The organism is Desulfobacula sp., from assembly GCF_030611305.1.
In the GTDB taxonomy this organism is placed as follows: domain Bacteria; phylum Desulfobacterota; class Desulfobacteria; order Desulfobacterales; family Desulfobacteraceae; genus Desulfobacula.
In genome coordinates this window covers 1-57,671 of record NZ_JAUWQB010000007.1, presented here as the reverse complement: position 1 = coordinate 57,671, position 57,671 = coordinate 1, and the positions used below count along the sequence as shown (strand labels likewise).

49 protein-coding genes (1 of these 49 running past the window's edge) are annotated in these 57,671 nt (G+C 42.3%); 11 read left to right on the top strand and 38 right to left on the bottom strand.

The annotated features are described in order from the left end of the window. Positions 1-1,004: the 5' portion of a sigma-54-dependent transcriptional regulator gene (locus QAI40_RS02470; RefSeq protein ID WP_299979739.1), read on the bottom strand. The gene continues 343 nt to the left of window position 1, outside the view; only the first 1,004 of its 1,347 coding nucleotides appear in the window; the start codon lies at positions 1,002-1,004; its stop codon lies off the left edge, out of view. 17 nt (positions 1,005-1,021) lie between these two features. Then, a complete protein-coding gene (locus QAI40_RS02465; RefSeq protein ID WP_299979740.1) occupies positions 1,022-2,800 on the bottom strand; it encodes an ATP-binding protein in 1,779 nt (592 codons plus the stop codon). 361 nt (positions 2,801-3,161) lie between these two features. Here QAI40_RS02465 and QAI40_RS02460 point away from each other — a divergent pair, with 361 nt between their 5' ends. Further along, entirely contained in the window at positions 3,162-3,659 is a 498-nt protein-coding gene (locus QAI40_RS02460) for a periplasmic heavy metal sensor (protein ID WP_299979743.1), read from the top strand. A 63-nt stretch (positions 3,660-3,722) separates the two neighbouring features. On the opposite strand, the gene QAI40_RS02455 is transcribed toward QAI40_RS02460, so the two are convergent. Then, entirely contained in the window at positions 3,723-4,532 is an 810-nt protein-coding gene (locus QAI40_RS02455) for a fumarylacetoacetate hydrolase family protein (RefSeq protein WP_299979746.1), read from the bottom strand. 98 nt (positions 4,533-4,630) lie between these two features. Between QAI40_RS02455 and QAI40_RS02450 the strand changes: the two genes are divergently transcribed. Continuing rightward, entirely contained in the window at positions 4,631-5,500 is an 870-nt protein-coding gene (locus tag QAI40_RS02450) for a rhomboid family intramembrane serine protease (RefSeq protein ID WP_299979749.1), read from the top strand. Between the two features lie 46 nt (positions 5,501-5,546). On the opposite strand, the gene QAI40_RS02445 is transcribed toward QAI40_RS02450, so the two are convergent. Next, positions 5,547-6,950 carry a CDP-archaeol synthase gene (locus QAI40_RS02445; protein ID WP_299979752.1) on the bottom strand — a complete coding sequence of 468 codons (1,404 nt, stop codon included), beginning with the start codon at positions 6,948-6,950 and terminating at the stop codon, positions 5,547-5,549. 167 nt (positions 6,951-7,117) lie between these two features. On the opposite strand from QAI40_RS02445, the gene QAI40_RS02440 reads away from it, so the two are divergent. The 3 genes from QAI40_RS02440 to QAI40_RS02430 are packed head-to-tail and all read left to right on the top strand — an operon-like array spanning position 7,118 to position 11,230. Next, positions 7,118-9,592, top strand: coding sequence for a hydrogenase iron-sulfur subunit (locus QAI40_RS02440; protein WP_299979755.1), 2,475 nt, complete (start codon positions 7,118-7,120; stop codon positions 9,590-9,592). A gap of 18 nt (positions 9,593-9,610) precedes the next feature. After that, entirely contained in the window at positions 9,611-10,819 is a 1,209-nt protein-coding gene (locus QAI40_RS02435; protein WP_299979757.1) for a (Fe-S)-binding protein, read from the top strand. 30 nt (positions 10,820-10,849) lie between these two features. Then, complete coding sequence (locus QAI40_RS02430; RefSeq protein ID WP_299979760.1) at positions 10,850-11,230, top strand: CGGC domain-containing protein; 381 nt, start codon at positions 10,850-10,852, stop codon at positions 11,228-11,230. A 96-nt stretch (positions 11,231-11,326) separates the two neighbouring features. Here the strand turns inward: QAI40_RS02430 and QAI40_RS02425 are convergent, their stop codons facing one another. The 4 genes from QAI40_RS02425 to QAI40_RS02410 all read right to left on the bottom strand — a co-directional run bounded on the left by QAI40_RS02425 (position 11,327) and on the right by QAI40_RS02410 (position 15,186). Further along, positions 11,327-12,268 carry a radical SAM protein gene (locus QAI40_RS02425; RefSeq protein ID WP_299979762.1) on the bottom strand — a complete coding sequence of 314 codons (942 nt, stop codon included), beginning with the start codon at positions 12,266-12,268 and terminating at the stop codon, positions 11,327-11,329. A 26-nt stretch (positions 12,269-12,294) separates the two neighbouring features. Beyond that, positions 12,295-13,128 (bottom strand): damage-control phosphatase ARMT1 family protein, encoded by an 834-nt coding sequence (locus QAI40_RS02420; protein ID WP_299979765.1) that lies wholly within the window; start codon positions 13,126-13,128, stop codon positions 12,295-12,297. Positions 13,129-13,195: 67 nt separating this feature from the next. After that, entirely contained in the window at positions 13,196-14,047 is an 852-nt protein-coding gene (gene dapF, locus QAI40_RS02415) for a diaminopimelate epimerase (RefSeq protein ID WP_299979768.1), read from the bottom strand. Between the two features lie 14 nt (positions 14,048-14,061). Beyond that, positions 14,062-15,186 carry a ribonuclease D gene (locus tag QAI40_RS02410; RefSeq protein WP_299979771.1) on the bottom strand — a complete coding sequence of 375 codons (1,125 nt, stop codon included), beginning with the start codon at positions 15,184-15,186 and terminating at the stop codon, positions 14,062-14,064. Positions 15,187-15,271: 85 nt separating this feature from the next. Here QAI40_RS02410 and thrS point away from each other — a divergent pair, with 85 nt between their 5' ends. Beyond that, positions 15,272-17,188 (top strand): threonine--tRNA ligase, encoded by a 1,917-nt coding sequence (gene thrS / locus QAI40_RS02405; RefSeq protein ID WP_299979774.1) that lies wholly within the window; start codon positions 15,272-15,274, stop codon positions 17,186-17,188. Positions 17,189-17,269: 81 nt separating this feature from the next. Here thrS and tsoC read toward each other — a convergent pair whose 3' ends face one another. Genes tsoC through QAI40_RS02385 form a run of 3 tightly spaced genes read right to left on the bottom strand, consistent with a single transcriptional unit; the run spans position 17,270 to position 20,049 of the window. Further along, positions 17,270-17,587 (bottom strand): NEPxGxxU motif selenoprotein TsoC, encoded by a 318-nt coding sequence (gene tsoC, locus QAI40_RS02400; protein ID WP_332370016.1) that lies wholly within the window; start codon positions 17,585-17,587, stop codon positions 17,270-17,272. A 20-nt stretch (positions 17,588-17,607) separates the two neighbouring features. Then, positions 17,608-19,365, bottom strand: coding sequence for a rhodanese/DsbD fusion-like selenoprotein TsoB (gene tsoB, locus QAI40_RS02395; RefSeq protein ID WP_367278867.1), 1,758 nt, complete (start codon positions 19,363-19,365; stop codon positions 17,608-17,610). Between the two features lie 18 nt (positions 19,366-19,383). Next, a complete protein-coding gene (locus tag QAI40_RS02385; protein ID WP_299979785.1) occupies positions 19,384-20,049 on the bottom strand; it encodes an ArsR/SmtB family transcription factor in 666 nt (221 codons plus the stop codon). A 265-nt stretch (positions 20,050-20,314) separates the two neighbouring features. On the opposite strand from QAI40_RS02385, the gene QAI40_RS02380 reads away from it, so the two are divergent. Both QAI40_RS02380 and QAI40_RS02375 read left to right on the top strand, forming a co-directional pair. Then, complete coding sequence (locus QAI40_RS02380) at positions 20,315-21,151, top strand: MBL fold metallo-hydrolase (RefSeq protein WP_299979788.1); 837 nt, start codon at positions 20,315-20,317, stop codon at positions 21,149-21,151. Between the two features lie 34 nt (positions 21,152-21,185). Further along, positions 21,186-21,650 carry a PaaI family thioesterase gene (locus QAI40_RS02375; RefSeq protein WP_299979791.1) on the top strand — a complete coding sequence of 155 codons (465 nt, stop codon included), beginning with the start codon at positions 21,186-21,188 and terminating at the stop codon, positions 21,648-21,650. A gap of 22 nt (positions 21,651-21,672) precedes the next feature. Here QAI40_RS02375 and QAI40_RS02370 read toward each other — a convergent pair whose 3' ends face one another. The 11 genes from QAI40_RS02370 to QAI40_RS02320 form a co-directional block, all read right to left on the bottom strand. Then, positions 21,673-21,993, bottom strand: coding sequence for a helix-turn-helix domain-containing protein (locus QAI40_RS02370; protein ID WP_299979794.1), 321 nt, complete (start codon positions 21,991-21,993; stop codon positions 21,673-21,675). A 223-nt stretch (positions 21,994-22,216) separates the two neighbouring features. Then, positions 22,217-22,543: a HigA family addiction module antitoxin gene (locus QAI40_RS02365; RefSeq protein ID WP_299982735.1), complete on the bottom strand. Its 327-nt coding sequence runs from the start codon at positions 22,541-22,543 to the stop codon at positions 22,217-22,219. A 4-nt stretch (positions 22,544-22,547) separates the two neighbouring features. Beyond that, complete coding sequence (locus QAI40_RS02360; RefSeq protein WP_299982732.1) at positions 22,548-22,832, bottom strand: type II toxin-antitoxin system RelE/ParE family toxin; 285 nt, start codon at positions 22,830-22,832, stop codon at positions 22,548-22,550. Positions 22,833-23,179: 347 nt separating this feature from the next. Next, the gene (locus QAI40_RS02355; protein ID WP_299982730.1) at positions 23,180-23,386 is read right to left on the bottom strand and encodes an LEM-3-like GIY-YIG domain-containing protein; all 207 of its coding nucleotides are present in this window, start codon (positions 23,384-23,386) and stop codon (positions 23,180-23,182) included. Between the two features lie 192 nt (positions 23,387-23,578). Next, positions 23,579-24,100, bottom strand: a complete 522-nt coding sequence (locus tag QAI40_RS02350; protein ID WP_299982727.1) for a (Fe-S)-binding protein — start codon at positions 24,098-24,100, stop codon at positions 23,579-23,581. Between the two features lie 114 nt (positions 24,101-24,214). Continuing rightward, the gene (locus tag QAI40_RS02345) at positions 24,215-25,024 is read right to left on the bottom strand and encodes an alpha/beta fold hydrolase (protein WP_299982723.1); all 810 of its coding nucleotides are present in this window, start codon (positions 25,022-25,024) and stop codon (positions 24,215-24,217) included. Positions 25,025-25,144: 120 nt separating this feature from the next. Then, entirely contained in the window at positions 25,145-25,579 is a 435-nt protein-coding gene (locus QAI40_RS02340; RefSeq protein ID WP_304511444.1) for a hypothetical protein, read from the bottom strand. 98 nt (positions 25,580-25,677) lie between these two features. After that, entirely contained in the window at positions 25,678-26,238 is a 561-nt protein-coding gene (locus tag QAI40_RS02335; RefSeq protein WP_299982716.1) for a class I SAM-dependent methyltransferase, read from the bottom strand. A gap of 165 nt (positions 26,239-26,403) precedes the next feature. Next, complete coding sequence (locus QAI40_RS02330) at positions 26,404-26,883, bottom strand: hypothetical protein (RefSeq protein ID WP_299982713.1); 480 nt, start codon at positions 26,881-26,883, stop codon at positions 26,404-26,406. Between the two features lie 157 nt (positions 26,884-27,040). Further along, positions 27,041-27,586, bottom strand: a complete 546-nt coding sequence (locus QAI40_RS02325) for a hypothetical protein (protein WP_299982710.1) — start codon at positions 27,584-27,586, stop codon at positions 27,041-27,043. Between the two features lie 188 nt (positions 27,587-27,774). Next, the gene (locus QAI40_RS02320; protein ID WP_299982707.1) at positions 27,775-28,548 is read right to left on the bottom strand and encodes a hypothetical protein; all 774 of its coding nucleotides are present in this window, start codon (positions 28,546-28,548) and stop codon (positions 27,775-27,777) included. A 91-nt stretch (positions 28,549-28,639) separates the two neighbouring features. On the opposite strand from QAI40_RS02320, the gene QAI40_RS02315 reads away from it, so the two are divergent. Further along, a complete protein-coding gene (locus QAI40_RS02315) occupies positions 28,640-28,798 on the top strand; it encodes a phage integrase N-terminal SAM-like domain-containing protein (RefSeq protein ID WP_331520613.1) in 159 nt (52 codons plus the stop codon). Between the two features lie 115 nt (positions 28,799-28,913). On the opposite strand, the gene QAI40_RS02310 is transcribed toward QAI40_RS02315, so the two are convergent. The 8 genes from QAI40_RS02310 to QAI40_RS02275 form a co-directional block, all read right to left on the bottom strand. After that, on the bottom strand, positions 28,914-29,813 hold the full coding sequence (locus QAI40_RS02310; protein ID WP_299982704.1) for an SDR family oxidoreductase: 900 nt from the start codon (positions 29,811-29,813) through the stop codon (positions 28,914-28,916). Positions 29,814-29,961: 148 nt separating this feature from the next. Continuing rightward, entirely contained in the window at positions 29,962-30,963 is a 1,002-nt protein-coding gene (locus tag QAI40_RS02305) for an ethylbenzene dehydrogenase-related protein (RefSeq protein ID WP_299982702.1), read from the bottom strand. Positions 30,964-31,058: 95 nt separating this feature from the next. Continuing rightward, a complete protein-coding gene (locus tag QAI40_RS02300; protein WP_299982699.1) occupies positions 31,059-32,141 on the bottom strand; it encodes a cytochrome b in 1,083 nt (360 codons plus the stop codon). A 23-nt stretch (positions 32,142-32,164) separates the two neighbouring features. Beyond that, positions 32,165-33,151, bottom strand: coding sequence for an ethylbenzene dehydrogenase-related protein (locus QAI40_RS02295; RefSeq protein ID WP_299982696.1), 987 nt, complete (start codon positions 33,149-33,151; stop codon positions 32,165-32,167). Positions 33,152-33,183: 32 nt separating this feature from the next. Next, complete coding sequence (locus QAI40_RS02290; RefSeq protein WP_299982693.1) at positions 33,184-33,639, bottom strand: QcrA and Rieske domain-containing protein; 456 nt, start codon at positions 33,637-33,639, stop codon at positions 33,184-33,186. A 484-nt stretch (positions 33,640-34,123) separates the two neighbouring features. Further along, entirely contained in the window at positions 34,124-35,851 is a 1,728-nt protein-coding gene (locus tag QAI40_RS02285; RefSeq protein ID WP_299982690.1) for a sigma-54 dependent transcriptional regulator, read from the bottom strand. Further along, positions 35,835-37,619, bottom strand: a complete 1,785-nt coding sequence (locus tag QAI40_RS02280; RefSeq protein ID WP_299982687.1) for a two-component system sensor histidine kinase NtrB — start codon at positions 37,617-37,619, stop codon at positions 35,835-35,837. The genes QAI40_RS02285 and QAI40_RS02280 overlap by 17 nt, the downstream gene beginning before the upstream one ends. 215 nt (positions 37,620-37,834) lie before the next feature. Then, on the bottom strand, positions 37,835-48,973 hold the full coding sequence (locus tag QAI40_RS02275) for a type I polyketide synthase (RefSeq protein ID WP_304511443.1): 11,139 nt from the start codon (positions 48,971-48,973) through the stop codon (positions 37,835-37,837). A gap of 264 nt (positions 48,974-49,237) precedes the next feature. On the opposite strand from QAI40_RS02275, the gene QAI40_RS02270 reads away from it, so the two are divergent. Together QAI40_RS02270 and QAI40_RS02265 are read left to right on the top strand one after the other, a co-directional pair. After that, the gene (locus QAI40_RS02270; protein WP_304511442.1) at positions 49,238-50,722 is read left to right on the top strand and encodes a sigma-54-dependent transcriptional regulator; all 1,485 of its coding nucleotides are present in this window, start codon (positions 49,238-49,240) and stop codon (positions 50,720-50,722) included. Positions 50,723-50,730: 8 nt separating this feature from the next. Then, positions 50,731-51,618: an acyltransferase gene (locus tag QAI40_RS02265; RefSeq protein ID WP_299983453.1), complete on the top strand. Its 888-nt coding sequence runs from the start codon at positions 50,731-50,733 to the stop codon at positions 51,616-51,618. Between the two features lie 131 nt (positions 51,619-51,749). Here QAI40_RS02265 and QAI40_RS02260 read toward each other — a convergent pair whose 3' ends face one another. The 8 genes from QAI40_RS02260 to QAI40_RS02225 all read right to left on the bottom strand — a co-directional run. Then, positions 51,750-52,250 (bottom strand): SdrD B-like domain-containing protein, encoded by a 501-nt coding sequence (locus QAI40_RS02260; protein ID WP_304511441.1) that lies wholly within the window; start codon positions 52,248-52,250, stop codon positions 51,750-51,752. A 107-nt stretch (positions 52,251-52,357) separates the two neighbouring features. After that, a complete protein-coding gene (locus QAI40_RS02255; protein ID WP_304511440.1) occupies positions 52,358-53,866 on the bottom strand; it encodes an MSCRAMM family protein in 1,509 nt (502 codons plus the stop codon). A 101-nt stretch (positions 53,867-53,967) separates the two neighbouring features. Next, the gene (locus tag QAI40_RS02250; RefSeq protein ID WP_304511439.1) at positions 53,968-54,558 is read right to left on the bottom strand and encodes a hypothetical protein; all 591 of its coding nucleotides are present in this window, start codon (positions 54,556-54,558) and stop codon (positions 53,968-53,970) included. Beyond that, complete coding sequence (locus QAI40_RS02245; protein ID WP_304511438.1) at positions 54,555-55,157, bottom strand: COG1470 family protein; 603 nt, start codon at positions 55,155-55,157, stop codon at positions 54,555-54,557. Before QAI40_RS02245 ends, QAI40_RS02250 begins: the two co-directional genes overlap by 4 nt. A 9-nt stretch (positions 55,158-55,166) precedes the next feature. Beyond that, positions 55,167-55,910, bottom strand: a complete 744-nt coding sequence (locus QAI40_RS02240) for a hypothetical protein (RefSeq protein ID WP_304511437.1) — start codon at positions 55,908-55,910, stop codon at positions 55,167-55,169. Between the two features lie 32 nt (positions 55,911-55,942). After that, a complete protein-coding gene (locus QAI40_RS02235) occupies positions 55,943-56,428 on the bottom strand; it encodes a hypothetical protein (RefSeq protein ID WP_304511436.1) in 486 nt (161 codons plus the stop codon). Positions 56,429-56,571: 143 nt separating this feature from the next. Continuing rightward, on the bottom strand, positions 56,572-57,123 hold the full coding sequence (locus QAI40_RS02230; protein ID WP_304511435.1) for a hypothetical protein: 552 nt from the start codon (positions 57,121-57,123) through the stop codon (positions 56,572-56,574). Positions 57,124-57,474: 351 nt separating this feature from the next. After that, on the bottom strand, positions 57,475-57,671 hold a 197-nt coding region (locus QAI40_RS02225), incomplete at its 5' end, for a hypothetical protein (protein WP_304511434.1).

Sequence of the window (57,671 nt, the reverse complement as noted above, 5' to 3'; positions counted from 1 at the left end):
TTTTTCTTTGAAAAATTTTTTAAAAAATGCAATGCAAGAGTTGGGATATCTTCTTTCCTTTCCCTCAAGGGCGGAACTTCAACACTCACAACATTCAGCCGGTAGTATAAATCCTGGCGAAAGCTTCCCTGTTCAGACAGTTTTCTTAAATCCTTATTGGTTGCGGCAATAATCCTCACATCTGTTTTAATGTTTTGATCACTTCCCACTGGTGTGATTTCTTTTTCCTGAATCACCCTCAACAGCTTTACCTGCATGGCAAGGCTCATTTCACCGATTTCATCCAATAGAATACTGCCCTTGTCTGCCAGTAAAAATTTTCCTTTTCTTTTCTTGTCTGCACCGGTGAACGATCCTTTTTCATGGCCGAAAAGTTCGGACTCAAGCAGAGTCTCTGTAATAGCAGCACAATTGATCCTTACAAACTGCTGATCTTTCCGTGAAGAATTAAAATGAATAGCAGATGACACCAGTTCTTTACCGGTTCCCGATTCTCCCATTACCAGGACATTGGCATCCGTAGGCGCCACCATGTGGATGGTGTCCAGCAAAGAGAGTATGGCAGGGCTTTTCCCGATGATGTCATGGGCAAAAGACTGCTCCTTTAACCGGGTCTTCAAATGCCTGTTTTCCGTTTTTAAAAAAATGCTTTCGAATATACGCTCAATAGTCAGTTTCAGCTTATCAAAATCCAATGGCTTGGTCAGATAATCATAGGCACCGATTTTCAAGGCCTTTACGGCTGTGTGAACTGATGAATAGGCGGTCATGATAATCACAGGCAGGGAAGGATTATAAGTTTTAATGAGCTGCAACGCTTCCATCCCGGACATTTTCACCATTTTCATATCCATCAGAACAATATCAAAGGACTGTTCTTTTACCATTGCAACGGCGGTTGTCCCATCATCTGCCAGATGGACATCAACCCCCCAGTCAGCCATCAAGGTTTTGAGCATCCTGGCATGGGCTGCATCATCGTCAACCACAAGTATCTTTTTCATTTGTCTTTTTTATCCTTTTATGAAACAGGCAAATTAATAATAAAACAAGTGCCGCGGCCTTTTGTACTTTCCACACGGATGCTGCCATTAAGGTTTTCAATGATCCGGTGAACGATTGAAAGCCCAAGCCCAGTACCGCTGGGCCGGGTGGTAAAATAGGGATCAAAGATCAGATCAAGGGATGCCTTGTCAATCCCAATGCCATTATCCATGATTCTTATTTCAATTCGTCCATCCTCCACAGCATCCTGCACCTGAATTTCTAATTTTCCTCTGTCTCCCAGTGCATCTATGGCATTAATATATAAATTTAAAAAAACCTGGTTCATCCGGTCCGGGTCCGTGTGAATTACGGCTTTTTCTGTATCAATATTGACCTTTGTTTCAATTGTCTTCTGATCCAGATCATGGTGAACAAGCCTTAAGGCATGGGTAATCAACTCATTGATATTCACTTGTTTTTTTTCAATAGCCATGGGTTTTGAAAACTCAAGTAACTGGGTAACGGATCGGTTGATACGCTCCACCTCCTTGACCATAATTTGGGCGGTTTCCTTATCAGAGGCATTATCTTCATACCGTTTGCCAAAATAGGTTGCAAATCCTTTAATGGAACTCAAGGGGTTTCTGATCTCATGGGCAACGCCTGCTGCAAGCTTTCCGATTGCTGCAAGCCGCTTGTTTGTCTCCACCTGTTTTTTAAGCTCTTTAATCTGGGTCAGATCCCTGAACAGAAATAAAAATCCCATGACTTCATTTTCACTCTCCTTGATAGGGGACGCAATGATATCCAGCCGAACCTCATGGTCGGGTTTAATTGCGAAATTGATCTCCCGGTTTAGAACCCCTTGAGATATTTCCATTTCCTGTATCAATTCGATCATTTGCGGGAAGGGTTGCGTCAGATCCCCTCCCAGGATATCTTTTGCTGCTTTATTCATGGATGTGATTTCATGATCAGAATTGATGGTAACCAGTCCTGACGGCATGTTCTGGATCACATTATCGGAAAATGCCTTTACGTGGGTCAAAGATGCTTTTGCAGATCGGTATGCCTGGAAGACAAACAAGGCAACCATACCAACACATCCCAATATAAAAAAAAGAATGCCCCGCCAGATAGTCTCTTTTAACAGCCTGTCCCGGGCAATCTTCTCCCTCTCCATGGAAAGCCCGGCAAAAATATAATGTTCCACCATTTCAGACATTTTACCTTCCTGGCTTTGAAGATAAGGCCGGCTCCAGTCCAAAAATCCCCTTTCAGTATTCTGCCGATCTGACAAGTCCTCAACCCGTAACATTGACATCCTATCCATCCGCCTGTGCCCGCGTATGGGTCTGGACCTGATCGGTACAAACCGCTTGAACACTTCAAAAACCTGCATCTGATCTTTTTGCAGTCTTACCCTGTGATAGACCAAAGCAGTATCTTCATTCATCTTTGCAGTCCCGGGCATGGCATCAAAAGTTAGTCCCACCATGGCGGCATCCGAGTGTGCCAGTATCCGGCCGTCCTTTGATGTAATCATCATATAGATAACTTCAGGCTGCAACGAAGTCTCCAGAAGCATGGCCTGAATTCTTTTTGCACCCCATCGCATGGTAAACATTCCCGTTCTTGTCCCCGCCTCAAATGTCCGGATCAGTGAACCGCCTTTTTCCAATAGTCGTTGAGTGAAGAATTCCTTTTGTTTTTCAAGCCTGTCCAGGGTCATAACCGTAAAGATCGGCAAAAGGATCAATAAAACACCAATGAGGAATAAAGGGGATATCAATGGAAAATTATGCTTTTTCATTTTCTTTTCTCTTTTTTATACCCGTCATACTTTAGTTATTTCTTAATATATTTAATTATACCCAAATATTAGAAGCAAAAACAATACCATGGGGGGAACGCCTTTGTTTTAAGGGACCATTGATTTCCAGGTATCATGGTTCTGGGTATTTTATATACACCTGGATACATTGCCCTGAGTAAAAAGTATACAATACCACAGATTTAATGACAATGCCTTATTATTGTATAATTTTAAATATGTATTGTAAATTCAATGAGTTGAAAAATATTTTTCCTCTTGGCACACCCCTTGCTATATTATGCTTCAACAGAACGAAACAAAGTTCAATAAACAAACTAAATTTTAATTGGAGATTATTATGAAAAAAACAATCATTATCATCAGTTCAATACTTATTGTTGCATTTGTATCAGGAAATGTATTTGCCTGGGGCCAGGGCAAAGGCCGGGGAATGGGCTCAGGATACAATCAAGACTGCCCGCGATATGGTGGGCAAAGCGCCTTCAATGATTTGTCCAAGGATCAGAGAAATGCACTGACTACCCTTCGCCAGACATTTGTTGATGAAACCTATGAGGTCAGATCTGGAAAATTTGTAAAACGGCAGGAAATGAGAATGCTCATGGAAACATCCGACCCGGACAGGGCTAAACTTGAAAAATTATCCCGGGAAATCACAGATCTGCAAAAACAGATAAGAGACAAACGGATCGATTTTCAGTTGGACGCAAAAAAAATCTCTCCTGAACTTGGTATGGGTAAAGGATTTAGGCAAGGCCCTGGCAAATGGTCAAAAAGGGGCGGGCAAAGAGGTTTTCAGGGACAGGGAAACGGCTGCTATTATAACAACAATTAAGATCTAATCTGATTCACTTTATAAACCCCCGGGATGATGGAATCATCATCCCGGGGGTTTTGTTTATTCTTTCTCAAGCGTTACATAATTTTTCAACACACCGATTTTATCAATTTTTGTTTCCAGCACATCACCCGGGCCAAGATAAACAGGCGGCTTTCTGATAAACCCTACCCCGCTTGGTGTTCCCGTTAATATAATGGTACCCGGTACCAGGGTGGCTGACTCGGATAAATATGAAATGATCTGGGCCACCGAAAAAATCATGTCGCTTGTATTGCTTTTCTGCATGGTATTGCCGTTTAACACACATTCAATATCAAGGCTACCCGAATCTTCAAGTTCATCCGGTGTCACAATCCAGGGGCCAAAGGGACAGAAGGTGTCAAAACTTTTTCCCTTTATCCATTGCCCGCCGCCTGCATGCATCTGCCACCTTCTGGCAGAAATATCATTGGCACAGGTATATCCCAGGATATAGTCAAGGGCATTTTCCGGTGAGACATTCTTGGCATTCTTTTTTATGACCACGGCAAGTTCAGCCTCATAATCCACTTCCGGAATCTTTGCACAGGAGACCGGAATCCTGATCTCATCCAGGGGACCTGCTGCTGCACTCAGATTTTTCATAAACACCACCGGATACTTTGGCAATGATAGGCCGGTCTCTTTGGCATGAAGTGTATAATTTAACCCAATACAAAATATAACACTGGGTAAGACGGGCGTTAAAATTTTTTTAACCGGTTTTCTTTTCCCTGTGCTGGAAAAATCAGTATAAATATCCCCCTCAAGAACAGAGGCACTCTCATTATCAAAGTCACAACCTGTATAGATTTTATTGTCATCACTTTCAAACCTTAGTATTTGCATGTTTATTTTCTCCTGGTATTCATATATACGTTTAAATCATGAATTGCTTTTTTATTTTATTAAAATCTTTGTCTTAAAAAATCAAGGCCCTTTAGCCCGTGAGCCGGAATTTAGAAAAATTACTGACTGGTCTTTCTGCCAAAAAAGCAGATTTAATCATCCTGATTTTAACCTCTCAAAACATTGAAACCCGGGTTGAACGGAAAAACAAATCATTTGATATCCTTGTAAATCATGCTGATATGAAAAAAGCCCTCATCATGATTGAGGCCTATTATAAAGAAAATAAATTTTTCAAGCTCAAACAACAGTTACAGGAAATTCCCATATCCTCATTTAAATCATATACTGCTTTTTCTATCATGGGACTGCTCTGGCTTATCCATGCGTTATGTCTTCAATATCATATCCACGAGGACATGATACTAAAGTATGGTGCATCCGCCCTTTTTATTCTCCAGGGAGAGACGTACAGAGCCGTTACAGCCCTGCTTTTACATTCAGATGCCCGGCATCTTGCAGGGAATATGGCAGGCATGCTCATTTTCGGGGCACCCGTGATCACCCTTTCCGGGTTTGGTGTGGGGCCTTTTATGCTGCTGTTTGCAGGCACCCTTGGCAATCTTATCAATGCCCACATGCACAAAACCGCCCATCTTTCCATTGGCGCCTCAACAGCCATCATGGGAGCGGCAGGCCTTCTTGTGGCATTCCAGATAACGCAAAAGGCAAAACCGTTTCGATTGAACATTCTCATGCCTATATTCGCCGGTACCGTGCTGATCGCCATGTTCAGCCAGGGAGAGAAGACAGATGTATGGGCTCATGTTTTTGGATTTTTCAGCGGGCTTGGCTCCGGTGTCATTTTCTTTCCTCTGAACAGGATGCTTCAATTTCCGCAAAAAAATCTCATCGCCCTATTCATCACTATCTTTATCATTGCCTCATCCCTCCTGGCTGCAACTTAGACAAGCCATCAAAAGGATATCCCCCTGATTTTACGTCAAGTCTGTTTTATGAAATTTTTTTCAAAGTTATGAATACCACTTCTCCCCGGCAGCCGAATCTGACAGGGATACCCGAGGTTCCGGCACCCGAACTTGTATACCCCTGCATCCCTTTATAAGACCATTTTCCATGCACCATTTTCCCGGGCCCATTGAAATGGGTAATAACGGGACCAAAATAAGGAAGCTGTATCTGTCCTGCATGGGTATGTCCGCAAAGATAAAGCTGCGGAGAGTATGCTGCTGTCTCCTGGTAAATCCCGGGAGTATGTGCAAGAAATATGGTAAAACTGTTGTCAGGTATCCGGTCAAATGTTTCCCCTAAATTCTGGCCCTCGAAATAAGAGGGATCATCCACCCCTGCAATCCAGATCCTGTCACCATCCCTTTCAATACTTTTTGCATCATTTACCAGAAATGTCACATTTTTTTCTTTTAAAGGGCTGACCATTTCAAGGCAGTCATGATTTCCTAAAACCGCATAAATTCCATGCTTTGTCTCTATATGGTCCAGCAAATTTTTTAAATGGAATAATGCTTTTGAAAAAGAGCCCCAGGATTCGGTCCTGTAATCCCCTCCCAGCAGGCACAGGTCGGGTTTCAGCCCTTCAACCATATCCTGTGTTTTTTGAGCAATCCCTTCCATACAGTCAAGGTGAAGATCGGAAATAAAAAGAATAGTGGTATTATCAAAACCATGAGGCAAATCATCAAATTCAAACTCAAGTTTGCGTAATTTTAAATCCAGTGCATTCTGTTTTCCTCGTTCATACAGGCCTGTCGCCCTGAAAATCGTTTTCATGAACCAATGGTAATAAAGTGTGCGCTCAATATTGATAATGGGATGAAAAGGGTATTCAATGGTATCACATGCCTTCCATTCCCTGAATCGTATTTTTGATCTCAGTTTCCTGGAATAACCTGCAAACGGCTCTGTAAGCAAAACCCGGGTTAAAAACTGTGCGCCAAGATAGGCTGTGATACCAAACACTAAAATTAAAAAAAACAACTTTGCAAAGGATAATGAGTATGCCGGAGCTATGATAACAAAGGGGAGTGCCCCCTCAAGAAGCTGGTCCATAACAGGCAAGTCAGCACCTTCAAGCATCTTGAAACGTCTTTTAATAAAACTGTTTAAAAGATCGCCGAACATGCTCATGATACCGGCCGACAATGCCACCCACAAAGAAATTCCCATAACAAACCCGAAAAGAATTCCGGCTATAATCCCTCCTGCCGTTCCGCGAATTGTTTTATGACTTCCTAAAAACGGCTTTCCATCTATAAAAAGCATGCCTTTATCAAGGGGGGTATCCCACTTTTCCTCAAAAAAGTATGCCAGCAGAACCGGCGTAAGATTGATGGCCCACAAAAGGATTAAAATCTGAATAAAGATTAGCATGTTTTCCATTGTAGCTTTTCGATCGGCAGTCGTCTACAAATTAGTGGTCAAAAAAATAGGGAATGTTTGGAATCCAGTTCTTTTTAATTCTGTAATATGATAAGACTCTGCTGTGGTTTTATCCATTTATCATTTAATTTTTACAAAACCAGTATTGATGAATATTGGAGGAATATATGAAAAAAACAACCCCAAATATCCTGATTATAGGGGGAGGCGTTGCAGGAATGGCTGCGGCGCAAACCTTTGCTGATCAGAATGTTGCCGTACACCTGATGGAAAAAGAAAGCGCCCTTGGCGGGCATGCCGCCATGTGGGCCTGTATGGCAACCGACACCTGTGAAAACTGCGGTGCCTGCCTCAGTATTGAAATGGCAGATCAGATCGGAAAACAGAAAAATATTATTTTACACCTCAATACCATTGTTGAAACCATTAATAAGGAAAAGCAAGGGTATGAGGTAGTCTTGGAAAATAAAGAGACGTTCCGCGTAAAAAAAATTATCATGGCCACAGGATTTTCCCCCTTTAACCCTGGCCAGATAAATTCCCTTCACTATGATGAGTATAAAAACGTGATCACCTCGGCTGAGTTGAACGCCATACTGCGAGAGGAAAGGCTTTCCGGGTATTTTAATGGGAAGCCTGATCCTAAAATTGCCTTTATCCAGTGTGTGGGTTCACGAAACCGTGAGCAGGGCAGAGATTTTTGTTCCCAGGTATGCTGCAAGATATCCATGCGCCATGCTAACAAGCTTACCCATCTTTACCCTGAGTCCGACATCACACTCTTTCACATGGATCTTCAGGTCATTGGGAAAGAGGTAAGACCCCTGTTCAACACGCTTTCCAAAAATATTGCCCTGGTTCAGGGAGTTCCTGCCGAGATCCTTGAGGACAATCAGACGAATATGCTGACCATCGTGGCAGAAGATAAACTAACCCAAGCCAGGGTTTCCAAAGCCTTTGATCTTATCGTTCTCTCTGTCGGCATGCAGCCCGCCCAGACCCTTGAGGCAACTGCCGGCATGCTTGATCTGAAACCCAATTCATGGGGATTTTTCAATACGGATCAGGCGGTTCTGTCTAAGGACGTAATTATTGCAGGCTGTGCCAATGGTCCCAAAGATATCCTTTCTTCCAAACAGGACGGCAGGGTTGCAGCGGCCAAAGTCATTGAAGATCTTGGATTGAATACAAAAAAGGAATTGAACATAGCCGTATTTGGACAAAGTGTCCAGGCAGATCAGACAGCTATGGTCATCTCTTCAAAAGGTTATTCCACCTATCTGTTCGGACCGGGGACAAGCCTTTCAAAGGATGCTCCTGTCACTATTTTAGATGAGAGCAACATCATTTCTGTCAGCGGTACTGCCGGCAACTTTTCACTCTATTATGAATCAGGAAATGAAAAAAAATATCTGGCCTGTGCGGCCATTATTGCTGCATTTGAACCAAAACAATCATTGAACAGGCTGGACAGCCTCACAAATGCTTCCTTAAGCCTTGATGCATTCTCTCAAATGATTGAAAAAACGCCTGACACCTGTCCGGGTAATAGTGTCATCCTGCTGGATTATTTTGGTCCTGAGTTTAAATCTTTTGCACGCCTTGCCCTGGAAATTTCTATCAAAGCAAAGGCTTTGGGGAAAAACATTTCCATTATCATGAATAAGATGCTGGTTCACGGTGCGTTGGGACAGCGCCTCTATGATACTGCAAGGCAGCAGGGGGTCGATTTTTTCAGGTTTGAGACCAGTGAAGATTTAAAATTTGAGAATTCAGGTACTGGATTTCTGATTAAACTCAAAGAGGCTACACTGCCATCCATTGAACTGAATCTCAATTGTGACTGCCTTGTTCTGCCGCCGAGCCTGACACCGGCGGCAGGATTTAAAGATGCTGCCGCACTCTTGCGCCAGCCCCTTGACAGTGAAGGCTTTTTACAATCTGCCAACATCCGTCACCGTCTGACCAGATCCCCTCGAAAAGGCATCTTTTTTGCCGGGACCTGTCATGATGAGACCGACCAGGATGATCTGAACGATGAAATCAATGATATTTTATCCGGCTTTTCAACCGAGTCTTTTGATTTACCCGAGATTGATACCGGGGTTGAAATCAATCAGAAAAAATGTGCCCAGTGTCTGACCTGTATCCGGGTCTGCCCGCACGCAGCCATTGTCATGAACGAAAAAAACAGACCACAGATTGTACCGGATTCCTGCTTTTCGTGCCACCTTTGTGTGTCCAGCTGCCCGGCATATGCCATTGAATCAAAAACGCTTACCAATGATCAGATTGCCCAAAAAATTGAAAAAGACAAGGTGACCATTCTGGCCTGTGAACGGTCAGCAGCCCTTGCAGCAGGCAGCCTTACGCTGCCGGACAACATCACTTTGATATCCATTCCCTGTGCCTGCAGGATCAGCAGCGACGTGATTCTTAAAGCCCTTTTAAACGGCGCATCAAAAGTGATTGTCACAGGTTGCCACGAAGAAAACTGTAGATCCCTTGAAGGCAGCAATGTTGCCGATGCAAGTGTGAGACAAGTGTTAAGTATTCCTGGAATGGATGCCTCAAAAGTGGTGTGGGAACCTGTCGCAGCTAATGAAACCAAAAAATTTGAGCGCATTATTTCCAAGGTATGAAGATAAAGGAAAATAAATATGAATACTGCAACAATAAATAAAACTTCGGCTTTGTATAAAATGTTGAACCAGTTTGAGCTGGGGGACAATATTTCTGAATGCCTGACCTGCGGAGCCTGCAACTCAAGATGTACATGGTTTGACGGGGAAGGCGGGCCCTTACCCCGCCAGATTATCCGCATGGCAGCCCTGGGGCTTGATGAACAGCTTGTGAACAGCAATATGCTATGGGATTGCCTTTTGTGCAACCGGTGTACACAGGGATGCCCCATGGGTATCTCCATGGACAAGGTTGTCAGGAAAGCAAGAAGCCTCGCCATTGCAGATGACAATATCCCAAAAGATATCAAGATAGGCATTAAAAATCGCATTGAGCTGGGAGATGTCAATGCCCTGACCAAAGAGGAGTTTGTTGAAACCGTTGAATGGGTCAGCGAAGAATTTGTTGATGAGGTGGATGACCCGAATGCCCAGATTCCCCATGATATAAAAGGAACAAAACTTCTCTACCTTCCCAATCCAAGGGAGCTTGGTATTAACCTGCTTCATTTAACCGCCATGGCAAAACTCTTTTATGCCACAAAAGAAACCTGGACCCTGTCAGCCCATCATACCGATGTGACCAACTGGGGATATTTTGTGGGCAAGGATGATATTGCAAAAAAAATGGTTCTGATGGTGGTGGAACCGGCCGAAGAACTCGGCGTTGAAACCCTTGTACTTTCAGAATGCGGCCATGGATATCATGCTTTAAAATACCTCCTGGAAGATATCATTGGAAGAAAACCCGGGTTTGAAGTGATCAGCATGCCTGAACTCATTGTTCGATATGCCAAAAAAGGAATCCTGAAATTTGATCCTGAAGTACATCCCTATAAAATCGCTTACCATGATCCCTGTAATATTGCCAGGAAATCCGGGGGATATGATGCCCCAAGAGAACTGCTTTCCATGGTCTGCAAAGGGGTTGTGGAACTGATACCTAACAGGGAAGACGGCGTCTGCTGCGGCGGCGGCGGCGGTATCCTGCAGGACAGCACCAGCAAGAACAAAAGGATGATTACAGGAAAGCCCAAGGCAGACCAGATGAAGGCAACCGGCCTGCCCAATCTTGCCACGGCCTGTCTGTCCTGCCACAGGCAATTGAGTGAACTTTCCAATCATTATAAGCTGGGAATCAAGGTTGATACCGTGGCATCCCTGGCATCAGAATCGCTGATAATATAATTTTTCATACTTTTAAATTAAGGAGAAAAAATGACAAATATTGCTATTCTTCGTTGTGAAAAAAATGAAAGTAAATGCCCTTTAACCGGTTGTTTTACGGCGCTTAGTAAAACCAAGCAGGGTTTTGATAAATATGATACATGTACACTTACAGGGGTATTTACATGCCACTGCCCCGGGGATAATATAGCAGAACTTGCTAAGATTCTTAAATCAAAAGGTGCTCATGCGATTCATTTTGTAACATGTTCTTTTGCAAAAAAAACAGACAATGGATGGGACGACTCAAATGGCGGTTTTTGTGATAATTTCAACCGGATCGCCAAACAAGTTCATAAAGAGACAGGACTGCCATGTGTCCTTGGGACAGCTCATCTTCCCAAAGGATACACTCCCAAAATTTTAGATTGAATTATTTTAAACGAACAGCGAACCAACTACCCACCGGCTCAAAGTCGGTGGGTTCAAATTCGCAACCCTGCCAAAAGGTTAGTTTTGTTTTTTGTTTCATCCCCAATCCTTACTTTGATAAAACACCCCTCTTTCCTGTCTGTTTGTTTTAATTTTTCCATCGTCTTCAAGCACTCCAAGATATTTATTTACCTCGTTAATATGTATTCCGAGTATTTTACTAAGATCATTGAGGGTGCATGGTCTTCTTGAAATTGTTTCTAAAATAGCGTTTTCAGTATCTTCACGGTACGACTTCATATCTTTGCGTTCCGGTACTGATGCAATTATTTCAGTATTATTAAAATCCCAGAAATTCATAATTTGCTGCAATTCAGCCTTATTGGCCGGTCTTAAATTATTGACGGTTCCCGGTCTGTCCAAAGTATTCAGCTGTACTTTATCGGGATTAATTTTAATAATTGCATTTTTTAACAATTGTAACTCTTTAATACTATCATTTATATCCGGCAAAATTAAAATTTCAAGCCAGATTTTACCTTTATACTCTTTCCTGAAATCAATAAGTCCCTGAATATAATCTTCAATACTAATTTTATGAAAAGGTCTGTCAATTTTATGAAAAGTTGAATTGGAAGCAGCATCCAGGGAAGGTAAGACCAGATTGGCTTTTAAAATCTGTGTTCTGACCTTTTCATGGTTGAATAAACTTCCATTGGTTAATAAGGCCACGGGAATATCGGGCCAATTTGTTTTAATAAAATCTAACACATCGCCTATTCGAGAATTTAAGGTTGGTTCTCCGGCACCTGAAAAAGTAATATAATCAGGAGCAGGATTGTTTTTCATATAATTTTTTAATTCCTCAACAACATCATCATAAGGAATATACTCTTTTCTTAGTATTGTTAAATTTGTTGTTCGTCCGCACTCGCAATAAATACAATTTAAAGAGCATACTTTATGGGGAACCAGGTCAACTCCGAGTGACATGCCGAGCCGTCTGGATGGGACAGGGCCAAAAAGATATTCATACATATGTATTTCTTTTTTTAAAAGGTTATTTAATTTATTGCTTTTAAAATAATATCGCCATTTTTAACTTGCAAATCGTTTGCAATAATAGAGCACTTAGCCATTAACATAAAAAAAATTCTATCCTGTTTTACATTGGAAAGACCTTCGTAATTCCCCTGCCCTTTACTGATAATCATATCTGCATTATAAAATTTATTTAAAAAATTTTCATTGCACAAACTTAATATTGTCGCAGGAGCAGTACTTCCCGAGGAAATGATTTGGGCAACTTCATTAAGGCCTGAAGCCGCAGCATCATCTATTGTGACATCGTTTATTATTGGAATTTCACGTACAGCATAGATTACCGGTTTATTTAATTCTTCTATCAGAATTTTATCAAAAACCGATTCTCCTGCATTATCACCGAGATATAAAATTGATTCTGTATTTTTTAATTCATTTTTAAATTTTTCAAAATCAAAAATAGCAAAATCCTGTTTTAAAACAGTTTTTACATTTTCAACAATATTAAAATCATTAAGGGCACCAAAATCAATAACATTACCTGCAATAGCAATACGAATTGCTGTTAATAATTTATTTTTTGATTTTTTAATAATTTCTTTTAGTTCAGGATATAATGATAATGCTTCTTTAATATTTGCTTCTTTAATATTTTTGTAAGGATCATCTACTCCTGTTATTTCACTAATTTTTTGATAAACAATTCTTGCAGTTTCAGGTGGCGTATTTTCCATTGGTATATCTTTTATTAAACCACCTATGATGTTGAGCAGCTCTTTTATTTTTTTTTCGTCTTTGGTTGCTATGCGGCCTGCACGCAAGGCCTGCCCCATAAAGCAAGGAATACAATCCAAGTAAGTCTTCATATCTTTATAGTTGTTCTTTTAAATTACCTTTAAAAAGCCATAGGCTTTATATACCTCAAATCCTGATACGACCCTCAAACACCAGGGTGGCAGGGCCTGTCTTAAAAATGTGATTTGTCTCTTTGTCCCAGTGAATGTCAAGATCTCCGCCATCAAGGTGAACGATGGCGTTTTCCTGCGCCCTGCCCGTCAGGCTGGCGGCAATAAGAGCGGCACAGGCACCGGTACCGCAGGCCAGTGTAATCCCGGCTCCCCTTTCCCACACTTTCATCTTTAATTCCGCGGGATTCACCACTTCAATAAACTCAACATTGGTCTTTTCCGGGAATCTTTCATGGGTTTCAATGGATCGGCCAATTCTCTTGATATCCACTTTTTCCACATCATCCACAAAAATAACGGCATGGGGATTTCCCATGGATACAGCAGTAATACGATATTCCTTATCCCCGACCATCAAACGCTCTTCAATGGCTTTCTCCTTTGTGCTTTCAAAGGGGATGTCTCTGCAAAAAAGAACGGGTTCTCCCATATCCACCCTTATTGATCGAACCTGATCCTTATCATCGGTGATCACCTCTGGAATGACGGTCCCGGCCTTTGTATCCACCCTTATCTTTTTTTGGAGGATCATCTTGTTTTCATACAGATATTTAGCAAAACACCGAATGCCGTTGCCGCACATCTGGGCCTGTGAGCCGTCAGAATTATATATCCTGAACTTAATATCATGGTCAGAGGACTCAAGAATCAGAATAATACCATCTGCACCAATGCCAAAATGCCTTGAACAAAGCTTTTTTGCCAAAGTCGGGTAATTTTCATATTGTTCGATTGTTTTCTTTCTATCATCCAGGATGATAAAATCATTGCCAAGGCCTTCCATTTTAATAAAATCAAGTTCCATATTTTTCTCCATCATCAATACCCAAGGGTTGAAATAATATCCCGGCCGATCGCCTCTACCTGCCAATACCTTACATGTTCAATCTTTAGGAGGTCTTCGGATGTTGCAGGATTTTTAAAAGCAATGGAACCAATCACTGCATTATTCAATAAAAATCCCGGTTCAATCCCAATTGAGTGGCTTTGCTTTTCTCTTCTCTTTTTCAGCCGTTCGATCCTTTCCTGAACCCGGACATCTTTTCTGGGCCTTCTGGTTTTCGGATATGAAGGTAATTCCTTATGATCAAGATTAATTGCCTTAACAATGGCTTCCTGGCAAAGTTTTCCATACATATCTGCCTGTTTTGGGCTTATTGCCCTTATTCTCACCATCTGATCAATTGTCACAGGTTTCTCGTAGGCCATAGTCATTAAAGAGGCGTTTGACATAATTTTAAATAAGGGTTGGTCCTTTTTTTGTGCAATCTTTAACCGAACCTGCAATAAATTTTCAAGAACTGCAAGACTTCTGTTGTCTATTTTACCGGCGCCTTTAAATTTTCTAAACAAGGGTAAAGCATGATTGTTTTCATATCGGACCTGCTCTTGTATTTCAAACTCTTCTTTGGCCCAAAGAAGCCGCCCCTTTGCCACAAGCTTTTGATGAATAATATCATGCAGCTTTACCAGATATGCCACATCCCCCACACAATATTCAATCATCCCCTGTTTGAGCGGACGTTTTGCCCAGTCTACTTTTTGATATTTTTTATCTGCGTCTACGTTAAAATTTCGTTTTAACAGGGCGGCAAGCCCCCGTTCTTTGATGCCTAAAAACCGGCAGGCAATTTCCGTGTCAAACAGGTTGTTCACCCGTGCCTGATAATCCCTGTCAAGACTTCTGATATCAAAATCTGCCCCATGAAATACTTTTATCACATCATCATTTTCAAGCACCTTCATAAACGGTGATACTTCTTTGATTTTAAACGGATCAATTAGAAAGGCTTCTTTTTCCGTGGCAACCTGGATTAAACAGATTTTTTCCTTAAAACAGTGCATGGAATCCGCTTCCAGGTCCACACCAATTATTTTTTCGCTTAAAAGTGCATCACAGACGTTTTTCAGTTCCGTATCCGATTCAATAAACTTGTAATTCAATGTTTTTTCCCTTGATTGTTTACACCACTTCTTCTAAAATTCATGTTTTACATTTAACTGACACCATAACACAATGGAAAACAAGATGATTAACATAACATTTCCGGACAATAGTATAAAGAGCTTTGAAAACATCCCCACAGGAATGGATGTTGCCAAAAGTATTTCAGACGGATTTGCCAGAAATTGTGTGGCAATGAAAATTGATGACCTGCTTTTGGATTTAAGCCTTCCCATCAAGGAAAATTGCACCATCAGTTTTATAACCGCCAAGGATGATGAAGGTCTTGACATCTTAAGGCATTCTTCTGCCCATGTCATGGCCGAAGCCGTGTTAAACATTTATACGGATGCCAAACTGACCATCGGTCCTGTGGTGGAAGACGGATTTTATTATGATATTGATATGGACCCAATCTCAAAAGATGATTTTGGCGCCATTGAAACGGAAATGAAAAAAATTATCAAATCCAAAAATACATTTGAACGCAAAGTTGTTTCAAAGGGAGAGGCCCTTGACATATTCAAGGACAATCCATTTAAGCTTGAACTCATCAATGAACTTGACGGAGCCGAAGAAATATCCCTTTATCAGAATGGTAAATTCATAGACCTTTGCCGAGGCCCCCACATTCCCCATACCGGCATGATTAAAGGTTTCAAACTGTTAAAGATATCCGGTGCCTACTGGAGAGCAGACCAGACAAGGGAACAGCTCCAGCGACTTTACGGCATCTCGTTTTTTGATAAAAAAAAGCTCAACAAGTATATCCACCTGATTGAGGAAGCCAAAAAACGGGATCACCGAAAACTTGGCACCAAACTGGATCTTTACTCTTTTCATGATGAAGCTGCCGGCATGCCCTTTTTCCATGCAAAGGGCGTTGAGGTATGGAATGCCCTCCTTGAATACTGGCGTGATGAACACAGAGCTGCAGGTTATGTGGAAACCAAAACCCCTGTCATGCTCAACAAAAAACTCTGGGAACAAAGCGGTCACTGGGAAAATTACCGTGAAAATATGTATACGTCCGTGATTGATGATGAAGAATATGCCATAAAACCCATGAACTGCCCCGGCGGCATGCTGATTTACAAAACAAAGGCCTATTCCTACAGGGATCTTCCCATAAGAGCCGGCGAAATCGGCCTGGTTCACAGGCACGAATTTTCCGGAGCACTTTCAGGTCTTTTCAGGGTTCGCGCCTTTCATCAGGATGATGCCCATATTTTCATGACTCCGGATCAAATCGAAAATGAAGTCCTTGGTGTACTGAAACTGTCCCAGAGAATCTATAGCAGGTTCGGCCTGAATTTTAATCTGGAACTCTCCACCCGGCCCGAAAAATCAATCGGCTCAGATGAGCAGTGGGAAGAAGCTACAAACGGCCTTAAGGCTGCATTGGAACTCTATGGTCATGGATACGTTATTAATGAAGGGGATGGTGCATTTTACGGACCTAAAATCGATCTCCACATCAAAGATGCTTTAGACAGAACCTGGCAATGCGGAACAATCCAACTGGATATGGCTTTGCCGGAAAGATTTGACCTGACTTACAAAGGCAAAGATAATGAAAAGCACCGACCCATAATGATCCACCGCACTATTTATGGATCTCTGGAAAGATTTTTCGGCATCCTTGTGGAACATTTTGCCGGAAAATTCCCGTTGTGGCTGGCGCCTGTGCAGGCCATCCTGCTTCCCATCAACCAGGATTTGTTGGAATATGCCAGCCAGATCAAATCAGAACTTGAAGCATGTAAAATCAGATGTGAGGTGGACAAAAGAAGCGAAACCCTGAAAAAGAAAATCAGGGATGCCCAGTTAAACTATATCCCGTTGATCATCACCATCGGAGATAAAGAAAAAGGAAGCGAAACTCTTTCTGTCAGAACCCTTGACGGCAAGGTCAGAATGGGACTTTCCATGGATGAGTTTGTCACGTCAGTATCCCATCATGTTAAAGAAAGAACATTAAATAATGAGGCCATCTTCTAACAACCTGAACCTGATTCTTTTCTACAGACTGCCGGTCATTGCCTTGTGCATTTTGAAATAAGATTAGCCAAAGCCTCATTTTTATTTTTTGAATACTTTTCCTAAAAGCCCCTTTTCTTTTTTTTCCGGAAACGGCAAGTTCAGATGTCTGCAAATAGTCGCCTCTATATCATACTGGGGCACATCTGCCCCTTCCGTCACGATTTCATCGCCCACCATGACTGCAGGGGCCAGGGGCAGATCCAGTTCAAAGTATTCATCTGTATTGTATTCGGCTTTGGGTTTGGATATGACTTCGATCTCTATATCATATATTTTGCCCAGCCTGGGCATGATTTTTTTGAAGTGCTTTCATGGCTTCCCATTGGGCTCGTTTAAAAAAAAACTCACTTTTAACATAATTGCCTCCTTAAATATTTTTATTGTATCTGTTTTGCCTTGTTTAACCTTTCCAGAAATAGTTCCGGGGGTTCAAAATCTACCAGACGAAGTTCTTTGATTTCCTGGCCTTTCCTGTCCAGGAACACAATAGTTGGAACCCCTTTAATATGATATTCATTTAGTAGTTTCTCATGGATTGGATTACCTTTGAGGGTCAGGTCCACCTTGATCAGAATAAAATCCTTTGCTATCGGCTCCACCACTCTGTCGTCATGAAAAGTAATATCATCAAGTTCCCGACAGGGGCTGCACCATTCTGCGAAAAAATCTATAATCACAAGTTTTCCCTCATTTTTTGCCTGTACCAGCAGATTTTTATCATAGGAATTAAAACTTACTCCAGGCCCCTGGGTGATAAAGCTTCCCACAAGAATGGTCATGAATACGAATGCCGCCATGGCTACAGTCATTTTAATCCATTCAAAGGATTTAAACGCTGCCTTTGTTTTGTCGACCCAGCCCAGGTGAAGCCCTGCCAAAAGAGCCACCCCTGCCATAACAAAAATTCCGATGGTTTTGGGAAAAAGCGGCTGGATAAAATAGACAGCCATACCCATCAAGACCCAACCCATGAGTTTTCTGACCCATAGCATCCATTCACCCGACCGGGGAAGCCTACTGATATTACCCGAAAATATGGCCAGGAAAAAAATTGGCAGACCCAATCCTAAACTTAAGGTAAAGAAAATGATAAACCCCAGCCAGGGACTACCCATGCTGGCTACCCAGGTGAGCAAACCCAGGACAAACGGACCGATACAAGGGGCTGCAACGACCCCCATCATGAGTCCCATAAATAAAGAGCCTAAAAATCCTGCATGTGATTTTGTTGCTGCCTGCATAAGCCCATAAGGAACCCGTAATTCCCAGAACCCGAACAGGCTGAAAGAAAGAGAAATTAAAAGAACTGCGATAATCATCAGTACCAGGGGATGCTGGAGAATTGCTCCCATCAAGCCGCCTGTCAAGGCGGCAAACACTCCCAGTAATGAATTTGTAAAGGCGATTCCGCCCACATAGCATAAGCCGTGGGCAATAGTCTGTCCTTTACCGCTCCTGCCGCTAAAATAGGATATGGTGACCGGGATGAGGGGATATACGCATGGAGTAAGGTTCAGGGCCATACCACCGACAAAAATACCCAGAAGCGTCCAGGTCATGGCCCAGCCGTGTAGTTGACCATAGGCATTGTCTCCGGAAGAGTTTGAAACCTCTCCGATTTGGGCTATACCAGCTGTTCCGGCTGGAGTGCTGTTTACAGGAAATCCTTTTGCCTGCCATTCAGGATAGCCTAGAGGATCACGATAAATATTTGTGTAACCAAGTTTTACAGCCACACGGGCTGCCGAGTCGCTTCGGACTCATGCCAGGCCGGCTCAGTAAAAAACAATGGTCCGGTCTTTATCCGGCCCTAAAAACTTTTCAAGAGAAGTTTTTTTCTGCCATCGGGAAAGCCAGGTTGGCTCCATGGGAAAATTGACGGCCTGTTTGATATGTCCTGTTCGAAATTCCCATTCCTGGCGGGTATCAACAAAGAGAAGGTTGTCCGGATCTTTCTGGTATTTTTCCCAAAGCTCATCTGTTTTTATAAGGTTATACCCACCGGCCTTTGATTCTGCTACTACATCCTCCCAGGATGCATCCTGGAGAGTAACCGCCCGGTTGGTAAACCACAACGCACTGATTGTAAGAAAGATTACAATCAATGCAGTGAAGTTTTTTTTAATTGTCTTCAAATCACTTTCCTTAAATTATTATTCACCTGAGGCCACAGGCAGTCCCATGGCACGCCAGTCCTGGACACCTTCTTCAAGACGTACTGCATGATATCCTTTCTCGTTTAACAACTGGACTGCCTCAACAGAAAGGACACAATAAGGTCCCCGACAGTAAGCAACAATTTCTTTATTTTTAGGAAGTTTTGTCAGCATGAGTCCAAGTTCCTTCAAGGGAACGGACACGGCTCCTTTAATATGACCTGCCCTGAATTCTTCCGGCGGGCGGACATCCAGTATGGTGACCTCTTCTTTTTGTATGCGTTTTATCAATGCATCCCGGTCAATCGATTCCATTCCTTTTTTCCCTTCAAGAAAGCGGTTTTTAATCTGTTCAATTTCTGCAATCCGATTCTCAGCAACCTTGCGCATGGATAAAAAGAATTCGCAGACCATGGGCGCAGGCCGGTAGACCACATACAATCCCTTTTTTTCCTGTTCAACTAGTCGGGAATTTTTTAATACCTGAAGGTGTTGAGACGTATTGGCAATGGTAAGGGAGGTTTCATTTGCAAGGTTTTCAACCGTTCTTTCTCCCTGGCAAAGGATATCTAAAAGCTCAAGTCGTTTGGGGCTTGAAACCGCTTTGCCAATCCGTGAAAATTGATCATATATTTCATCTTTAAATCGTCTGTTCGGGTTCATGATATTCTATTCCTCTATTATTCAAGCGATTAATTGAATAGTAACATATGAATCTTTTTTGTCAAATAAAAAAAGTTGCTGTATAGATTTTTAACCAAGTCCGGTCTTATTGGCAAAATTTTATAATTTACCTGCAATCACCTTGGGGTCATCCCTTTTTTGCTTGACTTGCATGGGGAATCATCTATGTTGGTGCGGAAGCAAAAAAAATGTCGCATGGAATGGCATTAACTTGCACAGCCCGTTTGTGACAAAGGAAATGATTATGCGGCTCACTGTTCTTGTAGACAACAATACTCTTATTGACCGGTATTTTCTGGCAGAGCCCGGATTGTCATTCCTCATCGAGGTTGAGGGGTTGTCTGTTTTATTTGATACGGGTTATTCGGACATCTTTATCAAGAATGCCCAGAAGATGGGAAAAGACCTGAATCATCTGGATTTTATTGTTCTTTCCCACAGCCACCTGGATCATACATGGGGGATAGAACCGTTCATCCGGTATTTTGCTGAATTGGAAATTGAACACCGTTCTTTTTCACGCCCTGCCCTGGTCGCACATCCGAAAAGTTTGACTGGTGCCGGCGCTGACGGGTTCAGAGAATTCGGCTCTTTGATTTCAAAAGACAGACTTGCCAAGCACTTTGATCTTAGCTTGAGCAAAGAACCTCAATTTTTGACCGAGCATCTTGTATTTCTTGGAGAAATACCAAGAACAAATGATTTTGAGGGTGACCTGACATTTGGCAGAAAAGACGGGGCCAGTGAAGACGATAAAGTCATTGAAGATTCCGCCCTTGTCTGTAAAACCTCAAAAGGACTCGTCATTATTACCGGATGTTCCCACGCAGGCATATGCAATATCATTGAATATGCAAAAAAAATCTGCGGGGACCAGCAAATCCTGGATGTTATCGGAGGATTTCATCTGCAAAATCCCTCAAAACACCAGCTTGATGGTACCATTTCCTACTTTGAAAACCTTCATCCCATAGAGATTCATGCCTGTCATTGTACAGACCTTACATCAAAAATCGCCCTGTCCAAGGTTGTCAATTTAAAAGAAGTCGGGGTGGGGCTTACCCTTCAGTACTATATTTAATACGAATTAATCTTTTGCAAAGGAGACATAAAAAATGAAAGCATTTCAGGACTACTATTCGGAAGATTTCAGTCACTGCTACGGATGCGGCAGGCTGAATGAGCACGGATTACAGATAAAAAGCTATTGGGATGGAGAAGAAAGTGTTGTTAAGTTCCTTCCCAATGAACACCATATTGCCATTCCGGGATTTGTTTATGGCGGCTTGATTGCATCTCTTATTGACTGCCATTGTGTGGGAACTGCTGCTGCTGCAACCTACCGAAAAGAAGGCAGAGAGATGGATACGGAACCATCCCTTCGGTTTGTCACTGCATCCTTAAAAGTGGATTATCTTGCTCCGACACCTTTGGGTGTGGAACTTGAAATCCGTGGCAAAGTTGTTGAAATAAAAGAGAAAAAAGTGGTGGTCGATGCAAAATTACTGGCAAACAATAAAGTCTGTGCAACGGGTAATGTTGTGGCCGTCCGTCTACCGGAAAACATGATAATCAAATAAATCCATTGAATCACTGAATAAATTATATACCAATTCTATAATTAAGAAGATGAGGGGATTTATTGAGAAGTTCCAGTAATACTTTTGTTGATCCTGTTGGGACTCTTTTCCCTTGCTCCCATTGCTTGACAGATGATGGACTGACATTTAACAATTTAGCAAATACAGCTTGACTTAGATTCGTTTTTTTTCTAATTCCTTTAATGTCTGTAGATGTTATTACAATATCTGGAATTTTAACCCCGAGCGAATTGAGTTCTTTTTTTGTAAACGATGATTGAAACCCAGAGTCAAGCATATCCTGAATAGTTGTTCCAATTGCTTCTTTTATTGATTTTCTCATTTAGTTGAAAGTCTTTTCATAAATTAAACTATACCTCATTGTGATATAGTTTTCAAAGTATATTTTTCTATTATTGTTAGGATTAACGCAAAGCTGAGTGGTCGGGGGCATAATGCCGACAATCTCTGCATGATTAAAATTTTTGTTAAAGCAGAAACTTTCGAAAGCCGCTCAGTAGCACCCGATCCACTCCAGCGCCATGTTCGGTCACGCTGTCATTGAATCATCCACTTGCATGGTTAAGTCTTTCAGTTTGAGAAAAATAGACTTTGACTTCTTTTTCAATCTTTTTTCCTATCTTCTTTCGAGCAATTTTCATATTGTATCGCACTTGCAGGTTAAGCCAAAATTCTGGTTCTATACCAAAATATTTACCGAGCCTAAGTGCAGTGTCAGCGGTGATTTCTCTTTTACCATGAACCACTTGGCTAACACGATTTGCAGGTACGCAAATATCTTTTGATAATTGGTTTTGAGTGATGTTCATTGGCTTAAGAAATTCTTCTAAAAGAATATCACCCGGTGTGATTGGAGATAATGTTTTTGTCATGATTTCACCCCTTATGGTAATCAACAATTTCTACCGCATTAACGCTTTCTCCTTTCCAGATAAAACAAATGCGCCACTGATTATTGATTCTGATGCTATGTTGACCTTTTCTATTTCCTTTTAATTGTTCAAGCCTGTTTCCTGGCGGAACTCGTAAACTGTTTAATGATACAGCAGCATTTAGCACCTCAAGTTTTATTCGTGCTGTTCTATAAATGCTTCTAAATTTTTTTACCTCTAAATCATTAAAAAGCTTTTCGGTGTCTTTACATTTAAACGTCTTTATCATGACTTTATGATATGACAAGTTACGTCAACCGTCAAGTATTTTTTGTTTTGTAAAAAAGGAACCGAACGTTTGAGTGAACCTGCTGACCGAGGAACTGCTTGGAAGGACCGCCGTGGACTCCGGTCAGGGTACACGACTGGTTCGATGGATTTTTTCGTTTTTCAGCTTCTGGGGGTCTAAACCGTGAACTTTTGTGTCCAGCTTTAATATTTGGATAGATTATTCAATCCATATACGAAATGAATCAGAAGGGATTCACAAGCGAAAGCTTCTTCCTCGGTATCTATAATTGCCACCACCCTGCAAATATCTTCTGCTTTATATTTTTCCTCAAGCAATTCTGCGATTTAAGCCTGCTTATCAGTTAAGCCCAAAGTATTCAAATTTGTCAATGCACCTTCAACATCTTTTTTAGAGTCTGTATTTGTGCTTGATATTTCTTTTTTTGTTTCAACGATGTGATGAGTCGCTCTCGCACCTTTTCCTTTACCAACATAAAAAACCTTATTCTGTTTTCTGGGATCAATAAGTACATATACATAAGGTTTAATCATGATCTACTCCTGAACTTTACCAATATGTTTATCAAAATATCACTGCCCCTTTTAAATTATATCGCAGAAGTCAGGTGCGGCCAGGGTTACCACTACCTCTGCTAAAAATAATATATTTCAATTTTACAACAACCTGCCAAAACGGCGAAGACCCTGGCTGTCACCTGAACTGACAGGTTATATTCAATTTATTTACTCAAAATGAAATTGAGACAAGTATTTTTTGAGCTTTTCTCTGTTTTCTGCTTCTATCGTAGGGCAGTCATTATGACCTTTTACACCTTCTACTGCTCGTGCAGCAAATACCATACAAGTAGGTTCATTACACTCTCGGCAGTTAGATTTTGGTAAAAGCTTGAGAATCTCAAAAAGAACAGGCTGAGGCACACTTTCATAGCTGGGTTCTATTTCATCATGCCTATCCCATGTGTCATTTATTATGCCTTTAAGCCAAATTAATATTTTTTCAGCTTCCTTTTCATCCTTGAGTGCATTAATTGCAATTTTCCTTGGATGAACGGTCATTAGTTTGCCATGAACTTTAAAGGTTACTGATGGTGGTTCTTTTGTATAAGAAGAGCCACCGAGTTCGGCGTTAAGATAAGGTAGCACATCTTGAATATCCTCATCAAGATGTGCAAAACAATGAACTGATTCAGCGCTTGGCATACATTTTGATCTAAATATTTCTTTTGTGAATGTCTTTAGCAACATAATCTTACACCTTTTATTTTAGGTTAGAAATATAACGCCGCTCTTCAGCGAGCGCGGCTTTTTGCGATCCGCTGGAAGAGCTTGTTCGAGTGGCCATACATTACATTGTAGCAATTATTTCACATCAATCGTCTCATTAATATTTAGGAAGGTTAAAACGACCTTGGCAAATTCGATAGGCGCTTCAATTATCAAATGGTGTGTTCCATTTTTGAATTGAACCAGCCATGCCCCAGGAATTGCGGAAGCGAGGGTCTTTGAACTTTCAATTCCGACTATGTGATCCGAAGTTCCAACAAGAAACATGACCTGATTAGCAATGGAAGGTAGTTGGTCCATGGGGGTCTTCCAATGGATTGTAGCTAAAACTTGTCGTATAACGGTTGGGTTGTCAGGTGTTTTACCTGTTAAAGCTTTAGCGACATCACTTCCATCTGCAGAGGTTGCGTGGATAATTGCTTTATTAAATTGTTCCGGATACTCCAGTAATAGTTTTTGGGTGATCACACTTCCCATGGAATACCCTAGCACATTTGTCTTTTTTACACCAAGAACGGTAAGGAGGCTAATGACGTCATCTGCAAACAATTTATAATTAAACTTTTCGTCATTAGTCGTTGTATATCCCATGCCCCGGTTGTCCAGTATGATCAGTTGATAATTCTTTGACAACATTTGGATGATCTCTATAGGCCAAAGATCCATTGTAGCACCCAACCCCATAATCATGACGAGTGGTTCACCTGAGCCAATCAATTTGTAGCCTATTTTAATTCCATTCGCTTGGACTTGATAGATAGTATTTCCCTGCTTATCTATCCCTATTTCCTTGCCTGACGGTTGTATGCCTTGGGCAGTGGCGCTGGCAGTGCCAATAGCCAGCACAATAAGTAGTGAAATAAACAGGTAAGTGATTTTTTTCATATGCATTTTCATTCCCTCCTTTATGGATCGAACGCCGCAAATAACTGGTATTTTGTAGAGCGTAGCGTAACAAAATATCCATGTTAATTTGCCTTGTTAAGTTTTTAGGTGTTATCAAATTTATTTCCTAACCGTTGCCTTGCCCTCTCCGCCAAACCTCGTGGCTAAATATCCCATAATTAGTCCAATAATCGCTCCTTCAGCAGTGAACCAAAACGGTGAAGTTAATATACCATTCTCACCAAATACAGAGAACATCATAGTCTGCATAGCATCAAAAGCAAAAAAGGTTAGAACAAAGTTCATCCACGCTCCCAATAAGGGTGCCCGAAACCACCAGGGGAAAGGCAGTTTTAGTATTGGATGATAGGTAAAGACCCCGAATACCCCAATAATTGCGCCAAGTGTGGTGTACCACAGCAAAATACCCCACCGAAGTAACCAATCAGTTTCTGGCAAAAAGTATGGTAAACAAATAAAACCGATAAGCCCAAACAAAAAACCTACTGCTTTACCAATTGCTATACGCGTTATTAATGACGGATTTTCAAACATGTACTTTTCTCCTGTTGCAAACCTAACGCTTTGAATGAGTGGTTTTTAAATGCGTCAGCATTTAAAAATCCATCTCAATTCATTTGTTATGCCTTCCATTATATCCGTTTGTAATTATAGACACTATTCTTCTTATTAATAAGCTCAAATATATTTGTTTGAAGTATTGCTTTTGGCACCCATGAGTGTACCAAAGGTGGAAAAAGCCATACTGCCATGGTAGCATCTGGTTTAAGAATTCGATGCATCTCAGGTAAAAGCTTATCCAAAGGTAGCAATGGAAAAGGGATCACGCCAAATAAAAGAACTTTATCTATGCTTGCAGTCTCTAATCTTGTATTCAGCGCATCTCTTTGAATAATAGAAACATTTTTCAAGTTGGCCTTTTCCACTTTCTTGGCTACTACTTCAAGAAATCCGGATGAAGCATCCATTGCTACCAAAGACCCTTGGTCACCAACCAGTTGTGCTGCCGGTATTGTGAAAAAGCCTGTACCACATCCCACCTCTAAAATGGTCTGGGTAGGCTGAACATCAGCTATTTGAAGAGTTTTCACAGGATTCATTAGCCATTTTCTGATCCTACTCCCCATAAGAATTCCAGCTGGCTTGAAAATAAGATTTATTAATTTTGAATTTCCCAAGTCTTCTGTTTTCATTCTGGATCCTTTTGGGGCATAACGTTTGGGTAACGGGCAGCAAGGGTTTCCAATAAAATCAATTGAAAGCACATCATTCAAAAGTTTTTCAATCTTTAAAAAGAAGCAGCCCCTTGCTGTCCGGTTCACCCGCTGGTTACGCAAAATTTTCAGAAAATTATTTCATTACAACTTAATCACATTCTCTACTTTTTCGATTATTTCTTTTAATGCTATCGCCATAGGAATCAATGCGGGGGTTTGTCCTCCTTGAACCACAGCCTTTTTTTCTCCTTCCTGATATCGAAAATAAAAATTCGGACCATGGCCTAAGCTAAGTATTTTGACCCAGTCAGGTGGTGATTTTGGAATATTCAAGGTCTTTTCATTGTAAGACATATCCCAAAGGGTTATTAGGTTATGTTGGACTTTAGGTTTACGAATCTCCTCTTTTTTGCCCTTATACCACAAAAAAGCTTTAAGTGTACATTCCAATGCGTGTGCGGCAATTAACGAACACGCTCTATGATTAATAGTATTAATATTTGATAGCGCTTCAACCCCTTGCAAAAGGTCACGGGCAACAATTATATAAGCATCCAACTGGCTTGGGGGAACCATCCTAAGGGGTGGTAGAGATCCATTAATGCTTCCAGAATTATCCATTATTTTTCACCTTTTGTTTTATTGCATAACGCAAAGCTGAGGGGGTCGGGGGTTTTATGCCGACAACCTCAGCATAGTTAAAATTTATGTTATAGCCGAAATCTTCAAGAGCCGCTCAGTAGCCCCCTCCTATCGAGCGGCTTGTTCTGTGGGGTTTTTAGTCATAATCACAACCTGACGTATGTTCAATCCAAGGTTCTTTATCAGTAATGCTCCATGAGCCATTGCTATACATTTCATATATATGGATTAGCTTTTTTTTGTTCTTAAAGGTATTAGTATTACCATTTTTAAGCATTTCTTCTATGCGAGGAGAGCACAAAGCATCCCCACCTGCTTTTAATCTTGAAAGATATTCTTTTAAATCATCCTTCATTAAGCTAGTGCTTTTGAAATAGTACAATTCAGGGTGACTGTTTTTTGCTTTGCTCACTTCAAGTGTTATTTGGTTCACACCTTCAATAAAAGAATCAATAGGGCGTTTAAAAAAAGATATACTACATCTATCAGATAATATATCACCTTCACTCCATAAAGCCGCAGTTATATGTGGTCCACTATAGTCAGATGATACGCTCACCATAATACTTTTATACATGTGAGTGTGATTTCTGCGATGCCAACTCTTTTGAAAGTCGATCTTAGACGACAAACTACGTGATAGACCTTTTTTAATCATTCTTCCGATATTCTTATAATCCATTTTTTTCAATCCACATTATTCTTGTCGTTTGTTTCATGGCTATCTACACAGAATGTAAAGCTGAGTGGCTGGACAACGATAACCGAAAAACAATGATAAAGGTAAAAACTACCGGTCAAATACTGCCTTTCGAAAAGCGGCACGGCTTTGCCCAGTCCATCTCAAGCGCCTGGTTGTGCCTTTTAACTTCAACGGAAAAAAGCTGTTTGATTGTTTTCACATAGCTTTTCCTCAACTTTTTCAGGTAGGGAGGAGATAGACTGAACAACTGGATTTCTAATGTAATAAGACTTGTACTGAATACCATTTCCCCAATTACCTAAGTCAAGGATGAAAATTCCGCCAAGGTATTCAATATTTATTTTTGAAAGTTCATAATTAATTTTAGGTTCAAAAATATTTCTTGGTATTTCAAATGGAGAAAGAAAAGATAAATAGCCTCCAACAGCGAGAAGATTGATTTTGTTCTTTTCAAATTTTGGAAGTGCTTTTTCTATAGCGCCAACAATCAGGCTAACTGGATCGGCAAATCGAGCTTCATCATGTAAATATTTGGGCTGGAGCTTGCGTTCACCGAGCAATTCTTCTCGTGTAAGCTCGCCTTCCCATGTAGGTGCTTTTACCTCAACAAATATCTGTGGTAAGTTGCCAAACTGAACAGTAAAATCACCTTCGTAATTGCCTGCCCCTGTGGGTTCCCAGGTACAAATTTTAAACCCAATTTGCTCCAGAAAATACGATATCCTCGATTCTGCAAGTGCTCCAATCACTTGTGTCTGTTTTCCCTTGAAACGAGAAATATATTTTTCAATTTGTTGATGTTTCTCCAAATGGTTCAATACCAACATAAGATCTTCAATAAGTTCCTGGTCATGAAGAAACTGACTTTCTTTCCCATGAAACAACTTCTTTGAAATTTCTTCAGCAAGTTTTCTTGTATTCAACACGATAGAAAATACCATTTTTCTTTTTCAATATAGATAGGCACAACAGTGTAAATAAATAGAAAATCACCTATTGCCTTTTTTTCCTTTGCCAATACAATATGAAACCATGGAAGTCAATCAAAAATTCAAGCCTGATTCATCATTAAAACTCATGGATCAGGTTCGACAGGTTTTACGCTATCATCATTATGCATACCAGACTGAAGAAACATATTGCAGGTGGATTGCCCACTATTTGAGATTTTTTTGTATAAAAAAATTTTAGGTATTAATATTGATAAAAAAATTGCTCCCGTACAATCCAGAAAGATGAAAAAACCGCCCGTTGTGATGACTAAGCAGGATTTGGAAAGTGCGTAGCCCCGCCACAGCTTTATCCCCTATCTGCCGGTCAGAGGTCTTCCCAGGCTGTAAATCTCACCGCAATGTTCATAGGGGCGAGCATTCTCAAGACTTTTTATCTGATCAAACTGATCCCTGATCTCTTCTGCCCTTATCGGTCTTTTTGTATCTCCAATGCAACGGCCTTTGCCGGAAACCATTGCCGAACGGGCAAACCAGCCGGCACTCATGGTAAAAAGCATCCCGGATTCCCGGTTTTCTTCAGAACACAGAAAGGTCACCATAGGCGTGTTAAATGCAGGCTTGATTCTTTTGGCCACCTCGTCGGGGAAAGCCCCCTGAGTCATGCCGGTTGCGGCATTGGGAGCCACTGTATTGATTTTAATATTATACCTGGCTGTTTCCAGTTTCAGGGTGTTCATAATGCCTATAACCCCCATTTTGGCAGCCCCGTAATTTGCCTGGCCGAAATTTCCATACATGCCCGAGGATGAGGCAGTAAATACGATTCGGCCGTACCCGTTCTCTTTCATGATTTTTACTGCCGGCTGGGTCACACAAAAAGCGCCTTTCAAATGGACGGCAATAACGTCATCCCACTCTTGTTCCGTCATCTTCATAAATGTCCGGTCCCGCAGTATCCCGGCATTATTAATCAGGATATCCACCTTCCCGAAATGATCCATGGCTGTGTCAACAATGTGCTGACCGCCTGCCATGGTAGCCACGGAATCGAAACTGGCAACTGCCTGACCACCGGCTCTTTTTATTTCATCCACAACCCTGTCTGCTGTCCGGCACTGGTCCGGCCCATGGCCGATATCATTGACCACAACACAGGCCCCTCTGTTTGCAAAATCCAATGCATATTCTCTTCCGATCCCCTCTCCTGCACCGGTTACAATAGCAACCCTGTTTTCAAAACTAATTGATTCCACATGGTCTCCAAACTATTAAAATTTTTATCCATATTATCCAATATGAACTCTCACAGCAGGGTATCGCAAAAATGGGTCCATAACAAGGCCTCCTTGTATAGGTATTTTTGCTTAATGCCCTAAAACTCCAGGTACTCTATGTCCGAATTTAATGGTCGAAGATTAATATCATCGGTCTGGTTGCCTTTGAATGATCATCTCCTGAATCATCAAACAAGGCCATGGCAAAACTATACCTTTTCAAGGGATTAAAACTTACATCATCCCCATGGCCGGTATCCAGTTTTCTGGAAAGCATGACCGTCCAGTGACCATCTGCCCATTGACTTTCGGCTTTAACATCAAACCGCGAACCGCCAGGTTTTACAGGCAGCCGGAAAGGAATAATATCTCCAGCCTTGAAAATCGAATAGTCATTTATTTTTATTGCTTCTTCCTTCAGGAGAAATCCGGGCACAGTCTGCTTTTTAGTTGGATCTTGCATGTAAATCGGTTTTGATTCGTCCTGAGTATGATTTTTAATGTCTCCACCTTTTCCGGCATCTTTTCTCCTGCCGGTTTCACGGTATGATCCGGTTGGATTGCCGGCAATGGTCAGCCAGGCATCATCTGCATATTGATAAGGGGCGGACCGGGCAGATTTCCAGTGCCACAAATCGCCTTTTTCAGCACTGGTCCTGGTGGTAAATTTCCAGTCTTTTTTAGGGACATCCGGAGGGCTGTGACATGTCACCGCGCACCCCCGTGTTGCAAATTTGTTGATCCGGGTAGTTTCAAAAAGAAGGGCTATCCGGTCTTCATTTCCTTCCTGGTGATGCCAGTTGACTCCGTCAAATTTCCAGGATTGCTTAACGACACTTCTGGTGGGATCCTTCCATTTTAATTTAAAATAAATAAATTCATCCGTATAAGCTGACTGTGTGGATACGATGCTTTTTGATTCGGACAGAACATCTCTTCCCTGAACGGAAACAGGTATAGACGAGATTTGATTCCAAATCGGATCTTTCAATCCTTTCGGGGCCTGCTGAAGGTGTTCAGCCCTTATGATAAATATGTCTGCGGCCAGGCAAACGCTTTTCCCGGTCCACATAAAAAATAGAAGCGATACAACGGCAAAAACCGTAAATAGTTGTTTGTCTTTACGCATGATACACCTTTATTAAAATTATATATCTTAACAACTTCATAAATCTTGAATTACTCCGAGCTTATCCGGTCTTGTCCTGGCAAGCGTTGAACATATTAATTCTCAACCAGGACAAAGTGTTCCATGTATCCCATTATAGAAAGCGTGAGGATGGCAATCACTATCGCGGCGGCAGGCAAAAGAATTTTCCACCGGCGGGCCGGATGCCGATGGGGGGAACGATCTATGAATGGCAAACATATCAACAGCCCTGCCAGTCCTGCAGGAATTATTGTTGACCCCAACACGGCCAAACCGCCTTTAAAGACAGATACGAGCTGATTCAAAAACAGGACCCACCACTCTGGTTTGGGTATATATGAAGAATCTGTTGGATCGGCCGGATCACCAAAAGGTGGTATCCAATGCCAACTGATGACTCCCAGAATGATAGAAACCATAATGAACAAAAACAGCCAGCGATTCACCACATTCGGATAAAAAGGAATCCTGGGCCGGGAGACCGGGTCTGCGCCCAGCGGTTCTGATAATCCACGATGACGGATGAAATGAAAATGAACCGCTATAAGCAAGACAAGCAGCCCGGGCAGCATCAGGATGTGGAGTACATAAAACCGGGTCAAGGCCACAACGCCGGTCAGAGAACCGCCCTGAAGAAGTCGAGCGGCAATATGACCCATACCCGGGACTGATGAAATGATACTTAAACGAACCTGGGTTGACCAGTATCCCTTCTGATCCCAAGGCAAAAGATCTCCGGTAATGATAAACAAGGGCACGAATAGCAAAATTATCACACCCGTGACCCAGACCATCTGTCTGGGTGCCTTGTAACTGCCGAGGATCAAGGATCGACCAAGATGGACACCCATGACCATGAGCAAAAGATTCCAGGAATAATGATGAACGCCTTTTACAACGCTGCCAAAGGGAACATTAAACAGGGCAAAATCTACACTGTCATAGGCTGTTCCAGGAATCGGTGAGTAATAAAAGGCCATGAAGATTCCCGACAAAAACAGCAATACAACCAACACAAGGAGCAGGGCACCACAAAAACGGGTCCATGAAAGGGCATCCTTCGGGACCTCAAGGGCGAGCAGCCTGTCGGCACTCTTTTCCAGAGATAAAAATTCAAGCAGTTTTAAAGATCGGGTTTTCATGGGTATATTATTCACCGGTTCCACCTTGAAAATATCTATTATTTAAATTTAAGGGTGATGACTTCAGAATCATAAGAATCTTCATCACCGGAGTTATCAAAAAGCGCCATGGCAAAATTGTATTTTCTTTTTGGATTAAAGGCGGTATCATCCGGATTTCCGGTATCAAGTTTTCTAGACAGCATGACGGTCCATTCTCCGTTGACGTAACGGCTATCAGCTTTTATGTCAGCAAAAGAGCCTGTCGGTATTTTAGGCATACGATAGGTAATGGTATCTCCATCCTTGAAAACAGAGTAATCCGTAATCTCCACGGCGTGGGACGCAAGCAAAATTCCGTTTTTGACCAAAGATTTACCCTGGGCCAGCATATATTTTGGTTTGGATTTATCCTCCGTTATATTTTTCTTGTCACCGCCGCTTCCTTTATCTCCCTTTCGGCCGCCTTTTTTCTCACTGATCTTTGTCAACCAGGTATCGTCGGCATAGCCTGCCGGATCAGACCGAGCAGCTTTCCAATGCCACAAATCACCTTTTTCAGCAGTTGTCAGGGTACCAAATTTTCCATCCTTGGCATTTGTTGCACCGTCGGGAACATGACAGACTATTGCACATCCCTTGGTGGCGAAATTGTTGATCCGGTTAATCTCGAACAACATTGAAATCCGATCCTCGTTACCTTTTTGGTGGATCCAATTTTCATCTTTATACTGCCAGGCACCCTTGGTGATACTTTGGTTTGCATCTTTCCATTGATAAAGGAAAAAAATATTGTCCTTCGTATAAACTGCCTTAGTGGCCACACTGGTATGTTGGCCTGCAAACACTTCCTTACCTTCAAAGGGGACGTCGATCCCCCTGGCTTTTCCCCAGGCGGCATCATCCAATCCTGCCGGTGCAGACTTCACTTTTGCGGCAATGAGCACTTGCTTGGAAGCCCCCATGGCTTCCTGGGCAGTGAAATGCAGTGTGCCGATAAAAAGTGCCAGGCACACACTCAAACTGATAACAAATTTAGTACGCATAATTCATGTTCTCCTATTATTACGGGTTAATATTACACTTTCATAAAGACCATTAAATTGCCGTCTGCAACTTTATGTTCCAAAACAGTTAAAGGGCGGGACGGCGGACCTGCAATGGGCTGTCCTTGTGCATCGAACCGGCCGGAATGGCAAGGACATACAAATTCCCGGGTTTCCTTTTGCCAGATCACGTTGCACGCTAAATGAGAGCAGGTTGATGAAAATATTTTAATCTGTTGTTTTGCTTCGGCCTTTGCCCACACAAAACCTCTCTGGGGAAGGGTTATCCAACCATCTTTCACCATGAACTCATAGGAAAGCATATTAAAATTGTCCGGTTCCAAATCTTCAACAGATCCAAAATCAATCCAGTTACCAGGTTCTTGTTTCAAAGACGGTAAGATGACGTAAGTAGCCAGCGGAATTCCCGTGACCAAGGCTGTGCAGCCTGTGAGAATAGCGGTTTTTAAAAATTTTCTTCGGCTCATATCTTCAAATCCTTTTGTGTAGATTTTTTTGTTTTCATCTTTTTATAAATTGCGCATTGCGTATAATGATTATGGCAATAGAAAAGCGCCATTGCGATCTTGTTGCTGCTCATATCGAGAAAATAGCAGTCCTTGTATGGAGATCCGATAAAAGGACATTTTTTTTTCTTCTCTGGGTGTGAAACACTGGAATCGTCAGATTTCATAATTTTCCCGCTGGTCTTCATTATCTGTTAATGTTCATCAACTCGCCGATACGTACATAAAATATTTGGCTATAGAATTTAATTAGCAAGAGACATGCCACTTAGATTTAAAAATTTGTCATGAGAATAATTCTTATTTTTTCAAATAGTTATGAAAGAATACAAGAGGATAGAAAAGGCAAAAAAACTTGGGCAGAAGTGTGGCATGTCACACTAGTGGGACGTCACGCTAATGTGACAGGCCACATTCAGGTCTGTACTTTATATTTTGATTTTTTTTAATGATCGCTACTATCATGGTGGGACAGCTTGCGGTAAATGGTTTTGCGGTTTATTCCCAGTAGTCTGGCAGCCTTGGCTTTATTACCGCCTGTCATTTCAAGTGCCTGGAGAATATCCTTGATATCCACTGCGAAATTCTCTTCAAAAGAAGAATTTAACTTTTTATGATATGTTCTTATTTCCGAAGGAAGATGATCAACCGTAATAAAATCCGTATGACACAGAACGAATGCACGCTCCAGTACATGTTCCAGTTCTCTGATATTCCCTGGCCAGGGGTAGCCGGAAAAGATCTGAATTACATCATCGGAGACGTCTCCAATTTCTTTGTTGAATCGTTTATTAAACAATTTACAAAAATGTTCGACCAGCAATGCTATATCATCGATCCGCTCACGCAGGGGGGGTAGATTTACTTCCACTACCTTGAGGCGATAATAAAGATCTGCTCTGAACTTTTCCGTTCGGACCAATTCTTTAAGCAATTGATTTGTGCTGGAAATAATCCTCACATTCACCTTGACCGGTGTTGATTCCCCTACACGTTCAAACTCTTTTTCCTGTATAACTCTGAGCAGCTTTAATTGTAATCTGGGTGAGATATCACCGATTTCATCCAGCAGAATACTTCCTTTGTCAGCCATCTCAAACCGGCCCAGCTGGTCTTTTACCGCACCTGTAAATGCTCCTTTGATATGGCCGAACAATTCACTTTCAAGCAAAGAATCTGCAAGAGCTGAACAATTAACTTTAACAAAGGGCTTTTGTGCCCGGTGGCTGCCATAGTGGAGCGCTTCAGCAACCAGTTCCTTGCCCGTACCGCTCTCGCCTGTGATCAGGATGGTTGTATCAGAATCGGCCAGATCTTCCAAAAGGGAATATAATTCCTGCATTTTCTTACTTCTGCCAATTATATTCATGAATTTTTCACGGGGCTTTAATCTGCCTTCAAGATCACTTTCCCTGGTTACATCCCGGATTACCAAGGCCGCGCCTGAAAAATTATTTTCCAAGTCACGCAAAGGTGAGCCGGTCAGGACAACGATCTGTTTGTTCCTGTCATGATGGTGGCATTCAAGCCGACTGGTTTTGACTCCCTTTTGAGTGAGTATAACTTTTTCTAGAACATGACAGCATGTTTGACGGCATTGGCCGGAAACATCAGACAGCCGTCTGCCAATTATCTTTTTGCCATTCAGTCCGCAGATCCGCTCAAATGCGTCATTCACCTTTGTCACTTTCATTTGCTCATCAACGGTGACGATGCCTTCTTGAACACTCCTAAAAATTGTATCCAGCTCAGAACGGTATTTTTCTTTCTCAGCCTCCATTCTGTCTTTTTCTGCCATAATTGAATGATATTGAAGGGCACGATTTGTTATTTTTATCAGGTCCTGTTTTCCAACCGGTTTGGACAGGTAATCATAGGCACCCAGACGGACGGATTCTGCAGCCGTTTCAATGCTGGGTTGTCCGGTAATCATGATGACCGGGCACTCCACACCTTTTTCTTTGACTTTCCTGAGGATGTCGATGCCTGTATTACCTCCCAGGATAATATCGGCGATGATCAAGTCCGGTTCAGGCTCGGAAATGAGCTTTATGGCAGAAGAATAATCTTTGGCAGTTATCACTTCATGCCCTTCTTTCAAAAGGAATGATTTAAAGGTAAACCTTAAAATCTCTTCATCCTCAATGACCAGAATTCTATTTTTCCTTTTCAAAATCATCCTCACTTTGAACCGGCAGGTCTATTATTACATTGGTATGGTCCCCTTCAACACTGTCAAAATTCAATCTGCCGCCATGATCTTTAATGATAGAATGGCTGATACTTAATCCTAAACCTGTTCCCTCACCCGACGGTTTACTGGAAAAAAAAGGGTCGCAGATTCTATCCATTATATCTGCCGGTATACCAATGCCGTTATCAAAAAAATTCAACCGAACATAGTGATGGGTATTACTATCTATCAATTCCCCCTTGATTTCAATTGTTTTATTCTTCCGGACAATAGCGGCACCTTTGCCGAGAGCATATCTCGCATTGCTGATAATATTTAAAAATACTTGCTGAATATGATGACTTCGCACCCTGAGTTCTGGAATTTTATCCGGAATATCTACCTTAAGGTCTATGCCTTCCTTTCGTATCTGCGTTTCGGTTAAATCCAGACAGTCAGACAGCAGGCTCTTTAGCGTGACCAGCTGCGGCTCATCTTTGGTATCCCGGGCAAAGGATAGAAGATTACGAACAATCATGGCGACCCGGCCGCCGGCCTTGATGATTCGCTGGAAGATCTCGGCCTGTTCGCAGCCTTCTTCACTTTCATCGATAAGCAGTTGGGCACAATTAATAATTCCGTTGATGGGATTATTGATTTCATGTGCAACACCGGCCGCAAGTTCACCGATTGAAGCCAGTTGACCACTCCTGACAGCTTCTGCCCGCAACCGCTTTTTCTCGGTAATATCCCGATACACGACAATCAATGTTGTTGGAACACCCTCCTCAGAGCGGGTAGTCACGGAGGCCGTGTACCACAGGTCCATTCGGGCGCCATTTGCCCCTATACATTCAATCTCATCCTCAACACTTCGGCCGTCCTGAAAACACTTTTCAATATGGTATGTGGTACAAGGTGTATTTCGGGAATGAAAAACATCGTAGTATTTCTTACCCAAAGAATTTGTGCCAAAAAAATCATCCATGGTGTTGTTGGACCAGACAATATTCAAGTCCCTGTCAACAAGAATGACAAAATCGGTAAACGAATTAAGAATTCCTGTCAGTTTTTCCTCACTCTCAAGCAATACTTTTTCAACTCGCCTGCGCTCTTTAATGGTCTTATTCTCCTTTAGCCAGACCAGTACTATTGCAGATAAAAGACCAAACACGACAATGAATAAGACCGTAGAGGAAAATGATAAGAGGTTATCAAATTTTTCCTTCCGATCTGTGATGTCATAATAAATTTCAAATGCGCCCAAAAAAGTATTCCCACGCATTTGAGGTACATACGTCTCCACCACATCGGCTGTCAATCTCTGTCCTTCCATTGAGTTGGAGTCTTTTTTCACAACTGTTGCAAAAACTTTTCCCCGGGCTACGATCTCATGAAAATATTTTTCTTTATTTACTTTTCCAATATTATCCGGTTCTGAAGAAAAAATAATTTCGCCTGTACTTGAGAAAACCTGTAATTTATTCAGCTCAAAGGCGTCAATTATTTTTTTAATTTCACCCTGCATGTCTGCATTAAAAGAGGAAGGCCTTTGTTCAGTCCTTTCCGGCATAAAGGTTGTAGCCAGGTGCTTTGCCACACGTACCGCATCGTTTTTAGTGTTATCAATGACCAGTTCGGTAAGCGAAGGATAAATAAAAAATATATTATAAATGGAAAGTGCCGTTGCCATTGAAAGGAATACGATTAAAACATTCCTCACTAATTTGATTTTGAGAATCTGTTTTTCAGATATTAATTTCGGCATTTTTCATTCCGTTTTTTCATCATTTTATATTAAATACAGGTGGATAAGAGTACCAGATAAAAGTCAACCTTTTTTTCAACTTTTTTTCAAGTAAAAAATTTTAAACCTGATATTTTAAAATTCAAACAAATTAACCGTATGGTTCATTAGGCAGGGCATCGGAAAGATATATAACACCTCTGCCCCGCATTTCAGACAGAGGTGTTATGATTTATTTAGTTGACCTTTGAATTTTCCTTTTCGTTAGAAAAAGCAAACTCAACCAAATCAACAATTCTGTCTTCGGGATCAAGGCGGTTGAGTTTTACCATTTCAAAGCTGTCCACCTCAACAAAAATATTTCCTTTTTTATCAACCAGTTTCAGGTTGTAGGTATTGGTTTCTTCACCTGAGGCAACCTTTTCGGTAATACAAAAGTATTCTTGGTTCTTCTCGACATCTCTGTAAAATTTCAAAGACTTGATTTTATAGGGCAAAACTGTCCTTGAGGTGGTAAAGAACTCAAGAAGGCCGCCGGTCTGGAACATGGCATCAACCAGGATGGGGGCTGCTACAAAATTGGGATCTTTCACCCCTTTAAAAAACTCTTTTTTGCTTTTATCCTCCACTGTTGTGACCAGTGTTTTACCGTCAAAGGAGTTAATATCCGTGATGGTAGCGAAAAGGCCGAACATGAACAGCCGCTTGGGGTCATATACCAGGGTTTCAAGATCACCTTCATGAGAAACCGGGTTAAATTCCGGCAGTTTGATCTTTTTTGCCTTTAATGGTTTTCGGGCAAACCTGTATTTTCCTTCATAGTGAAGCTTTGGGTCTCCCATGACAAGGCCGTCGGGATTCTTGAACTGGGATGTTATCCTGCAGTTAAACAACCCACCTTTTCTCCTGTCTCCTGAAACCAGAAGCTCCTTTGGCCGCCCCTTTAAGAGTTTGATGGCGTAGGGAATCTGAAAATTCGTCAATTCAACAAAATGCCCTTTATCTTCGGACAGTGAACCAGCGAGTTCAGCCATAGTTTCAATCCCGGTTGCACCAAGAAAAAGCGGCACTTCTTCCATGGTATGGTCATGGAGGAAGACATCCCTTTCAACATCCAGTATCCGTGAATACGTCATACCGGTATCGGTCTTCTCCACCGGAGTATCGAGAAATGGAAATTGAATATCTCCGGGATCTTCCAAGAGACCGTCCCTGTCAAATGAATAATCAAGGCCGGAAAATACCATTTCAGAGTCTGTTTTATCTAAGAGATCTGCCATGAAAAACTTAACGCCCTGTTCCTTTGGAAGGAACTGGATGCCTCTGTCCTCCAGCACTTTTTTCACGGTTGGATTGGTTGCCATGCCAACACCACCCCAGGCAGTCCAGGCATAGACTTTGTAAGTTCTTTCAGGGTGAAGCTGTTTCTGACGAAACAAAGTCTTCCCAAGAAAATCATTGGCAGATGTATAATCCACCTGACCTTCGTTTCCAAATCGGGCTGTTACAGATGAGAAGGTAAAAAAGTATTTATACTCTCTGTCTTTGAAGGCGCGAAGAAGATTTCTCATGCCTTTGACCTTGACATCCACCACCAGCTCAAATGACCAGAGCTCTTTTTTGGCGATAAACTGGCTCATCTCCATGCCTGCGGCATGGAAAATTCCATCAATCCTGTCATACTTGTTAACGGCCGCCTTTACCGCCTTAAAATCCGTTACATCCACACAATTATACTCAACACTGACACCCAGCGACTCAAGGGTTTCAATATTTTCAAGTGACTGGCGAACCCGCATCAGGCGATCAAGGGCACGTTTGATTTCAACGGGTTTTACCCCGGGCATATCGTCTCTGAGAATGCCCATGAGGTCTGCCTGGGTGGATACTTTATCCAGATATTTTGGATCGGTACTGTAAATGTCATTGATATCCAGAATAATCAGGTTGACCTTATAGTTTTCAACCACTTTTTTAATAATTTCATAGGTAATTCCGCCGGCTCCTCCCGTAACCAGCAGAGTGTCATTCTCAGATATGATCTGCTGCGTTTTGTCTGCAATGGAAGGCTTCATGGAGAGGACATACCGCTTTTTATTCTTGTATCCCACCTCTACCCTTGTATCGTCGCAAAGAAGCTCATTTAAGAATATATCTGCAATCCTTCCTATGCTCTTTTTGGGCTGTTTATAAGAAAAGTCCACAACCTTGACCGTGGTGTCCGGCATCTCCTTATTCACGGTTTTCAAAAGACCTGCAAGGCCTGCAAACATGGGATGGATATCACCGCAGTCTTCCATATACGGGAATACAACCGAATCAAAGGTAATGGTTCCAATGATATTCTCTTTTTGATCAAGGGTTTCAAACAGAGCTTTAATCATGACAAAAAAAGATTTGATGGTTGTGTTGAGGGAGTCGTCTGAATCACCTTTTCCATCTTTCTTATCAAAATAGGTGTCAAGGGGTGCCAGATGGATGAACCCGTTCACTTCCGGATAAGCTTCTTTAAATTCTTCCACCCGTTTTTCCGTAGCTTTGACATCGGTCAGGTCAAACTTAAAATCCGCACCCTTGCCGCCGATGGTAATGACCTCGCCCTTTTTCTTTTTTATCTTTTCAATAATTTTTTTGGCAAACCCATGACTGTCAAGGGAAACAATAATTTTTTTGCCTTTAAAGTCCTTTTTGGAAAGTTCAGGAATCTGGGATTCTCTGACTCTTACAATCAACCGTTTGATGGGTGATACCGGATCAGGAAATTCGTCATCTTTATTTAAAGGAATGGAGATGTCGCTTGCCATTGGAACTTCATCGTTTTCCACATCAGCCGCTTCTTCTGTTTGGGGCGCTTGTACAACCCCGGCCCTGGACTGGATATACTCGGCCAGTTTGGCAATGGTGTTCAAATCCCTGAGTTTTAAATCATCCGGTACTGAGAAAGCAAAATGAGAGGCAATCTTAGCAAAAATCTCAACCTGTTTCACCGTATCAATTCCAAGGTCTGCTTCAAGGTCCAGATCATTCTCCAGCATGTCTGCCGCATATCCGGTCTGCTCGGCGATTACTTCCTTGACCTTGTCAATGGCATTAGAGGGGACTTGTGCTCCCGGTGCCGATTGTGTCTCGGGTTGAGCAGCGACAGGTGTCGGAATGCTCGTTTCTGTACCCGGCATATCAACTCTTGTAACAATATACTCGGCCAGTTTGGCAATGGTGTTCAAATCCCTGAGTTTTAAATCATCCGGTACTGAGAAAGCAAAATGAGAGGCAATCTTGGCAAAAATCTCAACCTGTTTCACCGTATCAATTCCAAGATCTGCTTCAAGATCCAGATCATTCTCCAGCATGTCTGCCGCATATCCGGTCTGCTCGGCAATAATTGACTTAACCGTTTCAAAGGCAGGAACTCCCTCAGATGCCCCTCCGGTTGTCTCTTCAACAGGTTTTGTTTCAACCTTGACTGGTGTTTCTTTCACTGCTGCAACGGGCGCAGGTGCTGCCAGCATGGCAGGAATAGCTACTTTTGCAGGTTTTTCAACTTTCCTTGTTTCCTTTGTTAGAGACAGCAGGGCTTCTCCTCCGGCCACAGCACACAGGGTATTATCAATTATCTTGAGTTCAGGATCTTCAGATCCGGTGATTTGTTTTATCCAGTTCTGATATCGGACATTGCCTTCAACCGGATTTTCCTCTACCCGTTTGACAAACATGAAAGCAAAATGAGAGCCAAACCCGGCAGCCAGATGGAGACCATACTCAGAATTAATTTTCTCCTGGCCGGAAAAACTGAGTTTCTTGAAATGTTCGGGTATTTTCTGAAGGTTTGCAATGGGAGGGGCTTTTCTTTTCTGAAGGGCTTTGACCAGCACGACATCTTCTATGGCAGCCCCAAGGGTATGGCCTGTAAATCCCTTGGTGTTGGATATGCAGATGCTGTCCAGGTGATCGGCAAAGGTTGTTTCAAGGACAGTTACTTCTGCATCGGCACTGCCTCCCCTTGCCGGAGTATAGGTTTCATGGGACATGAAAAGGAGCTTGTCTGCATAGTCTTCTTTCTTAATCCCATTTTGTTTTTCCACTTTATTGATAAATTTTTCCATCTCATGGGACATATGGGGCACATCAATATTATAGGTGTGAAAAGCGGAATTGGCGATATGGGTGCCAAGAATCTCGCACTGGCCGTTCATGCCTCTTTTCTTTGCACAGCTTTCGCTTTCAACAACAAGACCCACAGCACCGGAACCCAGGATGGTGCCGTTACGATCTTCATCAAAGGGTTTGGCCGCTTCTGAGACTCTCTTTTTAATGGTGGCGGCTCCAAGTGCCAGGAACCCTGATCCCACCCACTGATTCTGACTCGGAGAGGTCGCATTTTCACCGCCAACCACAAGCACTCTTTTACATCGGCCGACCCTGATCCAGTCTTCGGCAATACCAATGGCAAGGGTAGTGGATGCACAGGCAGAACTTACCAGCGTGTTAGGACCTTTGGCCTTGATAATCTGAGCCAGATGGGCAGATCCCAGAGGACAGGCATTGGCCAAAAAATTCCTGTCAAACTTGTAAGGACCAAAATCCGACCGTTTTCTTGACTTTGCCTTGAAAAACCACTCTGTCAACTGCTCTTTAATGGAAAGATCCTTTATTTTTTCCATGAGATAATAATAAATTTTTTCAAACTCTTCATAGGGTTTTAGAAACATTTTCTCATAAAAATATTTTTCAAACTCTGACATCATGGTTTCTCCATTGGGCCATAACGATGTAATAATCACCCCTGTATCTTCCTGCATTTCTTCAGGCAGAGCAAACCCGTCAGGAATCATGGTCTTCCCGTCTTTCATCTTTTTATACTGCATGACAAGGGGTATGTTCGCATCTTTTAACGCTTCAATCCCTGCGGCAATACCAAGGGCCATGCTGATATCGTATTGTTCTTTAATGCCGTATTCATCATTGAGGTCAAAATACCCTAACTGGCCTGCCAGATGGATTACATCTTCGGCTTTAGTGATCTGGACAAACCTTGCATTCCCATCCGGCTGTTTATAAAGCTTGGTGATATTCTTATCAATAATTTTCTCCTGGTCTTCAACCGTCAGGGAATCGATAAAATTTTCGCCATTGAGAATGGCATCAAAATTATCGGTTGCAAAGACACGTCTTGCTTTGCCCGGAAGCCCCACAGAAACACCTGAAATCAATATTTTGTTGGTATTAAAATCATATCTTTCAACGGCATCAATGGCTGATTGGCGTTTCTGGTGCTGATATTCCTTGTAAAGGATCTGATCAACCAGTCCTTGGTTATTTTGTTTAAAGGATTCGAAATCTTCAGACATCTCTATTTTTGATAACTCCTCTTTCATATCAGGGATAATTCCAGGTTCACTTACTCGAACAGGTTTTGCCTCAAAAATACTATTGCAGTCCTGTAAATATTTTCTGCATTCCTCAAAGGATTTCACCTCTCCAACTTTGGCATCCACGGACACGGCCGTGCCATACTCTCCGATATTGATATTTTTCAAAAGATTCACCAGCAGCCTTGACGGACCGATCTCTATAAAATGAGTTCTGCCGGATACATATACATTCTCAATAGATGTAATAAATTCAACTGGTGAGATAATCTGCCTTGCCAGCAGATCTTTTACATCTTCGTGCCTTTCCGGATATGGTCTTGCAGTGGTATTGGAAATAATTTTTCCAAACCGGGTGTCATTAAAGGTTATGGTATCCAGGTACGCCCTTAATTTTACCGAAGTTTCTTTCAGTAAAGGGGTATGAAAGGCCCCGGTAAGATTCAATTTTTTATAGAAAATTTCCTGCTGGGTCAAAAAGGTGCAAAATTTTTCAATGTCCTCAGCCTTTCCTGAGACAGCCGTCTGTTTTTCACTGTTTTTATTGGTAATATAAATATTGGACACAAAGGCTTTTCTGATCAGATGCTCTGTCTCTTTTTCATTTTTGAATACCACCATGATTTTACCCGGAACCTTTAAGGTGGCCTCATGCATAAGATCCGAGCGTTTGATGATCAGACGCATGGCATCGCCAAAAGAAAGCATACCGCTGCAAAAAAGGGCTGTGTATTCTCCCACACTGTGACCGATGAAGTAATCGGGTGAAAATCCTTCCCGGGACAGTCGGCTGTAAATGGCAGCAGATGAAAGAAAGACTGCGGCTTGAGTATTCTGTGTTGAGTTAATGGCATCATCCGTGCCAAACATCATGTCTAAAAGGGAATACCCCCTTTGTTCAATAAAGATTTGTTCACCTTTTTCCATCACCTTTCTGATGTGGGCATCTTTTTTGAAAAGTTCCTTCATCATGCGGCTTCTCTGGGCACCCTGGCCGGAAAGAAGTGCAACCATTCTCAATTTTTTACCCATATTATCAGCAGAGTAAGCATGATCTATTAATACAATATCATCCCCTGCAGCCGCCTTGAATTCGACTTCCACAACCTCTTCTTTCCTTTCAAGCCGGGCCGGCAATGTGCTCATAATCATATGGCAATGGTTTCCGCCAATACCGTTAACATTGGCTGCAAATCTAAAGGGCTGCCCTTTGGGCTTTACAACCATCTGTCGGGCAGGCTTTAAAATTTTACAATCATTTAAAATGGAATGCTCGGGATTATAATTAAAGTCCGGCAGAATTTTTCCCTTGCGGTTCATGAGCATAAGCTTTGCCATGGCAACGGCCGGGTTGGCAGCTTTGAAATACCCGAACTGGGATTTGATGTTTCCACAATGCATTTCATGATCAAAACAATGTTCAATCACCTGCTTTTCAACGATATCCCCAAAGATATTGGAAAATGCAAACAGGTCCAGATGATTGATATCCTGTTTTCTGATCCCGGATTTATAATATGTTTCGTTTATGGTGGATACAAAAGTCTGTTCCGAAGGGGCAAGCAGGTGATCCGGTACGCTTGAGCGTACGGCGCACTCGTTGATCTCACCCAGAATCTCCATATTATATTCTCTGGCCTTTTTATAAGTGGTCATCAAATGGATGGCTGCGCCCTCTCCCATCACATACCCGTCAGCCCTTGAATCATAAAAATTGCAGTCCCCTTCCGACAACAGGCCGAGGCGTTTAAATGCCATGAGGACTGCCGGGTACAGATTGCAATCGACCCCGCCTGCAAGGACGAAATCAAGATCTTTCTGCTTTAAATTCCTGGCCGCATTTCTTATGGCAATGGAGGAAGATGCACAGGATGCATCAATCACGTAATTAGCCCCGTTGAGACCAAAATAATTGGCAATCCTGCCGGAGATAATATTGGACAAAAGCCCGGGCGTGGTATCTTCATTATTCTCTGGAATTGTATTCCGGATGGATTCCACAAGCGCATCTGAAACCTTGTTGCGCTTTTTTGCATCAAGCTTCTGACAATTTTTAATGATATTACCAATAAATTGTTTTCTAACCCTGATAATATTTTTGCTCTGCCGTTCTCCTGAAATGGTACCAAGGATCACGCCAACCTTATTGCCGGCAGACAGCTGGTCCAGCAGACCCGAACTTTCAAGTGCCTCATTGGCTGCCTCCAGTCCGAAGATCTGTCCTCTTTCAATGGATTTTACCATCATGGGGGGCATTCTATATTTCAAATTGTTGAACTTATGTTCTTTGACCATACCCGCCTTTACTTTGGGAAGCCTGTAAGTGGAATTTTTATCAAGATTCGCATAGGCATCATTGTCAAAGTGAACAGCCGGGATATGGGATAATTGTTTTTGTCCTGATTCAAGTTTATCCCAGAACTCCTCTGTATTTTTTGCACCCGGAAGGAAAACCCCGAGACCTGCAACCACGATTCGGTCGTCATTAAAATCATAGGAAGGGTCAATAAAAATATTCCGGGAAATTGCCTGATAGTTCTCGGTCATCTGCTCAACCACGATGTGATAATTAATACCGCCAAACCCGTAAGAAGAAACAGCAGCCTTCCTGGATGTGTTACCTTCAGATTTCCATTCTTTTGGCTCTTTTACAATAAACAGGGAAGAGCCTTTTAAATCATGATTTTTTGAAAGGGTTTCAAACCTGCCATTGGGTGGCAGGATTCCTTTGTTAATAGTTAGTAATGCCTTTAAAAGCCCTGCTGATCCTGCACACCCTAAAAGATGGCCGATCTGAGATTTTATGGAAGAGATACCTGCATTGGCATTCTTATATATGGAGTTCAAGGTCTCAAGTTCTACCTGATCACCGATGGTGGTGGAGGTTCCGTGGGCTTCGATAAATCCGATATCTTCCGGGCTGATACCGGGCCGAATATTTTCAAAACACCGCTGGACGCTTAATACCTGCCCCTTCGGGTTTGGTGCGGCAATGGCCTTTCCTTTGCCGTCAGAACTTGAACCAATGGAATTGATGACACCCAGAATACGGTTCTTGTCCCTGATCGCATCTTTCATTCTTTTTAATACAAAAACAACCGATCCCTCTCCCAGAATGAACCCGTCAGCCCGTTCATCAAAAGGGAATGACCCAACCTGGGACAAGGTTCCCATTTTTGCAAACCCGATAAAGGCCTCAGGTGTCAGATTGGTATTTACCCCACCCACAATGACCTGGTCGTGTTCACCGGACAAAAGTTCATCTGTTGCAGCGTCAAGTGCAGTGACAGAGGATGCGCAGGCAGCATCCACAACATAATTTGCACCCCGGATACCTAAGTGACGGGCAATCCTTGAGGCTTCGATGTTCAAAAGCATACCATGGACAGGATCATATCCTTTGTTCTCCCCTTCTATGCCTTCCATTAAGGCTTGTTTGACTTCCTCTTTTTCATTATCACTTAACGTCTGATATTCATCTGTTTTCTCCATCATGGAAACAAGTTCCGGATACCAGTACTTGAGCTGAAGGTCATTTCCCAGTTCATTGGAAAGGCAGGTGGCAATAATAACAGCAGTTCTTGCAGGATCATCACAGAGCAGACGGTTGTCTTCTCCCAGAAACCCTGCATTTTCGACTGCTTTGTATGCGGTCTGCAACACCATTTTCTGACTGCGGGAAAGTCTTTTTTCCTTTCCTTGAGCATACCCGAACCGTTCCCATTCAAACTCAAACTGGTCTATATGTCCTGCAAGGGTGGTGTAGGTTTTATCTTCCGCACTTTTGTCAGGGTCATAATAGAGATCATGGTCAAATCTTGACTTTGGTATCTGGCTGATGGAATATTTTTTGTTTAAAATATTTTCCCACAAGCTGTCCGGATCATCGGCATCCGGCAGCGTACAACCGATACCCACCACGGCAATCTCATCATTAATTTTATTTTTCGAGCTTGAAAATATTTCAAGAAAATTAATATTTGTGTAAAGTGTTGATTTGGCTTCAAAGTATTTATCGTGGATCTCTTTTATGGTGACTGACCGATCAAAAAAGGCCAGGCTGTCCCCCACAAGAAAATTGCCCTTTTCCCTGTGTTCTTTATCTTCAAACCAGGTGTAATTCTCAGGTCCCGGATTTTTAAAATCCGGTATAAACCCTTTTGCACCGATGAGCAGCGAACCGATATTTCTCTTTTCAAAGGACCGCTTTATATCATCAAAATTTCCCTTGTTTTTCATCATCAAAACTTCGTCTTCAAGCATCCTTCGGGCAAACTCGGTGGGTGCGGTCCTGGATGCCAACCCTAAGCTTTTACCGATCACCACTGTCTCATTTTCGCGGATAATGATTTCCTGGTACTGCGATTTAATACTTTTGGTTGCTACAATTTCATCGGCAAAAAGGTAAGCGGTTCCCACCTGGATACCGATTTTTGCCCCTTTGGCCGCAAGAAAAGATGTGAGCCCTGAAATAAAAAATGATGCAAAGCAGGTGGAAATGCCACCGGCAAATACCAAATATAAATCCGTGAGATCATAATTTTTATTGATCAGTGTGGCAATAGCATCTTCCCACAGCACCATGCTGGAAAGAGTGCCCACATGGCCGCCGGCTTCCCCGCCTTCAAAAATAAACCGTTTGCATCCATTTTTCAGGGCATTTTCCATCATAGATACCGATGGCGTATGAAGATATGTTTTGGTTCCTGCCTTTTCAAGTTCTGCCACCTGAGAAGGAATACCTCCTGCAAAAAGCGCATAGGGGACCTTATATTCTTTAACCATCTCCAAATGTTTTTTTACCGCGGGATTAAAAGCTTCCATGCCCACAAGTCCTGCACCGAAAACATCCACTTTTTGGGCACCATCCTTGAGCATATCGTCCGCCAGCTGTTCAGGAAGACTTCCCACTGCAAAAAACGGCAAAGCTCCCTGCTCAAGGACCTTATTTGCAAAATCAGAATTATCCGAAATATTGGCCATGGGCCCCTGGATCAAAGGGAATTTTGTTCCCTGATCCTTGGCAAACGGGGAACCCGGCGTTACCGGATCATATACATCAATGAAATTTAAATTCTCGCCAATGGTTTTGAAAAAACTTGAAATAATTTCATGAAGGCTTGTTGACTCCTTTACAAAATCCTTTGCAAATACGCCGTCCTGGCCCAGGTAAAAAAGAGACTGGATAAACTGGGTATCCTCTTTGTCAAAGGCTGTCATATTATCCACGATGGAGTCATAAATCTTTTGTCTGCCATTTGGATCATCACTAAATTCAATTGCCTGCTGTTTCAGGTCTTTAACAATTTTAGTACCAAGTTTTGCAAACACCCGGTAACTGTCCAGAGTCTTATATGTGATCTCGGTGGAATCACTCTCATCCACCATCGCCAAGAGCTTTTTAAAGTTATCCGATACCGGGGCTTCGTCTGTCATGAGAAACTGACTGTCCATGACAAGACCGGATACCCCTGCTGCAAACATACCGGCAGCGGTATATTTTCCGACACCGCCATGGATGAATATCGGCAATTCATAGTTTTTCAAATACCATTGCATCAAAACAAAAGAAGAATATTTTGAAACCTTTCCGCCTGCTTCATTCCCTTTCAGGATCAAAGCATGGGGTGAAACCTCTTTGATTTTATCGTTAATATTAATATCTTTGATTTCTATCACTATTTTTGTATCTGCAAAATTTGTGAAATCTGCGAGGGCATCATCTTTTGAAAGTGGGGAAATTAAAAGATCAAGATTGATCATCTGCTGGTGTTTGATTTTCCTGATCAGCTCACTATCATGGGCTGAAAGCCTGATACCAAAGCTAAATTTTTCTTTGGAAAGCAACAAGGCGTTTTGAAGTATATCCTCATGGGTTAAACATTCCGTATCAAATACCGGAAGAGCGCCAGCGTTGAAAATTTCTTTAAAATACTTTACATCAAATACCTTTACAGGATTATAAACCATTAAAGGAAGTCTTGAATTCAGTATTCTTCTAATCATAAGTGTTTCTCCATAATTGTTTTGTACTTTTCATTTTCACACTGCTGCCGTGAAAATTCACGTTAACTTAATTACTTAAACTTATTTATATACTTCAAGTATTGTGCCAAAACCCTTGAAAGATATAACCAACCGAAATAATAGTATTTTTCAATTTAATTTTCTTTTTTGGTTATCAAACGACATGTTTCTTCTTGCATTTTATGTATATGACGTGTACAAAATTGCACATTATCGAATAATATCATCTGATGGAGGCTTGAATTGAAAAAAGCAATGCTTAATTCCGAAGAACGTCACTTTTTCAGAACGGTTTATAATGCCGCTTTTGCAAATCCGTTCAGCGATTTAAGAGAAAAGCTTGATCTTAAAATTGCAGGCATTTTCCCTTCAGCTTCCAGGCGGGAAAGCATTGATCAATGTATTAAGGAAGTGGATCACCGGATAAAAAAACTTGAAAGCCAGGGCCGTGCCAATATCAATGCGTTTCACGACCAGGATAAAGAAATCATTACGATTGTGTTCCTGTTTGATCTCTTTTACAAATTCAAGGATGATTTTGATCAGCTGATAAAGGATCAAATCAAGGCCGAAGACACACCGGTCAAGGTTCCCTTTGCCGAAAAAGCCAGGCACATGCTCCACACAAAGGGATTTTCCGCTAAGACCATCCCCCATTATTTTGCCCTTTCCTATCAAATCAGACGGGCCTTTTATTTTATTTCCAACTCCCTTGTGGGCAGCAGCCCGTGCATGAAAAAACTGAAAAAGCATTTATGGTACAATGTTTTCACTTATAATTTTGATCTGTACAACAAATTTCTATGGAACAAGATGGAGGATTTTTCCACTCTGCTTCTGGGTGAAACCGGCACAGGAAAAGGGACAGCCGCCAAAGCCATCGGCAGAAGCGGATATATTCCCTTTGATGAAAAAAAACAATGTTTTACCCAGAGCTTCACCCGGGCCTTTTCTTCACTGAATCTCTCCCAATATCCTGAAACTCTGCTCGAATCCGAACTGTTCGGCCATACAAAAGGTGCCTTTACCGGGGCAGTGGATGATTACCAGGGTGTGTTTGACCGGTGCAGCCCCCATGGTTCCATTCTTCTCGATGAAATCGGTGAAATCCCCAACCATGTGCAGATCAAACTGTTAAGAATTCTCCAGGAAAGAAGCTTTTCCCCTGTCGGGACTCATGAAAAATCAAGATTTAACGGAAGGGTCATTGCCGCCACCAACCGCCCCAAAAAAGATATTCTCAGCGGTAAGGTATTCAGGGACGATTTTTATTACAGGCTGTGTTCCGATATCATTGAAGTTCCGCCTCTTAGAACCAGGATCAGTGAAAAACCATCTGAACTAAATGATCTCCTTGACTTCACCATAAAAAAAATGGCCGGTACCCATTCTGAAAAATTAATCCTGAAAGTTAAAAGAATTATTGACCGCCGGCTTGGAAAGAATTATCAATGGCCAGGAAATGTTCGAGAGCTTGAGCAGTGTGTCAGAAGTGTTTTGTTAAGACGGGACTATAAAGGCAAGCAAAAAGATGAGGAGAAAACCATCTCCCTGAAACAGGAACTTTTACAAGGAATTTCAGACCGGGATATCTCTATGTCTTCCCTGGTATCAGGATATTGCAAGCTTTTGTACGATGATGCCGGTACCTACGAGAAGGTCGCAAAGATGACAGGACTGGATAGAAGAACAATAAAAAAACATATCATGAATTTTAAAAAACTCTGACTATTTTTATGTTATATTTTCTACCATACTCACTCAAAGGTGTTTTATCGATATTATTATACACGTTGAATACCATCCTGCTGACCATTCCATTAATTCTGATCTCTTTTTTCAAGTTTCTTATCCCGGTTCCCTCTGTTGTTGTTGTTCTTGACAAAATCCTGATATCCATTGCCACTCTCTGGATAGGGGTTAATTCATTCAACTCAAAACTATTTTGCAAAATAGAATGGGATATCAGAGGGCTTGAAAAATTAGAAAAAAAGGAATGGTATCTGATTATTTCCAACCATCAATCCTGGGTGGATATTTTAGCCTTGCAGACAACATTAAACCAAAAAATTCCCCTGTTAAAATTTTTCTTAAAGAAAGAATTGATCTGGGTTCCGTTCTTAGGGCTTGCCTGGTGGGCATTGGATTTTCCTTTTATGAAACGATATTCAAAAAAACAATTAAAAGAAAAACCCCATCTAAAGAATAAAGATCTTGCCAGCACAAAAAAAGCATGTGAAAAATTTAAACATACCCCGGTCTCCATCATGAATTTTGTCGAGGGGACAAGGTTCACACAGCATAAAAACAAGTCCCAAAACAATCATTTCAATCATCTTCTGATCCCGAAAGCAGGTGGAATCGCCTTTGTCTTAAGTTCCATGGGTGACTATCTTAATAAAATCATTGATGTCACTATTGTGTATCCGGATAAAATCCCCACGTTCTGGCAATATATTTCAGGCCAGGTCAACAGAATCATTATTGACTTTGAAGTCATCCCCTTAACGGATTCTCTGACCGGGGATTATTTTAATGATCCCGAGTATAAAGACCGATTTTGTATTTGGCTGAATGCTTTATGGCAAAAAAAAGATGAGAAAATAAAAACTTTGAAAGCTTAAATAATTAAAGCTTTTACCGCAAACCCACCTCCTGTTTTTTCTTAGAACTATTGTATGGCATACGAAGAAGGGTCTTTCGGGCACACGAAAGGCAATATTTTTTGCCAGTGCTGATTTTTCCGGCTTCTCCTCTACTTCTTTTTCTTCTTAAAAAACGTCTTGATGATTTTGCGCGGTTTTTTGTAGGTGCCAAAGTTTATATCCGCAATCTGTTCTTTGGATTTTACGTTAACCTTGATGGTCTCCGGTGTTGTCATTATATAACGATGAGGAAGATATTCTCTGTCGATCTTTACAACATAATCTCCGGGCTTTATGTCGGTTAATATATACCTTCCTTTCTGATCAGTAAAGGCTTCCTGAATTTCCTTCCCGTCTTTCAATAAAACTACGCGGATTGGCGACAGGCCGTCTTCCTCTTCATCTTTCTGCATGTTTTTGTTGCCGTCATCAAAGACCACTCCATAAATAGTTCCAACCTGCTCCAGCGGGACATCTATAAAGATGTTATCGCCTTTCTTCAAAGATATGTCACGCGGAAGACTTATCGCCGGTATAATCCCGCTGGGAAGTTGCGAGATATCCATATTCAGGCGATAATCTCCCGGGTCCAGGACTGGAAATTCAAACATGCCTTCCTCATCCGTATAGACATGCATCCGATTCAGTGTAATTCTGGTTTTCGGATATACTTTTTCGTCACAGCACTACGTCCCGCCTGATTCATCTCCACTCAAGCCTACTTCCCCTCTTCCTCAATTAAAATCTCACCTTGCTCAATAATCTGGATAGTACGCTTCCTCGGCAAAACCCTTATTAGCATCTCCTTTTTCTCACCAGGCGCCAGTTCGATCTCAAAGATATCTTTTTCAAGATAGTGATATTCAGGCAGATTGTCGGCACGCACGGTGAGCGTCCATTGCCCGGGCCGTACGTCGTCAAATCTGAAACGTCCCTTCCTGTCTGTAAGGACGCGCCATATCTCCAATTTACTCTTAAACTCCAAAAGAACATTCGCCAGACCGCAAGCTTCAACCATTTTGCCTTTACCCTCTTCCCCGGTTGCCTTCTTTTCCCCTTTACTTATACTGAATCCCTTTTGCAGCCCATCTTCTTCTGCAAACTCATAGACCATGACCTTGCCGGTAAGGTCAGCGCTTTTTGTTATTCCTATTTCAATTGAGGTCTCTTTCCCGCCCTCAATATCCACTTTAAGAGGGGTTCTTTGCACAGGAATCCGCTCAAGGCCGATGCTTGCGCTATCGATGTTCAGGTAGAAGGCCCCTGGTTTCAAGGCGGGGAAGGTAAATTCGCCATCACTATCCGTTACTGCGGGAACGCCGCTCAGGCGGAGGATGGCATTTTTAATAGGTTGACCGGTCTCCTGATCACGGACATACCCCTCAAGCATACCGATACTTCTTTTCCTCCCAACGGGCAGGCCGAAAGGAACGGTAAACTCAACAATAAAAGCGGTTTCATCCTCCTGATCAGAATTCCTGCCATATAAGGTATGACGGCCGTGAGCAGAAATCCTGCTCTTATTGGGGAACAGATAATTCAATGCCAGATCAAAGTTATGCCGATCTCCGGAATCGTTTCCTATAATATGATATCTATCAAGTTTGAGCCTGAGGTTGGCTCTTTTGGCTATCTTGAAAGCGCCGGTCAGGCCGGTATTTATGGTGTCCCTGCCTTCGCTTTCGGGGTCTTTATAAGTGCTGTAGCGCACATAACTGCCGTAGCTCTGATTATGAGTAGGCATAAAATAAAATGAGCCTTCATAAATACCTAGATCAGAGGTCTGATCCTTCAGTCTGTCTTTTGCCTTCCCCAGTTCGGCGGAAACATTAAAAAATAGCTTTTTGAAGCTTTGTCCTAACCTGACCTTGTGAGTCAGTTCTCTGTCGTCAAAATCAGGCCCAGCCAAACGGTCTTCACGGGTACGAAACCGCGACTCGATAGAAATGGTTGTTCCTGTCTTAAATCTGTAGTTCAGGCCTATCTGACCATACCTGCTTAAGGCGGCCGATTCAAGCAAGGGGTCTAAATCCAGATTGTTTTTTTCCTGGCGGATGGTGGCATTCAGGGTGAGCTCCTTTCTTATGGGAAAAAAGAAATTGCCTGAGATATACTCCTTGTCCTGATAATAGCCCGGAAATTCAGGTTCTGCATAGATGTATTCCAAACGGTAAGATCCGCCCCCATTCAGGGGAGCCGTAAAGATTGAGCCAGTATGCATTGTCATGCCTGTTGTCATCCTTCCCGTATGCTGCTTCAAATTCAATGTTCGTGTTTTCAAAAGGCTCAAGTTTCCCTTGCAGGCTTGCAATTTGAGCATCTTCGAGATCACTTTTTTTTAAACAGATTGAGACCAATTCTGTGCCTGTCCCGAAACAGATAATCAAAATGAAGGGCTGTCTCTTTCTTTTCCGGATCAAGCCACCTTGTTTTCATATAATAGCCCCTTAATCCGAAACCGCCTGAGACCAGCCCGGCCTCACCCCCCCTGCCATCAAGACTCTGCTCGGTGAGGCGTGAAAGAGAGTAATAATTATCGCCCAGAAAAACGTCGGCAGCCTTGTTCCGGTATCCGGCAAAATACCTGTCGCGCTGTCCAAACATTGAACTATCTTCAAGGATGTCAGGCCCCCTAAACAGGAACTCAATCTCATCTTCGCCTTCTTCACTCAGTTTCCCTCTCCCTGAAAATTCACCCTGAAACACGGTCTTTTTCTCTTCATTCCTTTGGCCTGTTGACCTGAAGGTCAACTCCATCGGAATCCTGTGAAACCGATCCACCTCTCCCGTTATCTTAGGGATAATGTTTACAGCGCACCTTGCCTGGCCTCTCATTTTTTCATCCTCAACGGACTGGACCGTCAACCTGAGGTGATGCTTGAAACCCTTTCTGAGCTTTTCATCGGTCTTTACTGTCACTTTGACGGTCTTTGATTCCCCGGGGGCAAGTTTAAGCTCTTCAGGCTCAACTGTATAGGGCAGGTCCTGACCGCTTTCGACCTTAATAACGACCCCCTGTTTTCTGTATTGCTGGCATTAATCACTGAAAAGATGGCTTCGTAAGGCTGTCCTGCAATAACGCTTTCCGGGGCTTGCAGGAATTCGGCCTGCAGCTTTGTGACAGAACTGACCACCACATAAATCCTGGCCAGGTCACTGATGGAGGGATATTTGACCGAACTGACCCGATAGATTATCTCATATTTGCCGGCTAAGGCTGCCTGGGGAATAAAAAAGCCGACCAGCCTTATTTCGGTTGCATTAGGGGCAAGGCGGAAAGGAAATGAAGGTATTGTAAGTTTCCATCCTGCGGGGAGTTTTACATCTGATATAAATTCCAGCTCTTCATCCGAGGTATTGGTTACAGCAAACGTGGTGGTTACAACGTTTTTTGGCTCAGTCTCAAATAATTCCTGGCCGCTCAGCCCGGCCTGCACACCTCTCTGCCGGGCCTCAAGCGTGCCGGCAATAAATAAGAGATGAGAAATAATCAGCAGGATAAAAAGATTTCTCTTCAATGATGAAACCTATTCGAACTTAAGGGTATATGTAGCCCCGAACAGATCCTCACCACCGCAGTCCGCTACCACCATGGCCTTGTATGTGCCTTTGGGCACCCGGCTCAGGTCAATCCTGAATCTGACAGAGGTGCCGGGGTAGATGCGCAACTTCCCTCCTTCAAATTTACCTGCCGAGATTCCTTTTTCATCATAAAGCTCGACCCATAAATCCGGCCTCAGCCATCTCTGGCCAGTGTTTTCTATATCAATCTGTAAAATCCTCTTGTCGTCCGTTTTCAAGACCTTTGTCTTCACAAACTTGAGTTTGCGGGTGCCGGTATCGCCGATCTGCGTTATCATCTGAGCGCCATAGCGCATAACCTGTTTTATCCTGACTGTAATTTTGTCTTTTTCTTGTCTAACCGCATCAGGCAAAATAGAAGAAATACCCTCGATCATCATCATGCTCCAGTAGGTTCCAGCCAAGGTCTCATTATTGGGAACAGTCACAGTATAGTTGACTTGTGCTACGCCTTTGGGAGGAATTATAAGGCGATGCGGACTGAATGTTATCCAGTCGGCGTTGGACCGGGGGGCCTTCCCGGGTTCACCATAAATATTACTGCCGTCAGAGTAAAAGTCGTTCTTATCAATGGTCTCATCAATCCAGTTGCCGGTTACTGTGATCGATATGGCGGCGTGGGCCGTCTGGGCTGCAAAAAACAGCGGAATCAAAAAAAATATGATCACAATTTTTATTGTAAATCTCATTTTTTTCCTTTCTCCAGCGTGTCAGGGATAGCTCAATCTGAAAGGGTAAAGGTAACGGTCCTTGTGTCGGTGGGAATCACACCCGCCTGCACAGTGGCGCTCAGTTTGTAAGTTATTGTTAAGCTGCTGTCGGCCAGATGGCTTATGCCTGTGACAACGTCGGACGCCGAGGTGGTAAGGGATACATCACCCTGACTTGTGCCGCTGCCAGACGGGGCGGCAACATTTACCTTGAGCGTAACGTATGCCGGTATGGCCGTGTCAATGCTTGCGGTAATCCTTTTGTTGGCTCCGTTTGTGGTTATGGCGCAGATAGATGAACTGTCTATGGCATTTTCAGGCTGTTCTCCTGCAACGGCTGAGTTGATTGTCAAACTGGGACTGCCTGTTATATCAATCTCGTTGATTTCCTGAAAATTAAATGTTACCGCATGGCTGGCAATTTCACCTCCCCAAACCGCTCCACCCGACACCAGGGTCAGTGCGACAGCCACAAAAAAAATCTTCAGTCTCTTCATTTTCAATATGTCTCCTGTTTCTGCTACAAAGCTTCCCTCTATCGTCAAGGCAAAAGATGGCGGGAAGCTTAAAGATGTTTTTTGCATTTGAAGACAAGCCTGAGCGGATGGAAAGACTCATCCGCCCCGCCATGCCTTATATTTTAATTCGCTTCTGTTAAAGTAAAGGTAATGGTTGGCGTTGCGTTCGCGCCTGCTACCAGGGCTGTGACATCAGTCACATCTAAACTGTATGTGAGTAGAGATCCGTAAGTCGCTCCGGTCCCTGTAGCACAGCTTCCAATAGCCGTAACTATGGTTTCTGCCGTTGTGTGATTCAGGATCTTCTCTCCTCCTGTAGTCCCCATCCCACTAGCTGGGGTAGCGGTCAATGTCAATTGGGTGCCGGCCGGCGCAGCAACACTCATTTGCGCCGTTATACTTCTTGTTACTGAGTCGGCAACGACTGATGTGTACTGAGCATAGGTGGTAGCGTCGCTAGCATCCTGAGGAGCAAGACCCCCAGTTGCAGGAGCGGTAATATTAAGAGCCGGAACGCTCCCGCCCCCAGTCACATCAATGACCGCTATTTCATCAACGGTCAGATTCGTACTCTGCGTAGCGGTGTCACTTTCTGCCGCCATTACCGGCCCTGCCATAAAAACCATGCCCAGGGCTGCTACGATTGCCATTAAAGTTAATAGTCTTTTTTTCATTTTCATTCTCCTTTTCATGTTTATGTTAAATTTTGTGTTAAATGGTTTAAAATTCTCTCAATCACGTCTGTTGCTTTTTGGTCAGGTTTCCTCGTTTCCCGGTTTCACCTCCTTATCTTTGTTTAAATGTTTCATGGTTTAATCTCCCGCTTTCTTTTCTTCCGTTGTTTGCCTTTCTGTAAAGCAATGCCCGTGCCAAAGCCGGAATCAAAATATATCTTGCAGTATTATCAGGGTGTTACACACCAACTCTCACACGTTCCCCTGAAAAGCGCCCCCATCCCGATCAAAAGAAATGGTTTGTGTTCAAAATACGGCACCATTTTGTAATTGATGAAGGGCTGTAAGTGGCTAAGAGGCTGGTATGAATGAGGAAAACAGCAGATTTAAACCTGAAAAGGCGTGTTCAATATCCGGCAGGGATAGATGTTGCTGTAGATTAGACAGGTCAGAGAAGGCAGGGCTTTTTGTTGTTTTGGGAAACATGGTACTGGGGTGAGAGATTAAAATGGCTGTTTCCCTTAAATTGCCCAGGCAGGGATTACATG

Excerpts from the sequence above, each read along its gene's own strand:
- QAI40_RS02335 (WP_299982716.1), bottom strand. The coding sequence starts at position 26,238 with ATGAAAACAGAAGACTTGGGAAATTCAAAATTAATAAATCTTATTTTC.
- QAI40_RS02255 (WP_304511440.1), bottom strand. The coding sequence starts at position 53,866 with ATGACAATGCATACTGGCTCAATCTTTACGGCTCCCCTGAATGGGGGC.
- QAI40_RS02235 (WP_304511436.1), bottom strand. The coding sequence starts at position 56,428 with ATGAAGAGACTGAAGATTTTTTTTGTGGCTGTCGCACTGACCCTGGTG.
- QAI40_RS02325 (WP_299982710.1), bottom strand. The coding sequence starts at position 27,586 with ATGGATTATAAGAATATCGGAAGAATGATTAAAAAAGGTCTATCACGT.
- QAI40_RS02365 (WP_299982735.1), bottom strand. The coding sequence starts at position 22,543 with ATGACAAAAACATTATCTCCAATCACACCGGGTGATATTCTTTTAGAA.
- QAI40_RS02340 (WP_304511444.1), bottom strand. The coding sequence starts at position 25,579 with ATGTTTGAAAATCCGTCATTAATAACGCGTATAGCAATTGGTAAAGCA.
- QAI40_RS02460 (WP_299979743.1), top strand. The coding sequence starts at position 3,162 with ATGAAAAAAACAATCATTATCATCAGTTCAATACTTATTGTTGCATTT.
- QAI40_RS02350 (WP_299982727.1), bottom strand. The coding sequence starts at position 24,100 with ATGTTGCTAAAGACATTCACAAAAGAAATATTTAGATCAAAATGTATG.
- QAI40_RS02465 (WP_299979740.1), bottom strand. The coding sequence starts at position 2,800 with ATGAAAAAGCATAATTTTCCATTGATATCCCCTTTATTCCTCATTGGT.
- QAI40_RS02430 (WP_299979760.1), top strand. The coding sequence starts at position 10,850 with ATGACAAATATTGCTATTCTTCGTTGTGAAAAAAATGAAAGTAAATGC.
- QAI40_RS02330 (WP_299982713.1), bottom strand. The coding sequence starts at position 26,883 with ATGGATAATTCTGGAAGCATTAATGGATCTCTACCACCCCTTAGGATG.
- QAI40_RS02455 (WP_299979746.1), bottom strand. The coding sequence starts at position 4,532 with ATGCAAATACTAAGGTTTGAAAGTGATGACAATAAAATCTATACAGGT.
- QAI40_RS02305 (WP_299982702.1), bottom strand. The coding sequence starts at position 30,963 with ATGCGTAAAGACAAACAACTATTTACGGTTTTTGCCGTTGTATCGCTT.
- QAI40_RS02385 (WP_299979785.1), bottom strand. The coding sequence starts at position 20,049 with ATGAACCCGAACAGACGATTTAAAGATGAAATATATGATCAATTTTCA.
- dapF (WP_299979768.1), bottom strand. The coding sequence starts at position 14,047 with ATGGAACTTGATTTTATTAAAATGGAAGGCCTTGGCAATGATTTTATC.
- QAI40_RS02445 (WP_299979752.1), bottom strand. The coding sequence starts at position 6,950 with ATGGAAAACATGCTAATCTTTATTCAGATTTTAATCCTTTTGTGGGCC.
- QAI40_RS02380 (WP_299979788.1), top strand. The coding sequence starts at position 20,315 with ATGCGGCTCACTGTTCTTGTAGACAACAATACTCTTATTGACCGGTAT.
- QAI40_RS02295 (WP_299982696.1), bottom strand. The coding sequence starts at position 33,151 with ATGCGTACTAAATTTGTTATCAGTTTGAGTGTGTGCCTGGCACTTTTT.
- QAI40_RS02320 (WP_299982707.1), bottom strand. The coding sequence starts at position 28,548 with ATGGTATTTTCTATCGTGTTGAATACAAGAAAACTTGCTGAAGAAATT.
- QAI40_RS02425 (WP_299979762.1), bottom strand. The coding sequence starts at position 12,268 with ATGTATGAATATCTTTTTGGCCCTGTCCCATCCAGACGGCTCGGCATG.
- QAI40_RS02360 (WP_299982732.1), bottom strand. The coding sequence starts at position 22,832 with ATGATAAAGACGTTTAAATGTAAAGACACCGAAAAGCTTTTTAATGAT.
- QAI40_RS02370 (WP_299979794.1), bottom strand. The coding sequence starts at position 21,993 with ATGAGAAAATCAATAAAAGAAGCAATTGGAACAACTATTCAGGATATG.
- QAI40_RS02230 (WP_304511435.1), bottom strand. The coding sequence starts at position 57,123 with ATGAAAAAAAGACTATTAACTTTAATGGCAATCGTAGCAGCCCTGGGC.
- QAI40_RS02265 (WP_299983453.1), top strand. The coding sequence starts at position 50,731 with ATGTTATATTTTCTACCATACTCACTCAAAGGTGTTTTATCGATATTA.
- QAI40_RS02290 (WP_299982693.1), bottom strand. The coding sequence starts at position 33,639 with ATGAGCCGAAGAAAATTTTTAAAAACCGCTATTCTCACAGGCTGCACA.
- QAI40_RS02315 (WP_331520613.1), top strand. The coding sequence starts at position 28,640 with ATGGAAGTCAATCAAAAATTCAAGCCTGATTCATCATTAAAACTCATG.
- QAI40_RS02375 (WP_299979791.1), top strand. The coding sequence starts at position 21,186 with ATGAAAGCATTTCAGGACTACTATTCGGAAGATTTCAGTCACTGCTAC.
- QAI40_RS02260 (WP_304511441.1), bottom strand. The coding sequence starts at position 52,250 with ATGTTTGAATTTCCAGTCCTGGACCCGGGAGATTATCGCCTGAATATG.
- QAI40_RS02355 (WP_299982730.1), bottom strand. The coding sequence starts at position 23,386 with ATGATTAAACCTTATGTATATGTACTTATTGATCCCAGAAAACAGAAT.
- QAI40_RS02345 (WP_299982723.1), bottom strand. The coding sequence starts at position 25,024 with ATGAAAAAAATCACTTACCTGTTTATTTCACTACTTATTGTGCTGGCT.
- QAI40_RS02440 (WP_299979755.1), top strand. The coding sequence starts at position 7,118 with ATGAAAAAAACAACCCCAAATATCCTGATTATAGGGGGAGGCGTTGCA.
- QAI40_RS02435 (WP_299979757.1), top strand. The coding sequence starts at position 9,611 with ATGAATACTGCAACAATAAATAAAACTTCGGCTTTGTATAAAATGTTG.
- QAI40_RS02280 (WP_299982687.1), bottom strand. The coding sequence starts at position 37,619 with ATGCCGAAATTAATATCTGAAAAACAGATTCTCAAAATCAAATTAGTG.
- QAI40_RS02275 (WP_304511443.1), bottom strand. The coding sequence starts at position 48,973 with ATGATTAGAAGAATACTGAATTCAAGACTTCCTTTAATGGTTTATAAT.
- QAI40_RS02240 (WP_304511437.1), bottom strand. The coding sequence starts at position 55,910 with ATGAGATTTACAATAAAAATTGTGATCATATTTTTTTTGATTCCGCTG.
- thrS (WP_299979774.1), top strand. The coding sequence starts at position 15,272 with ATGATTAACATAACATTTCCGGACAATAGTATAAAGAGCTTTGAAAAC.